A 55,172-nucleotide genomic window follows, 5' to 3' on the forward strand; every position below is an offset into this window, starting at 1 on the left:
CGCGGTGCCGCAGCGGGAGCCGGCGAGCTGCACGGCGGAGCCGAGCGCAGCCGGGGAGAGCGCTGTCCGGCGACGTGCGCCCGGCGTCCGGCCGGGCGCAGCGGAGCGCAGGCGGGGAGAGCCGCCCGCCCACCGACAGCAGCCCACCGACAGCAGCCCGCCTACCGCCGACGACCCCAGCCCCAGCCCCAGCCCCAGCCCCAGCCCCAGCCAGTCGTACGCCGTCATCCGCACCGCGACCCCAGCGGCACCCTTCCGGCGACCGGGCCAGCCACTCCCCGCGCCAACCTCCCCCACCGCGATCCCGGGCCGCCGCCCTGCCGGACCCACCGCCACCCACGCCCCGCCACCGCCGCACCCGCACTGCCCCTCCGGTGCGCCCAACGCACCCAGCGCCCCGCCGCACCCGCACCGCACCTCCGGTGCCCAACGCACCCAGCGCCCCCACGCCGGTCCTCCAGCCCTCCGGCGCCCTTGGCTCCCCCACGGGAATCGTGGCACCGCCCCCTCCCCCCAACCGAACGCAGCATGCGAACACCCCATCGTCGGAGCGGACGTCACTTTAGAGAGCACTGCTCTTGCATGGAAGCGCGGGCGGTGCGAGACTGGACGCACGAGAGAGCACCGCTCTCGTAACAGTGCGAGGGGTTCCTCGCAACCTGCGGGGAGAGAAGACCGTCATGCGCGAGCAGACCGCGAAGAACGCGAACAGCAGGACTCGGAACAGCCAGAGCGTGAACGACCGGCCCGGGAACGACGGACCTCAGAACCGGCGGCCCCTGAGCGACCGGACCCCGACCCCGACGACCGTGACCGCAAACCCGACGGCGGCGGCGCCCTCGGCCCCGACCGCAACCCCGACGAATACGTCGACCCCGAAGGCCACCGCCTCCGTGAAGGCAACCGCCCCCACGAAGGCCGCCTCCCCCGCGCAGTCCACCCCCGGGCTGCACGTGAAGAAGCCGGGTCGGTTCACGTCGAAGGTGATGAACCCGATCGTGAGCTGGCTGACCGCGCGCGGGGTCAACGTGTGGGGTGCGCAGGTGCTGGCGGTGCGGGGGCGCAGCAGCGGTGAGTGGCGCACCACGCCGGTGAATCCGCTGACGCTGGACGGCGGGCGGTACCTGGTCGCGCCGCGCGGCCACGTGCAGTGGACCCGGAACATGCGGGTGGCCGGCGGCGGCGAACTGCGGCGCGGCGGGCGGGTCGAGGCGTTCCGGGCCGAGGAGGTCGCCGACGACGACAAGCCGGCGATCCTGCGCGGCTACCTCAAGCGGTGGAAGGCCGAGGTCGGGGTGTTCTTCGACGGCGTCGGCCCGGACTCCTCCGACGAGGAACTGCGGGCCATCGCCGCCAAGCACCCGATTTTCCGTATCACCACGGGTTGACCGTCACGGATTCAACCGTACGGATCGACCGTCCCGGGTTGACCGCACGGGTTGACCGTCACAGGTTGACCACACGGGTTGACCCAACAGTTGACCGTTACGAGCGATCGCACAGACCGACCGTCGCAGGTCGACCGCACGGACTGGCCGCACGGATCAACCGTTGACCGCGGTGCCCGCAGTGACCGCGTTGACCGCGTTGACCACGTTGATCGCGAAAACCGTGCCGGTCAGGAGCCGCCGCCGCCTCCGACCGAGGACAGCGCGCGGCCGGCCAGCGGGTGGTCGCGGACCAGTTCGGCGAGTGTGGTCGAGCCCCGGGTGATCTTGACGAACGCGTTCCACGCCGGGCGGAACGAGGTGAGGACCGCGTGCAGCAGCGCGGGGCGCCGTTCGAACAGGGTGAGCATCTTGCGGCCGACCGCCATCTCCACGCCGAGTCCGGCCTTGATGGCGAACGCGTAGTTGAGCGCCTGGCGCCGCGCGTCCACCGCGTCCGGGGCCTCGGCGATGCGGACCGCCCACTCCCCCGCCATCCGGCCGGAGCGCAGGGCGTAGGAGATGCCCTCGCGGGTCCACGGCTCCAGCAGCCCGGCGGCGTCGCCGCAGACCAGCACCCGGCCCCGGGACAGCGGCGAGTCCTCGGTGCGGCAGCGGGTCAAGTGGCCGGAGGAGACCCGGGGTTCGAAGCCGGACAGGCCGAGGCGGGCGGTGAAGTCCTCGAAGTACCGCTTGGTGGCGCCGCCCTGGCCGCGGGCGGAGATCACGCCGACGGTGAGGGTGTCGCCCTTGGGGAAGACCCAGCCGTAACTGCCGGGCAGCGGACCCCAGTCGATGAGCACCCGGCCCGCCCAGTCCTCGGCGACGGAGTCCGGGACCGGGATCTCCGCCTCCAGGCCGAGGTCGACCTGGTCGAGCTTGACGCCGACGTGGGCGCCTATCCGGCTGGCGCTGCCGTCCGCGCCGACCACCGCGCGGGCCATGACGGTCTCGCCGCCGCTGAGCACCACCGCCACGGTGCGGCGGTCCGGCACCGAGGGGCCGTGCTGCTCGACCCGGGTGACGGTCACCCCGGTGCGCAGTTCGGCGCCGGCCTTGGTGGCGGCCTCGACCAGGGCGGCGTCGAACTCCGGGCGGTTGACCAGGCCGAAGAGCATGCGGTTGGACTTGCGGGTGCGGGTGAGCCGGCCGTTGAGGCTGAAGGTGACGGCGTGCACCCGGTCGCGCAGCGGCAGTTCGAAGCCGGGAGGGAGCGAGTCCCGGGACGGTCCGATGATGCCGCCGCCGCAGGTCTTGTAGCGGGGCAGCTCCGCCTTCTCCAGCAGCAGGACCCGCCGTCCGGCCGTGGCGGCCGCGTAGGCGGCGCTCGCCCCGGCCGGGCCCGCGCCGACCACCACGACGTCCCACACCGCGGTGTCCACGTCGTCCTCCGGCTCGCCGTCCTGGCTTGCGTAGTCGCTGCTCACGTCTTGTTCCGCTCCTGATCGAGATGCCGCCTTGACCGCATCCTATGGCGGAGGCGGGGGGTGAGAGGCTGTGGGAGCATCGCCAGCAGGTCAACAGCAGTCAGATGACCTGAAGAATCCGTTTGGGACCGCGGTCCCGTCCGTGAGGAGCGTCATGTCACAGACCTCGCCGGAGGCCCTCGCCGCAGCGGTCGCCCGTCTCATGCCCCGGGCGCGGGAGGAACTGACCGAACTCGTCTCGTACCGTTCGGTGGCCGACCCGCGCCAGTTCCCGCGCGAGGAGTGCGAGAAGGCCGCGCGCTGGGTCGTCGACGCGCTGGGCGCCGAGGGCTTCGAGGACGTCGCGCTGCTGGACACCCCGGACGGCACGCAGTCCGTCTACGGCGTGCTGCCCGGACCGCAGGACGCGCCGGTGGTGCTGCTCTACGCGCATTACGACGTGCAGCCGCCGCTGGACGAGTCCGCCTGGCTCTCGCCGCCGTTCGAGCTGACCGAGCGCGACGGGCGCTGGTACGGGCGCGGGGCTGCGGACTGCAAGGGCGGGCTGCTGATGCACCTGACGGCGCTGCGGGCGCTGCGGGAGCTGGGCGGCATCCCGGTGACGGTGAAGGTGATCGTCGAGGGCTCGGAGGAGCAGGGCACCGGCGGCCTGGAGCGGTACGCCGAGCAGCATCCCGAACTGCTGGCCGCCGACGCCATCGTGATCGGCGACACCGGCAACTTCCGGGTGGGCCTGCCGACGGTGACCGCGACGCTGCGCGGCATGACGCTGCTGGAGGTCGGGGTCCGCACGCTGGAGGGCAACCTGCACTCCGGGCAGTTCGGCGGTGCGGCGCCGGACGCGCTGGCGGCGCTGATCCGGATGCTGGACTCGCTGCGCGACGAGACCGGTACGACCACGGTCGACGGCCTGGAGTCCGGCGCGACGTGGGACGGGCTGGCCTACGACGAGGAGGCGTTCCGGGCGGACGCCAAGGTGCTCGACGGCGTCGGGCTGATCGGCACCGGCACCGTGGCCGACCGGCTGTGGGCGCGGCCGGCGGTGACCGTGATGGGCATCGACTGCCCGCCGGTCGTCGGCGCGACGCCTTCGGTACAGGCGGCGGCCCGGGCCCTGGTGAGCGTGCGGATCCCGCCGGGCATCGACGCGGACGCGGTGCGCGAGGCCCTGACGGCGCACCTGCGCGCGGCGGCGCCGTGGGGCGCGCTGGTGGAGGTGATCACGCGTGGCCAGGGCCAGCCGTTCCGCGCGGACACCACCAGCCCCGCGTACGCCGCGATGGCCCGTGCCATGGCCGAGGCCTACGACGGCTCGAAGATGCAGATCTCCGGCCAGGGCGGTTCGATCCCGCTGTGCAACACGCTGGCCTCGCTCTATCCGGACGCCGAGATCCTGCTGATCGGGCTGAACGAGCCGGAGGCACAGATCCACGCGCCCAACGAGAGCGTCAGCCCCGAGGAGCTGCGCCGCCTGTCGCTGGCCGAGGCCCGCTTCCTGCTGGACTACGCCGCCGACAAGGCCGCCGCCGACGCCTGATCCCCCGGGGAGGCCGCACGACCAACGGCGGCCTCCCCGGCCGGCGAACGCCGGCGCGCGCAACACCTCACGCACGGAACGCCCTCCCCGCGCACCGCCTCACCCCCGCAACGCCTCCCGCCGAGACCGCCTCCCGCGGAGAACCCCTCACCCAGGGAACGCCTCCCACGGAGCCCCCTCACCCCTCCGGCACCACCGGTTCGCCGGCCTCCAGGTTGACCGTGCGGCCCAGGGCGCGGGCGCGCAGGGCCCAGTGCAGGCGGGCGAAGCGTTCCGGGGGCAGCAGGTCGGCCGCCTCCTCCTCGGTGACGAAGCGCCAGCCGCGCAGTTCGGCGGCCGGCAGCAGGAGTTCGTCGGTGCGGTCGGCGGAGAGCGTGCCGCCGTCGAACAGCAGGCGCAGCCCGCCGTAGCGCGGGGACCGCGGCGGCTCCCAGTCGACCACCAGCAGCCGCATGCGGGTGCCGGCGGCCAGGTCGAGTCCCAGTTCCTCGGCGACCTCGCGGACCGCGGCACGGGCCGGCGGCTCGCCGCGTTCCACCACACCGCCGGGGAACTCCCAGCCCGGCTTGTAGGTCGGGTCGACGAGCAGGACGCGGTCCTCCTCGTCGAACATCAGGACGCCGGCCGCCAGCGTCTCCCCGGTGGGCGCCGGGGTCTGCACGATGCCGCAGGCCCCCGCCCCGTCGCGTACCGCCGCCTTGATGCGTGCGGCGGTCTGCCGCGCCGTCAGCGCGGAGGTGTCGATGACGTGGGCGTCGCGGGTCAGCCAGGGCAGCGCGCGTTCGTAGGCGGTCAGGTGGTCGCGGCTCCAGGCGTGCGGCGGCCGGACCTCGGCGCGGCCGGCCGTGTCCTCACGCTGCTTGGCACGACTGCGGAGGATCGTTTCGTCAGCGTGCAACAGAAGGTGCCGGACCGGGATGCCGCGGGCGGCCAGCGCCCCGAAGACCTCGTCGCGGTGCTCCTGGCGCAGCAGGGCCGCCGGGACGATCAGCATCCCGCCGGTCTCGTTCAGCAGGGCGGCCGCCGTGTCGACGACCAGCCGCCGCCAGGAGGCCAGTTCCTGGTAGCCGCTGAGGTCTTCCAGCCGGTCGCCCGGCAGCACGGACAGCAGGTGCTGCCCGGTCGCCTCCGGGTCGTAGAGCGTGCTGGTAGGTATCAGGTCGACGAGCTCGCGCGCGGTCGTGGTCTTCCCCGCGCCGTACGCGCCGTTGAGCCAGACGATCACGGTGCCCCCTCTTCCGTATCCCCCGCCGCATTGTCTGTGCCCGGAGCGCCGGGGATCGCAAACGCGGGCCGGTTTTTTTGTGTTCGCTCGCCTCCGGGAGGACTTTTCGGTGTTCGCTCGCCTCCGGGCGTTTTCGTCCGATGTCGCCGTCCCTCGCCGCACGTTCGCACCGCGCGCGCTCCGCCGCGTCCTTCCGGCACCGGCGCGCACCCGCGCCGCCGGCCCGCCGGCGCCGGCTCACGCCCGCCGGCCCGTGCCGTCGTCGCCGTCCAGGCATCGCGAGGCACCCGGCCGATACCGGCGGCCGCACGTCGTACCGACCACCCGTCGCACCGGCGGCGGCCCCCACCGGACGCGTCCCACGCCCGCGGCGCAGGCGCAGGCGCAGGTCAGTTCAGGCGGGAGTCGGCCGCCGCGTAGGCGGCCGCGGCGGCGCCCACCAGGCCGGCGTCGGTGCCGAGGGTGGCGGCGGTGACGTGGACGCCGGCGGCGAAGGACAGCGTGGCGTATTCGCGCAGGCGGGAGCGGAGCGGGTCGAACAGGACGTCGCCGGCGCCGGCGACCCCGCCGCCGATCACGGCGACCTCGATCTCCACCAGCGTGGCGCAGGCGGCGATCCCGGCGGCGAGCGCCTTCGCGGCCCGGTCGAACGCGGCGAGGGCGACCGGGTCGCCGGCCCGGGCGGCGGCGGCGACCGCGGCGGTGGACGGCTCGGTGCCGGCCGCCGGACGCCAGCCGTGCTCGACGGCGTACCGGGTGATGTTCGGGCCGCTGGCCAGCCGTTCCACGCAGCCGCGCGTGCCGCACGGGCACAGCGGGCCGTCGACGTCGACGCTGATGTGGCCGATGTGGCCGGCGTTGCCGGTGGGGCCGGGGTGCAGCACGCCGCCGAGCACGAAGCCGCCGCCGACGCCGGTGGAGACCACCATGCACAGGGCGTTGCGGTAGCCGCGGGCGGCGCCCTGCCAGTGTTCGGCGGCCGCGATGGCCACCCCGTCGCCGGTCAGGGTCACCGGCAGCGGTCCGGTCATCGCGCGGACCCCGTCGACCAGCGGGAAGTCGCGCCAGCCGGGGACGTTGACCGGGCTGACGGTGCCGGTGGAGGCGTTGACCGGGCCGGCGCTGCCGATGCCGACCGCGGTGACGTGCGGCCAGCCGTCGTGGGCCATGAGGGCGGCCACCACCTGCTGGACGGCGCGCATGACGGTGGCGCCGTCCTGGCCGGCCGGGGTGGGGCTCTGGGCCCGGGTCACCAGCCGCCCGTCGCCGTCGACCAGGGCTCCGGCGATCTTGGTGCCGCCGATGTCGAGTGCCGCGACCAGTCGGCCGCCTCTGCCGGACCGCCCGGCGGCGGTGGGCGGCTGCGCTGCGGCGCCTTGGCTCTGCATCGGTCGGTCTCTCCCTCGTCGGCGGGCCGCGGCGGTTTCCCACCGCGGTCGGACATGTCGTCAACGCGTGCTGGGCGGCGTTGGTGCCGCCGGTGTTCCGCGGCCGATGCCCCGCCCGGCGCCGGAGGCCGTCCGCCCGTTCGGGCGCCCGCCACGCGGTGGGCCGGGGCACGGCCACGGGGCTCACCGCACGCCGGTACCGGCCGGGTGTCCCCCCGCACGGGGTCCACCCGGCCGGCACAGTCGGCGAACAGTGCGCCGAGAGTAGTGTTCCCCTTTGTTGACAACGTTGTCCAGCCCCTAGGCTCACGTTGTCAGACCCTGAGCCCGTGTTGTCCGGCTCCTGGGCTCGCGTCGTCCCGCGCCGATCGGCGCGGTGTCACCGACAGGAAGGCCGCCCGTGCCCGACTCCCCCACCGGCCTGCGACCGACGCCGCCGCCCAGCCGTTACGGCAGCCGACCGACCATGAAGGACGTGGCGGCCCGGGCCGGGGTGGGCCTGAAAACCGTTTCGCGCGTCGTCAACGGCGAACCGGGCGTCACCGCGGAGACCGAGTCGCGGGTGCGGTCGGCGATCGACGCCCTGGGTTTCCGGCGCAACGACAGCGCCCGCATCCTGCGCAAGGGCCGCACCGCGAGCATCGGGCTGGTGCTGGAGGACCTGGCCGACCCGTTCTACTCGCCGCTGAGCCGGGCGGTGGAGGACCGCGCGCGGGCCAACGCCAGCCTGCTGTTCACCGGGTCCAGCGCCGAAGTGCCGGAGCGCGAGCAGGAACTCGTGCTGGCGCTGTGCGCGCGCCGGGTCGACGGTCTGGTGATCATCCCGGCCGGCGACGACCACCGCTACCTGGAACCGGAACTGGCCGCCGGCGTCGCCGTGGTCTTCGTCGACCGCCCGGCCGGCCACATCGACGCCGACACCGTGCTCACCGACAACGCGGGCGGCTCGCGCGACGCGGTCGCCCACCTGATCGCGCACGGCCACCGGCGGATCGGCTTCATCGGCGACCAGGTCGGCATCCACACCGCCGACGAGCGGGTGCGCGGCTACCGGCAGGCGATGGAGGCGGCCGGGCTGCCGATCGCGGCCGGCTGGGTGTCGATGGGACCGACGACGCCGGAGCGGGTGCGCGTCGAGATGGCCCGGATGCTGGGCGGTTCCGAGCCGGTCACCGCGTTCTTCATGGGCAACAACCGGGTCACCGTCACCGCGGTCCGGGTGCTCGCCGACTGCCCGCGGCCGGCCGCGCTGATCGGCTTCGACGACTTCGAACTGGCCGACCTGCTGCGCCCCGGCGTGACGGTGGTCGCCCAGGACCCGATCCGGCTCGGCCGCACCGCCGCCGACCTGCTCTTCCGCCGGCTCGACGGCGCCGACGAGCCGCCGCGCCGGGTGGAACTGCCGGCCCGGCTGATCACGCGTGGCTCCGGGGAGATAGCGCCGACCGTCGTCTGACCCCACCGCCCGGCACGCCGTCAGGCCCGGCCGGCCAGCCGTTCCAGGCCGGCCCGGTCGGTGCCGGTGGCCGCGGCGACCTCGCCGGCGTCCAGCGCGCCGCAGTCGGTGCCGCGCAGCAGGTGGCCGGCGAGCGCGCGGGCGGTGGCCGGCTCGTCCAGCACCGCGCCGGAACCGGTGCGGTCCAGGTAGGCCGCCAGCCGCCCGGCGGCCGCCCCGAGGCCCTCGCGGTAGAAGGCGTACACCGCCGCGTACCGGGTGGGCAGGTGGCCCGGATGCATGTCCCAGCCCTGGTAGTAGGCACGCGACAGCGAGCGGCGCACCAGCCGGTAGTGCAGCCGCACCGCGTCGCGGACCTGGCCGGGGTCGCCGACCGGCAGCACGTTGGTGGACCCGTCCGACAGCCGTACGCCGGTGCCCGCGGCGGCGGCCTGCATCACCGCCTTGGCGTAGTCGGCCACCGGATGGTCCATCGCCTGGAGGGCCGGGGCGACCGCGCAGGCGGCGCTGTAGTCGAACGTGCCGTAGTGCAGCGCGGTCGCGCGGCCGTCGGACGCCGCCAGGAAGCGGGCCAGGGTGGCGGTGCCGTCCGGCCCCAGCACGGCCTGGGTGGTCTCGATCTGGATCTCGAAGCCGAGCCGTCCCTGCGGCAGCGCGTGGGCCGTCTCGAACGCCGCCAGCAGCCGGGCCGCCGCGGCCACCTGGCGGGGGTGGGAGACCTTCGGCACGGTGAGCGTCAGGCCGTCGGGCAGGCCGCCGTGTGCCATCAGCGTGGTGAGGAAGACGTCCAGCGTGCGGATGCCGCGGTCGCGGACGGCGGCCTCCAGGCACTTCACCCGCACCCCGAGGAACGGCGGCGCGGTGCCGTCGGCCACCGCGCGGGCCAGCGTGCGGGCGGTCCGGGCGGCGTCGGCGTCCTCCTCGGCGTCCGGGCGCAGTCCGTAGCCGTCCTCGAAGTCGACGCGCAGGTCCTCCACCGGTTCGCGCGCCAGCTTCGCCCGCACCCGGTCGTACACCGGCCCGGCCGTCGCGTCCGGCAGCCCGAGCAGGCCGGCCAGCGCGGCGGCGTCCGGCGCGCACCCGTCCAGGGTCTCCAGGGCCCGGCGGCCCCAGGAGGCGACCGTGCCGGCGTCGAAGGCGTCGGCGGGCACGTAGACGGTGTGCACCGGCTGGCGGGTGCCGGGGTCGCCGGGGTAGCGGCGGGCGAGTTCGGCGTCGACGGACGCCAGGTCGGCCGCGACCGCCTCGCGCAGGCCGTCGGGGAAGGTCGTGCTCACCGTCTCGCGTTCCATCCGGGCCGTCCTTCGGGCTCGCGCTGCGCGGGTCGACACACCGCCGACGACGCTAACCGGGCCGGTCAGCGCGGTCAACACGCCCTCCGGCCCGGCGGACGCGGGACGCCGGCGGAGCGCACCGGCGGTCCGGGGAACGCGCGACGCCCGGCCGCAGGGGTGCGGCCGGGCGTCGTGGCGGGTGGGCGCGGGGGTCAGCCCTTGCGGGCGGTGACCTCCTCGGTCAGCTGCGGGACGACCTGGAACAGGTCGCCGACGACGCCGTAGTCGACGAGGTCGAAGATCGGCGCCTCGGCGTCCTTGTTGACGGCGACGATGGTCTTCGAGGTCTGCATGCCGGCCCGGTGCTGGATGGCGCCGGAGATGCCGTTGGCGATGTAGAGCTGCGGGGAGACCTGCTTGCCGGTCTGGCCCACCTGGTTGCTGTGCGGGTACCAGCCGGCGTCGACCGCGGCGCGGGAGGCGCCGACGGCCGCGCCGAGCGAGTCGGCCAGCGCCTCGATGACGTGGAAGTTGTCGGCACCGTTGACGCCGCGGCCGCCGGAGACCACGATCGCGGCCTCGGTCAGGTCGGGGCGGCCGGTGGACTCGCGCGGGGTGCGCGAGACGACCTTGGTGCCGGTGGCGGTCCCGCCGAAGGAGACCGTCAGCTGCTCGACGGTGCCGGCCGCCGGGGCGGACTCCACCGGGGCGGAGTTGGGCTTGACGGTGATGACCGGCGTGCCCTGCGAGACGCGGGACTTGGTGGTGAACGCGGCGGCGAACACCGACTGGGTGGCGACCGGGCCGTTGTCGCCGGCCTCCAGGTCGACGGCGTCGGTGATGATGCCGGAGCCGATGCGCAGCGCCAGGCGGGCGGCGATCTCCTTGCCCTCGGCGGAGGAGGCGACCAGGACGGCGGCCGGCGAGACGGCGTCGTAGGCGGCCTTGAGGGCGTCGACCTTCGGCACCACCAGGTAGTCGGCGAACTCCGGCGCGTCGGCGGCCAGCACCTTGACGGCACCGTGCTCGGCCAGCACCGGGGCGGCGGTGTCGGCACCGGCGCCGAGGTGGACGGCGACCGGGTCGCCGATGCGGCGGGCCAGGGTCAGCAGTTCGAGGGTCGGCTTGCGGACGGCACCGTCCACGTGGTCGACGAGGACGAGGACTTCAGCCATGGGTGTGATCTCCTGCGAAATCTGAGGGGCGAGGGGACGGCGGGGTCGGGCGGCGGTCCGGCGCGCGGGGCGCGCCGGAGGCCGGCGGGCCCGTCAGATGAACTTGCGCTCCGCGAGGAAGGCCGCGAGCTGCTTGCCGCCCTCGCCCTCGTCCTTGACGATCGTGCCGGCGGTGCGGGCCGGACGGGCGTCGGCGCTGTCGACCGCGGTCCACGCGCCGCCGAGGCCGACCAGGTCGGCCTCGATGCCCAGGTCGGACAGCTGGAGCTCCTCGACCGGCTTCTTCTTGGCGGCCATGATGCCCTTGAACGACGGGTAACGGGCCTCGCCGGACTGGTCGGTGACCGACACGACGGCGGGCAGCGACGCGGCGAGCCGCTCGGTGGCGGTGTCACCGTCGCGGCGGCCGGTGACCTGGCCGTCGGCGACCGCGACCTCGGACAGCAGCGTCACCTGCGGCACGCCGAGCCGTTCGGCCAGCAGCGCGGGCAGGACGCCCATCGTGCCGTCGGTGGAGGCCATGCCGCACACCACCAGGTCGTACCCGACGTGCTCGACGGCCTTGGCCAGCACCAGGGAGGTGCCCATCACGTCGGAGCCGTGCAGCGCGTCGTCGACGACGTGCACGCCCTTGTCGGCACCCATGGACAGCGCCTTGCGCAGGCCGTCCTTGTTGGCTTCCTCCGGTCCGACGGTCACCACGGTGATCTCGGCGTCGTCGGACGCCTCGGAGATCTGCAGGGCCTGCTCGACCGCGTACTCGTCCAGCTCGGACAACAGGCCGTCGACGGCGTCCCGGTCGGTTGTCAGGTCCTCGGCGAAGTGCCGGTCCCCGGTGGCGTCGGGCACGTACTTCACACAGACAACGATCCTCAAGCTCACGCCTGCTCCCTACCTCTACCTGCTGCTCGACTCGTCAAACTGCCATCTGTAGGCAGCATAGGCTCCCGCACCGCGAGGCTCGGCGAGCGACGGGACGGTGCTCGAACGCAATGTTACTCGCCAGTACATCGGGCTCCTTCCCCACTCTCAAGCCCGGTGAACTGTGATCTACCCGACGTACGCCGGTCATGCGCCCGCGGGCGGGAGGGTTCGTCGGCCCGGCAGCCGGCGAAACCCCCCTTGGTGATACAGCAACGGCCCGCCCGGACCGTCACCGGCCCCCTCGACCGCCTCGGCGATCACGATGTGGTGGTCCCCGGCCGCTACCCGCGCGCTGACGTGGCACACCAGCCAGCCGCTGACGTCCTCCAGCAGCGGCACGCCGTGCGGCCCGGTGCGCCAGCGGGTGGGCGGCGCGAACCGGTCGGCGCCGGAGCGGGCGAACGTGGCCGCCAGCTCCTCCTGGTGCTCCCCCAGCACGTGCACCCCGACGTACCGCGCGTCACGCACCGCCGGCCAGCTGGACGAGGCCGCGCTGATCCCGAACGACAGCAGCGGCGGGGTGGCCGCCACCGACGTCAGCGAGGTGGCGGTGAAGCCCGCCGGGCGCTCCCCGGCCGCGGTCACCACCGCGACGCCGGCGGCGTGCCGCCGGAAGACGGAGCGGAAGACCGCCGGGTCGAGGTCGCCGGCGCGATCCGCGGAGCCCGCGGTACGGCAGCCGGTCACCGCCGGACCGCCGCGCCGGCGGCCGGGCGGGCGGAACGGGCGGCGGGCGCTGACCCCAGCGGCGGACCGGACATAATGTCAGATTGACGATGCGGGCCGGACAGCGTCAAGGGCGCTCGGCCGGATGGGACGTGGATCACCGGACCGGGTGCCGCGGCCCCGGGCGTTCGCACGCTCACCCGACGGCCGCGCCGAGCGCCGCGATGACGTCGGCCTTGCGGGGCTGGCCGGCCGCCCGCCGCACCTCGGCGCCGGTGCCGTCGAGCACCAGCACCGTCGGGGTCTTGACGATCGACAGCTCCCGCACCAGTTCCAGGTGCTGTTCCGCGTCGATCTCCACGTGCGTGACGCCTTCGACCAGGCCGGCCACCTCGGCCAGCGTGCGCCGGGTGGCCCGGCAGGGGGAGCAGAAGGCGCTGGAGAACTGCACCAGCGTCGCCCGTTCCCCGAGCGGTGCGCCGATGTCGCCGGCCGTCAGCCGTCGCGCGCCGTCCTTGCCCCGCACCCTGATCCTCCCCGAACGGGCCCGGTGCACCAGGCCGAAGACACTCGCCCCGGCCAGCACCGCGACACACACCACCAGTCCTGTCACATCATCCTCCCGCTGGACTCCAGCATTCACGAGACCGCAATGATTCCCCCGGTCCGGTTCCGCCGGTACGACGCGATGATGGACGCCATGACGACGCAGACCATCGACGCGCGCGGCCCCCGGTTCGGCGCCGCGCTGACCACCGTGGTGCTCGCGGTGGTGCTGGTCACCTCCAGCGGCTGGCTGCTGGCGGCGCAGACCGCGGTCTTCGCGCTCGGCGCGCTGCTGGGGGTGCGGCGCTCCCCGTACGGTGTGCTGTTCGCCCGGCTGGTGCGCCCGCGTCTGGGACCGCCCGCCGAGACCGAGGACGCCGCGCCGCCGCGGTTCGCCCAGGCCGTCGGGCTGGCTTTCGCCGCGATCGGCGTCATCGGCTACTTCGCCGGGCCGCAGTGGCTGGGGCAGGCCGCCGCCGGCTGCGCGCTGGCCGCCGCGTTCCTCAACTCCGCCTTCGGCTACTGCCTGGGCTGCGAGGTGTACCTGCTGCTGCGCCGGGCGGGCGGCCCCCCGCTCTCCTCCTGACCGGGCGCCCGGGCCCCCGCGCACGGGACGCGGAGCGGCCGGCGGGCGTCGCGGGAACCGAAAGGGGCAGACCATGAGTTGACAGGGCGGTAATCGCCCCGCGCCCCGACCCGAAGGTGTGTCCCGACCATGGCTGAGCTCGTCTATCCCCCGGTCATCGGGTGCGCCCGCACCATGTTCCGCATGCAGGGCCTGCGGTTGGACATCGCCGGCGCCGAACACATCCCCCGCGAGGGCGGCGCCGTGCTGGTCAGCAACCACATCAGCTACCTGGACTTCGTCTTCGCCGGCTTCGCCGCGACGCCGGCCAAGCGCCTGGTGCGGTTCATGGCGAAGGAGTCCGTCTTCCGCCACAAGCTCTCCGGCCCCCTGATGCGGGCGATGAAGCACATCCCGGTGGACCGCCAGCGCGGCGAGCACGCCTACGACAACGCGCTGCGGGCGCTGCGTTCCGGCGAGGTCGTCGGGGTCTTCCCGGAGGCGACCATCTCACCGTCGTTCACCTTGAAGTCGTTCAAGTCCGGCGCGGTGCGGATGGCCCAGGAGACCGGGGTGCCGCTGCTGCCGATGGCGCTGTGGGGCACCCAGCGGCTGTGGACCAAGGGCCACCCCCGGCACCTGGGACGGCACCACTTCCCCATCATGGTGCGGATCGGCGCGCCGCTGGAGATGACCGGCCGCGAACACCTGGGGGCCCTGACGGAACGGCTGCGCGCCCGGGTGCAGGAACTGCTGGAGTCCGCCCAGCAGGCGTACCCGGCCCGCCCCCGCGACGCCCACGACAGCTGGTGGCTGCCGGCCCACCTGGGCGGCACCGCGCCGACGCCGGAGGCCCTGCGCAGGGCGTGACCCGGCCCCGTGGGGCCGTGCACGCGTGCGCGGCCCCACGGGGGTGCGACCCTGCCGTACGGGCCCGCACGGCCCGCAGGCGGGTCGGCGGGCCGCTGCGGCCGGGTCCCGCGCGCCGGAGGCGGTGGGCCCCCGGCGCGCGGTACGGCCGGCCCGGCGGGTCAGGCCAGCGCCGCCATCTCCTCGGCGACGGCGGCGGCGAAGGCGTCGACGTCCTCCGTGGTGGTGTCGAAGGAGCACATCCACCGCACCTCGCTCTTCGCCTCGTCCCAGACGTAGAAGCGGAAGCGCTTCTGGAGCCGGGCGATCGCCTCGGCGGGCAGCCGGGCGAAGACCTGGTTGGCCTGGACCGGGCGCAGCACGGTGAGCCCGTCGATGTCGCGGACCGCCGCGGCCAGCCGGGTGGCCATCGCGTTGGCGTGGGTGGCCGAGCGCAGCCACAGGTCGTCGGTGAGCAGGGCCTCGAACTGCACGGAGACGAACCGCATCTTGGACGCCAGCTGCATCGACATCTTGCGCAGGTACGGCATCGCGCGGACCCGGTCCGGGTCGAGCACGATGACGCACTCGCCGAAGACCAGGCCGTTCTTCGTACCGCCGAAGGTGAGGATGTCCACCCCGGCGTCGGTGGTGAAGGCGGCCAGCGGCAGCCCGAGGGTGGCGGCCGCGTTCGAGATCCGGGCGCCGTCGAGGTGGACGGCCATGCCGCGGGCGTGCGCGTGGTCGCTGATCGCCCGGATCTCCTCGGGCGTGTAGCAGGTGCCCAGTTCGGTGGTCTGGGTGATCGAGACCGCCTGCGGCTGCGCGCGGTGCTCGTCGTCGAAGCCGAACGCCTGCCGGTCGATCAGCTCCGGGGTGAGCTTGCCGTCCGGCGTGGGCACGGTCGTCAGCTTGATGCCGCCGACCCGCTCCGGCGCGCCGCACTCGTCGGTGTTGATGTGCGCGGACTCCGGGCAGATCACCGCGCCGTACCGCTCGGTGACCGATTGCAGGGCGATGACGTTGCCGCCGGTGCCGTTGAAGACCGGGAAGGCCTCGGCACGCGGTCCGAAGTGCTGGCGGAAGACGTCCTGGAGGTGCTCGGTGTAGGCGTCCTCACCGTAGGAGACCTGGTGGCCGCCGTTGGCCACGGCGAGCGCGGCCAGTACCTCCGGATGGGCGCCGGCGTAGTTGTCGCTGGCGAAGGCACGGACCTGCGGGTCGTGCCGTCGCACGGCGTTGGCGGGGTGCTGACCTGTCACGGTCGGGGCGTCAGCCACTGGCGGTTACCGTTCACTTCCTGGGCGGGCAGGCTCCACACGCCCGCGATGGAACGGGCCAGGTCGTGGACGTCGGTGAAGCCGGCGAACTTGGCGTTGGGCTTCTGGGCGCGCATCTCGTCGTGCACCAGGGCCTTGATGACGATGATGGCAGCAGCCGCGGACGGCCCGGCCTCTCCCCCCGCCTTGCGGAAGGAGTCCGCCATGGCCAGCGTCCAGGTCTCGGCGGCCGCCTTGGCGGCCGCGTAGGCGGCGTTCCCGGCCGCCGGCTTGGTGGCGCCGGCCTGGCTGACCAGGACGAAGCGGCCGTTGCCGCTGCGCAGCAGGGCGTCGTGGAAGGCCAGCGAGGTGTGCTGGACGGTGCGGATCAGCAGGTCGTTGAGGAACGTCCAGTCCGCGAGGTCGGTCTCGGTGAAGCTCTTGGCGCCGCGCCAGCCGCCCACCAGGTGGACCAGGCCGTCGACCCGGCCGAACTGCTTCTCGGTGCGGTCGGCCCAGTCGCGGGCCGCCTGCGGGTCCAGCAGATCGACGACATCACCGGTGATGCGGGCGCTGCCCGCATCGTGCCGGGCCGCCTCGACGGACTCCGCGAGCCGGTCGGCCTGCGCGTCGGCGCCGACCACCTTGGCGCCCGCCTCGGCCAGTACGCGCAGCGCCGCCCGGCCGGCCGGGCCGCCCGCACCCGCTACCGCGATCACGGCACCGTCCAGCGTGGTGTCGCCGTTCGTCGTCATCGACTCGCCTCCTCGCCCGGGCCGGAGCGTCGCCGGCCGGTCTGGTTCCAGTGGTGCGGCCGCCGCGCCCCGGGGCGGGCGCGGCGGATACTGCCGGGTGACGCGGTCAGGCGGCCCGGGTGCCGGCGCTGTCCGCGGTGATGCCCCGGGTCGAGGCGATCACGGCGCGCAGCTTCTTGGCCAGGGCCTCGTAGAACATGCTGAGCGGGAACTCGTCCGGCAGCACGTCGTCGACGAGCTTGCGCGGCGGCTTGGTCAGGTCCAGGGCGTCCGGCCCCTTGGCCCACCGCGAGCCGGGGTGCGGCGACAGGTACTCGGCGACCAGCCCGTAGGCGGCGAACCAGTGGTTGAGCTTGGGGCGGTCGATGCCGTCGCGGTAGAGCGTCTCGATGTCGGAGCACAGCCGCTTGGTGACCTCGGTGGCCAGGTCCCAGTCGATGTGCAGGGTGTTGTCGGTCCACCGCACCGCGCCGTGCTTGTGCAGGTACGCGAAGAGCAGCTGGCCGCCGAGCCCGTCGTAGTTGCGTACCCGGTCACCGGTGACCGGGAAGCGGAACATCCGGTCGAACAGGACCGCGTACTGCACGTTGCGGCCCTGCGGGTAGCCCTCCGCCTCCAGCGCGACCGCCTCCCGGAAGGTGGTCAGGTCGCAGCGCAGCTCCTCCAGGCCGTACATCCAGAACGGTGCCCGCTGCTTGATCATGAACGGGTCGAACGGCAGGTCGCCGTGGCTGTGGGTGCGGTCGTGGATGAGGTCCCACAGCACGAACGTCTCCTGGGACAGCTCCTGGTCGGCGAGCAGCCGGGCGGCGTCCTGCGGCAGGTCCAGGCCGAGGGTGGCGACGGCGGCCTCGGTCACCCGGCGGAAGCGCGCGGCCTCCCGGTCGCAGAAGATCCCGCCCCAGGTGAAACGTTCCGGCACCTCGCGGACCGCGACGGTCTCCGGGAAGAGCACCGCGGAGTTGGTGTCGTAGCCGCTGGTGAAGTCCTGGAAGGTGATCGGCACGAACATCGGGTTGTCGTAGCGGGTGCGCTCCAGCTCGCTGAGCCATTCGGGCCACACGACGCGCAGCGCGACCGCCTCAAGATTGCGGTCCGGGTTGCCGTTCTGGGTGTACATGGCGAACAGCACCAGGTGCTGGAGGCCGTCGCGCCGGTCGGCGGACGGCTGGAAGGCCAGCAGCGAGTCGAGGAAGTCCGGCACCCCGAAGCCGGCGGCGGCCCAGCCGCGCAGGTCGGCGACGAGCGCCCGGTGGTAGTCCGCGTCGTGCGGCAGCAGCGGGCTCAGCTCCTCGACCGCCGCGATCACCCGGTCCAGCTCGGCGCCCGCCACGGCCTTGGCCGGCGCGCCCTCGGCGGAGAAGTCGATGGAACCGTCCTTCGACTGCCACGGCCGGATGGTCTCGACCGCGTCCTTCAGCTCACCCCAGGCACGATGACCGACGATGCCATCGGTGACGGCCGGATCGTCGCCCGTGGGCACCGACTGAAGCTTTTCCCTCATAACCCCTCCTCCACAGGAGAACCTTGCGTTAAGACACCGTATTAACGGTAGCTTCTCTCGCACAAGAGGCACCTTGAGGGAATAACGTGCGCGTTTTCTCACACCGGCCGGTGTTTTTCCTGCCGATGTGAACCGGCCACCACGCGCGGTGACCGCTGCCCGGCGTGTCACGCCCCTCCCACTACGCTGAGGCGTCGACGGAGGAACCGCGACAGCGAGGACGGCACGTGTCTTTCTTCACCTTCGGCCACCGCGGAGTCATGGCCGCGGAACCCGAGAACACCCTGCGCTCCTTCCTGCGGGCCGAGCGCGAGGGACTGGACGGCATCGAACTCGATCTGCACCTGAGCCGGGACGGCGCGCTGGTGGTCATGCACGACGCCACGCTCGACCGCACGACGAACGGCACCGGCCCGATCGCCGACCGCACCCTGGAGGAGCTGCGCGCGCTGGACGCCGGGCTCGGCGAGCGGATCCCGGTCTTCGAGGAGGTCCTGGACGCGGTCGGCCCGTCGTTGCCGATCCAGGCCGAGATCAAGGACGCCGCCGCCGCCCGCTCGCTCGCCAAGGTGCTCCGCGAACGCGACCTGCTCGACCGGGTCTCGGTGATCTCCTTCCACGACTCCGCGCTCGTCGAGATCAAGGGCCTGCTGCCCGACGTGCGCACCGTCCTGGTGGCCGGCGGCACCGGCACCCGCCCGGACTTCCCCGACCGCGCGCGGGCCGTCGGCGCCCGGCTGGTCAGCCTGGAGCTGTCCAAGCTCACCCAGCAGGCCGTCGACCGCTGCCACCAGGCCGGCATCGACGTGATGGGCTGGACCGTCAACACCGAACGCGACCTGGCCCTGGCCCGCGCCCTCGGCCTGGTCGGCTGGGTCACCGACGAACCGGGCCTGAAGCGGCTGGCCGACACGGGGGACGGCGCTCGCACCGGCAGCGGGGGGCTGCGGGGGCTCTGGAGGGGGCGGGGGCGGGGCTGAGGGGGCGTTTCGGCCGCGGGGGCGCGTTCCGACCGGTCCCGGGCCGACGAGGGGCGGCCGGCGCGGGCGCCGACCGGGGCGGGGCCGGGGCCGATGTGCGCGGGCGCCGACCGGGGCGGGCCGTGGCTGGCGGAGGCGGGGCCGTGGCGCCCCGCCCGCTCGGCCGGGCGGTCAGACCAGTGGCTTGACCAGCGATTCGAAGGCCAGGTCGTCGCGCCGGGGCAGGCCGAAGCGCTCGTCGCCGTACGGGAACGGGGTCAGGTCGCCGGTACGCCGGTAGCCGCGCCGCACGTAGAACGCGATCAGGTCCTCCCGCTGCGTGATCACGGACATCCGCATCTCGGTGGCGCCCCACTCCTCCCGGGCGAACCGCTCCGCCTCGGCCATCACCACCTTGCCCAGGCCGCCGCCCTGCTGCCCGGGGCGTACCGCGAACATCCCGAAGTACGCGTGGTCGCCGCGGTGTTCGAGCTGGCAGCAGGAGACGATGACGCCGTCGAGTTCCGCCACCAGCATCCGCCCGCCCGGCGCGGCCACGACCGCGGCCACCCCGTCGGGGTCGGTGCGCTGCCCCTCCAGCAGGTCCGCCTCGGTCGTCCAGCCCGACCGGCTGGCGTCACCGCGGTACGCGGACTCCACGAGCGCCACCAGGTCGGCGACGTCGTCGGCGGTGGCGGAGCGGAAGGCCGGGAGCTGATGGGTCTGCATGACGGAAGGGGTCCTTTCCTGCGACGGTGAGGGCCGGTCCCCGGGCGGTGGCGGGCGACGGCCGGGCGGCGGACGATGGAGGAGGGCGATCCCACCACCGGAGGAGGTGTGCGGTCATGACCACCGCCAAGGACATCATGCACGCGGGCGCGGCGTGGATCCCCGACGGGGTGATGCTGGACCGCGCGGCCGAGCTGATGCGGGAGCTGGGCGTCGGCGCGCTGCCGGTCAGCGACGACCACGAACGGCTGTGCGGCATCCTGACCGACCGCGACATCGTCGTGGGCTGCGTGGCGCTCGGCCGCGACCCGTCCCGCGTCACCGCCGGCGAACTCACCCGGGGCACGCCCCGCTGGATCGACGCGGACGCCGGCGTCGACCGCGTCCTGCGCGAGATGATCGACCACCGGGTGCGCCGGCTGCCGGTCATGGAGGGCGAACGCATGGTCGGCATGATCAGCGAGGCCGACCTCGCCCGGCACCTGTCCGGCGAAGAGGTGGGCGAGTGGGCGGCCAGGATCTACGCGGGATCGGACGATTGAGGCTTCCCGCCCCCGGGACGGCACGGGTCGGGACGGCACCGGTCGAAGCGGCACCGGTCGGGGCGGCACCGGTCGGGGCGGCGGCGTCGTGGCGGGGGCGCGCTGGACGTCGCTGACGCGGGGGCGTGCGGGGCGTTGCTGACGCGGGGGCGGGGCGGGCCGTAGGGTCCGGTGCATGGTCACCGTACTCAGCAGCAGGATTCTGCTGCGCCCCACCGATCTGGAGCGGTCCCGCGCCTTCTACCGCGACGCCCTGGGGCTCTCGGTCTACCGGGAGTTCGGCACCGGGCCGGAGCGCGGCACGGTCTTCTTCCTCGGCGGCGGCTTCCTGGAGGTCTCCGGGCACAGCGACACCCCGCCGGGCGCGGGGGTCAACCTGTGGTTGCAGGTCCCCGACCTCGCCGCCGCCCACCGCGAGCTGCTCTCCCACGACGTCCCCGTGCTGCGCGAACCCCGCAAGGAGCCGTGGGGCCTGCTGGAGATGTGGATCAGCGACCCGGACGGCACCCGGATCTGCGTCGTCGAGGTCCCGGAGGACCACCCCATCCGCTACCGGCCCTGACCGACGGCGCTCCCGCCCGGCCCGACCGCCGGCCGTCGCACCGGAGCGACGCTCCGGCCTGCGGTGATGCGGGGCTGAGCCGGTCCGTGCCCCGGGGTGGTCCGGCCGGAGCGCTCCCGGTACCCGCCTGCGGTGAGCCGGCCGGGTGGGGATGTCGTAGCGGCGTGACACGTACCGCTCCCCCGAGCGTGCCGGAACCAGGGGCCGACGGAGGATGGCTCCCGCGCGCGGCGCCCGGGTGTGCCCGAATCGTCCGGTCGCGCGCCGGTCGCACCTCTGTGCACCAGCTTGTGCGCCCCCGTACGCGGGCATCGTCTCCGGGGGCGGACACGGGTCCGCGCGGTGCGGGGAGGCGCCATGGGTGGACCGCCGCTGGTCGGCTGGCTGGTGGTCGTCATCGGTGCGGTGACCGGCGTGTCCTGTCTGCTGCGTACCCGGGCGGCGGCCGGCGCCGCGCTCGGCGCGGCCGAACGACGTGTCTCGCGGGCCGAGGGCGTCAAGGGCCTGGGCATGGCGCTGATGGCGCTCCCCGCGCCCGCCCTGGCCCAACACCCTTGGGGCGGCTGGCTGTTCGGCGCGTTCTTCGGGGCGATGGCGCTGTGGACGCTGTCGCTGTCCCGGCGCGGCGACCACGCGCCGGCCCACCACGTGCACCTCGGCGTCGGCGCGGCCTCCATGGTCTACATGTCGGTGGTGATGGCCACCGCGCCGGCCGCTCACGGCGCCATGCCGGGGATGGCCGGCACCACCGGTACGGCCGGTCTCCCGGTCGTCAACGGCCTGCTGCTGGCGTATTTCGGCCTCTACGCGCTGTGGGCCGGACTGCGGATGCTCCCGGCCGGCGCGGCGGCCACCGCGGGCGGTGCGACCGGCGGTCTTCTGGCGGCGCCCGAGCTGGCGGCGGCCTGCCGGGTCTCGTTGGGCATCGGCATGTTCGCGATGCTGCTGACCATGTGAGGCACCCCCGCGGGCCGGAATACGACGGGCTTGCGAGGGGTCCACGGGACGGGTGAGGCGTTGGTCACCTTCGCCACGGCGGCCGGTACGCCGGGTGGGCGGCGCCCTACGCTGACGCCATGACGGTCCCGTTCGTGCTGCTGGTCCTCGGCGCACTGACGGCGGCGATGGCGCCGCGTCTGCTGGTCCGGGCCTCGTGGGCGGACCGTGAGCCGGTGCTGGCTCTGTGGGTATGGAGCTGCGTGGTCGCCGCCGTACTGCTGTGCTGCCTCGGCTCCCTCGCGCTGTGCGCCTCGGCGGCCTGGGCCGCCGTGCGCTGGCACCTGTTCGCGCTGGCACCGCCCGGGGTCATGCACGCCTACGCCCTCAACCCGTACGGCTTCCTGTCGGCCGCGACGGCCCTGCTGCTGGCCTGCGGCGGCGCGCGCTCGGCCGCCATGCTGACCCGCGAGCTGCGCACCGGCCGGGCCATGCGTCGCCACCAGCGGGCCGAACTGCGCTCCCGCGCCCCGTTCCTGCCCGGCGAGCGGCGCACCTGGGACCGGCTGGTGGTGCTGGAGAGCGAACGCCCCGACGCCTGGTGGCAGCCGGGACCGCCGCCCGGCCTGGTGGTGACCACGGCGGCGCTGCGCCGGCTCAACGGCCAGCAGCTCGACGCCGTCCGCGCCCACGAACTCGGGCACGCCCGCGCCCGGCACGACTGGCTGCTGGCGTGCGCGTACGCGCTGGCGGCCGGCTTCCCCCGGGTGCCGGTCTTCAACGGCTTCCGCCAGCAGGTGCACCAGTTGGTGGAACTGGCCGCCGACGATGTCGCCTCGCGCCGGTTCGGCCGGTTGACGACGGCCCTGGCGCTGGTCGGGCTCAACGAGGACCGCGCGGTCTTCGGCCCGTGCCCGGCCCCGGCCCAGGTGCCCGGCCGCGTCCTGCGCCTGCTGGACCCCGGCCCCCGGCTGACCCGGCTGCGCCGCGCCCAGCTCTGCCTGGTCGCTTCGCTGGTCCCCGCGGTCCCCCTGCTGGTCGCCTTCGGCCCGGGCATCGGCGCCCTGCGCTGACGGAGGGGGCGTCCGGCGGAGGGGTGTCTGTCCGGCGGAGGGGTGGATGGCGGAGGGACGCCGGGGCGGCGGGACGCGGGTCGGCGGGACGCGGGTCGGTGGGGCGGCGAGGCGGCGAGGCGGCGAGGCGGCGAGGCAGCGGAGCAGGGCAGCGGCGGGCCGGGGTTGCCCGGGGCGGTGCCGTTCGGCAACGCTGGGCGGATGACGGTCAAGGGTTGCCTCTTCGACTTCTCCGGCACGATCTTCAGGGTCGAGCCGACCGCCCGGTGGCTGCGCGCCGCCCTGTCGATGGCCGGGATCGAGGCGACGGACGAGGAGATCACCCGGTACGCCGCCCGGCTGGAGGAGGTCGGGGCGCTGCCCGGCGGCGCGGCGCCGAAGGCCGTTCCGCAGGCGCTGGCGCGGCTGTGGGGCGAGCGCGACATCGACGCCGAACGCCACCGCGCCGCCTATGTGGGCATCGCGCGGGGGGCCGAGCTGCCGTGGCCGCAGTTGTACGACGTGCTCTACGAGCGGCACATGGCACCGGCCGCCTGGCAGCCGTACCCGGACACCGCCGAGGTACTGGGCGCCCTCAAGGAACGTGGTCTGGCGGTCGGTGTGCTGAGCAACATCGGCTGGGACCTGCGCCCGGTGCTGCGCGCGTACGGCGTCGACGGCCTGGTCGACACCGAGGTGCTCAGCTTCGAGGAGAACGTCCAGAAGCCCGACCCGCGGATCTTCCGCATCGCCTGCGACCGCCTCGGGCTGGCGCCGCAGGACGTCCTGATGGTCGGCGACAGCGCGCAGCACGACGGCGGAGCGACGGCGATCGGCTGCGCGTTCCTCCAGGTCGACCACCTGCCCGCCGACCGGCGGCCCGACGGACTGCGCCCGGTGCTGGACCTGGTGGGCTGACCCCGGACGGACGTGGTGAGGCCCCGCGGACGGGGGGATGCCGCAGGGCCTCACCAGGTTGAACGGCCGGCGCGGCACCGGGGTTCCTCGCGGCAAGGAATTCACCCGTGAGTGGCGAACCGCGCGTGGGCCCGGGATCGGGGACGATGGACCCATGGCCGACACGTTCCGTACCGAGACCTTCGAACTGACCACCGGCGACCGTGAACGCGCGATGGACATCACCGACGCCTGCGCCGACTTCCTGCGCCGCGTGGCCCCCGGCGCGGACGGACTGCTCAACGTCTTCGTCCCGCACGCCACGGCCGGCATCGCCGTGATCGAGACCGGCGCCGGCAGCGACGCCGACCTGCTGGCAAGACTCCGCGAACTCCTGCCCGCCGACGACCGCTGGCACCACCGCCACGGCACCCCCGGCCACGGCCGCGACCACGTCCTGCCCGCCCTCATCGCCCCCCACGCCACGCTCCCCGTCCTCTCCGGCCAACTGGCCCTCGGCACCTGGCAGTCGGTCGTCTTCGTCGACACGAACGTCGACAACGCGGTGCGCACGGTGCGGTTGAGTTTTCTGGGGTGATCCGCCGCGCCGGGGGCGTGGCTCCGGGGGGCACATCATCGGTCGGACGGACTCCGGCCTGCGACTTCGAGCCGCTGGTGACGCCCACTCCCATCCGCGGTCAGCGGGGTGCATCATCGGGAAATGACACAGGACAGCGGGGAGCAAGGTTTACCGCCGGGGGTCAGCAACGAGCTGTCGGGGCGGACCACCGTCGAAGGCTCGGTGGTTCAGGCAGGCAGCGTGCAGGGCGGGATTCACTTCCACGGCCACCCGCGTGCGCCGCGTCCGGCCGGGCCGGCGTCGGTGGAGGTGCTGGTCGACGTCCGTGATCCCGTCGGGCGGCACGTGGTGCTTCCGCGGGTCGCGGCACTGGCAGAGGACCCACCGGGGCGGAAACCGGGGGACTTGACCGGGGGCGAGGACATCCTCGGCTGGGCGCGATCCCACGGAGCGGTGGACTTCGCCTTCACCGAGGTCTTCCTGACGGTCACGAACCGGTCGGACACCCACCTCACCGTCGGCGACCTGCGCGCGGTGGTCCTGCGCCGGGACGCGGCCGTGCCGGGGGCGCTCATCTCGCAGCAGACGGCGGGCCTGCGCCCGGTCCCCGAACTGGAGCTGGACCTGGACCAGGAGCACCCGGAGTTCTGGGAGGTCGACCCGTACACCGGCGAACCGATCGGCGCCCGGCCGTTCTTCCAGGGCACGCATGTGCGGCTGGCCCCGGACGAGTCGGAGAAGTTCATCGTCACCGGGTGCGCCCGCCGCTTCTCGTGCACATGGCAACTCGAGGTGGAATTCCGGCCGGACGGTGGAACACCGTTCACGGTGCGGCCCGCACCACGGCTGCACACCACCGGTGCGGACGGGGACACGCTCGCCCCCGTCCTGTGCTGGCAGTGGGCCCTGAAGCCGCCCCGGTTCCAGCCGAAGGTGGTGGACCTCGGCTGGTGCCGCGTCGGCGCGGACCGGCCCGGGATGCCCCCGGAGCACCGCGCGGTGGTCACGCAGCACTGGGGAAGCCCGGCGCAGCCCCCGCCCGACGAGCCGTGCCGGTGCGGTGCGCCGCGCTGCGGCCACGGGCTGACCTGCCCGGGCGACGCATGCGACGGCCGACTCATGCACGTCGAGCGCGCCCCCCGGACGACGGACGACGTGACCGCCTGGCAGGACAGGCTCCGGTGCAGCGAGTGGTGCGGCGAGTGGGTCCGGGACGTCAGACTGCCGGACCGGCCCTGGGGACGCAGCACGGCAGACGGGACGGTGACACTCTTCGACGGTGTCACGCACCCCGTCCTCGGCACGGCATCCTGACCGGACCCGACGCCGGCGGCCGACCGCCGGACCGGTCACCGGCCGCCCGCACGGCGGCATCACCGGAGGGCCCCTCCTCCCCCCGACCACCGGCCAGGAACACCTGCTCGCCGCCGTGCCGGGGGAAGCCGGCGCTGAGGATCGCCACGTCGCCCCACCCGCCGCGGGCCACCACGACCGAGGCATCGCGGATCGGCCCACGGTCGTGCGTCGCGTCGCTCATACGGCGCCGGATCAGCGGCCCGTTGGCGGACCGCCTCGGCGTCCGGCGCGTCCAGCGCGTCCGTCACGGCGGGGTGGCGAACGCCGCGCCCCTCCCCCGTCAGCCACGACTCCCCCCGCCGCCACACCCCCGGACCCGTCCCGCAGCGGACGGCGCAGGGCGGTGCCGTCGTTCCGCCAGGCGGTCAGAAGGTGTTCGGCGAGGCGGTCCTCGACGACGCCTGTCGCCTCGACGCCGAAGACGATGTCCGCTTCCAGGGCGGGTTCATCGGCGAGGAGGCCGGCCACGACCTCGTGCCGGACGACCTGTTCGTGGACCGCGTCGGCCTCGACGTGCTCGTCGTAGAAGCGTTGGGCGGCCGGGCCCGCTCCCGCACGGCGCATCGCCTCGGCGAGCCGGCGGGAGCCGGGCGGGGAGGTGATCTCGACCGAGGCGAAGTGGCCGACGAGGGCGCCGCGCAGGGCGCGGTGGAGGCCGAGGAGGGACATCAGGTTGACGGTGGCCAGGGCCTGGGCGGGGGCGGCGTCCAGGTAGCGGCCGTAGACCGGGTCCAGGCCGAGGTCGGCCAGCAGGTCGGCGAACAGCTGGGCGTGGACGTCCTCGGCCCGCCCGGCACCGAACTCGTCGAACTCGATCGCCGCCATCGCGGCCTTCGCCCTCCCGCGCAGCCTGGGGATGACCCAGACGTGCGGGTCGGCCTCCTTGAGGTGGTAGAGCGAGCGCAGCGCGGCGTACTCGCGCAGCTGCCGCAGTTCACCGCGCTCGGCCAAGTAGTGGCTCACGCTGCGCGGATCGTGTCCCACCGGTTCGACGAGCAGGGCGTCCAGGACCGCTCCGGCGCCCCCGCCCGCCCGGGGGACGTCCTCGCGCAGGGCCGCCAGGAAGTGGTCCTCCAGGCCGGTTCGCACCCGGAGCAGGTCGGCGTTCCACTCGTGCCGGTCGTCGACGCCCTCGAAGCCCCGGTAGTGCAGTTCGTAGAGGACGTAGAGCGCCAGTTGCAGGTCGTCGCCGTAGGGATCGACCGCCGCGGTGGACGGGGGAACCGGCACCCGCTCGCCGCCCTTCAGGACGCCGATCACCTGGGCTGAGAGGTCTCCCCGCGGCTCCGGGAGCACCGGCCCGGTGCCGCGTCCGGCGGGCGCTGGGGCGGGACCGTCGGCGGGAACGGCGGTGGGAACGCGCTGCACCGTCATGTCAGTCCTCCTCTCGCTCAGGAATGTCCGTGTCCGGGCCTTCACCGGGAACCCCGGCAACGCCTTCACCGAAGTCCTCACCGGCGACCGCGCCAGACGCCCCGCCATCGTCCTCACCGGCCGCGTTCGCCCGGCCGGTGGACGGGGGCGGGGGCTGGGACCGGCGGCGGTGGCTCGTGTCGCACCAGGGGTAGGTGCGGCTGCGCCGGCACGTGCAGATCGCGACCTTGAAACGGTCCGAGCGGGCGATGTCCCCGTTCTCCAGCTCGACCTCGACCGGTCCTTCCACCATGAGGGGGCCGGACCGGTCGGCCGTCACCCGGCGGGCGCGTTCAGATCCGTTCGGCACGGACGACCACCAACTCCTCCTTGTCGTTGCCCGGCGCCAGCAGTCCTTGGTCGCGCAGCCAGCCGGCCCGGGACCGCATCACCGGGCCCAGCGCGATCCGATCGCGGTCGACGACCGAGGCGCGCAGCCCCGCGCCGGCCAGCCGGTCGACGGTCGCCCGGGGGTCGCAGAGCGCGGAGTGGACCAGCAGCAGGACACCGTGCGGGCGCAGCAGGCCGGGGGCGGCGTCGCAGATGCGGTCCAGCAGCAGGCGGCCCCGGGGCCCGGCGTCCCAGGACCGCGCCCTGCCCCGGCGCGGAACCTCGGCGGAGGGGGCGGGGACGTAGGGCGGATTGCTGACGACCAGGTCGAACCGGCTTCCCGGGGCGACCGCCGCCGTCAGGTCGCCGCGGCGTACGGTGACCCGCTGGCCCGCCAGCAGGGCGTTCACCCGGGTGGACGTCACCGCCCGGCGCCCGATGTCCACCGCGGTGACGTCGGCCCCCAGCCGCGCGGCGTGCACCGCGAGCGCGCCGCTTCCGGTGCACAGGTCCAGCACCCGCCGTCCCGGGCCGACGCCCTCTCTTCGCATGGCCCGGGCCAGCAGCAGGGTGTCCTCCTGCGGTACGTAGACGCCCGGCAGAGCCCACATCCGGCCCAGGCCGCCGGCCGGGGCGAGGACGGGCGCCGTCATCACGCGGCCCATCGGACCGCGGGGCGGCGCGAATCCCTGGCGGGGTCTTCTGTACGGGCCCGGTCCGCCGGGGAAGGCCCTGCCGCGGAAATGCTCGTTTCCACCAGGATTCCCTTCTTTTTCGCTTTCGCCACGACTGCCCCACCGATCTGCGATCACACGGCTTCCGGCACACCGTGACGTCCGTCCGGGCGTCCCGGGACGACGGGCGGGGCGGTGCACCGGGCGATCGCATCCGCCCGCTGTCGCGCCCTCGCGCGGTGGGCGTTTCGCGCCGGGCCCGTCGGCTTGCCGTCCGGGACCGCGGGTAGGCGGCGAGCATGGTCGTCACCGTGGGCGTGGAAGAGGAATACCTGCTGCTGGACGCGGACAGCGGGTTTCCGGTGTCGCGGTGGGAGGAGGTGCGGGCGGCGGCCGCGCGGCAACCGGCGTTGACGGGCGGCGAGGTCGAACGGGAGCTGCTCCAGGCGCAGGTGGAGATCGCCACACCGGTGTGCGGCAGCCTGGACGAGATCGGCGGTCATCTGCGGCGGCTGCGCGGGGCGCTGCGGATCGCGGCGGCGGAGACCGGCTGCCGTATCGCCGCGTGCGGCGCGGCGCCGTTCCTCGGGCCGGTGCCGGTCACCGACAAGCCGCGCTACCGCACGATGCTCGACGACGCCGCGCGCCTGGTGGACGAGCAGATGATCAACGGCATGCACGTGCACGTCGCCGTACCCGACCGGCGCGGCGCGATCGCCGCGCTCAACCGCGTCCGCCCGTGGCTGCCCGTCCTGGTGGCGACGGCGGCCAACTCCCCGTACTGGGACGGCGCCGGGACCGGCTTCGCCAGCTGGCGCACGGTCGTCTTCGGCCGGTGGCCGGTGAGCGGCCCGCCGCCGGCCTTCGACGGTCCGCAGGACTACGACCGCCGGACCGCGGAACTGCTGCGCACCGGGGTGATCCGGGACCGCGCCCAGATCTACTGGCAGGCCCGGCCGTCCGAGCGTTACCCGACGCTGGAGATCCGCGCGCTGGACGTCCAGTTGCTCCCCGAGGACGCCGTCACCCTCGCCGGGATCGTCCGCGCGCTGGTGACGACCGCGCTCAACGAGGCGGAGTCCGGCGGCACGGCCCCGCCCGCACCGGCCGAGCTGCTGACGGCGGCCAACTGGCGCGCGGCACGCCACGGCCTCAACGGTGACCTGGTCGATCCCGTCGCGGGCGGCCTGCGCCCCGCCGCCGAAGTCGTCGCCTCGCTCATGGAGCACATCGAACCGGCGCTGAAGCGCACGGACGACCTGGACCGGGTCTCCGACGGCGTGGACCGCTTCCTGCGCGACGGCACCGGCGAGCAGCGGCAACGCCGCGCGGTCGAGGCCGGCGGCACGGAGGCGCTGCTCGACCTCCTCGGCGCGGGCGGCGGCGGACTGGCCCTGCCACCGGGGGCGGGAGCGGGAGCGGAATCGGGGCTGGGGTAGGTAACGGCCTCCGGCGGGTGACGCGGGGACGTTCAGCGTCCCCCGCTCAACGTTTCCACCCGTCAACGTTCAGCGTCCCTCGCTCAACGTCCCCGCTCATCAACGCCCGTCAACGTTTCAGCGTCCTCGCTCATCAGCGCCCGTCAACGTTCAACGTCCTCGCTCATCAACGCCCGTCAACGACCCCGCTCCCCCCGCCGCAGCAGCAGCGACGGGATCAGCCACCAGCACACCGCGAACCAGACCAGGACCGTGCCGGCGATCACGTAGGCGACAGCGGAGCCGGTGGCGACGTGCAGCAGGAGCATGAGGGCGCAGCCGACGGTGAGGGCGAGGAGGACGACGCCCACGGTGATCAGGCGGGCGCCGGCGGTGACGAGCTGTGGCTTGAGGTGGTGGCCCTCCAGGAAACGGTGGAAGGCCACCGGTGCGATGAGCGCACCGGTGGCCAGCGCGCCGAGGACCACGGTGACGACTAGACGTCCTTGTCGAACGCCCCGAGCTGCCGGAAGCGCGGGGTGAAGGCGACGCTCAGCAGGAAGCCGAAGAGGATCTGGGCGCCGGTCTGCGCGACCCGTACTTCCTGGAGCATCTCCACCCACCGGCGGTCCGCGCGCTCCTCGGTGGACTCGTCGCGCCCGTGCCGCACCGGGGCGCCGTCAGCGGTCATCGTGCGTGTCCCCTGTTCGGCGAATGGCTTCGGTGAAGGTCTCGGTGAATGGTCCGGCGCGGGGCCGACCGCTTGGTTCAGCCACGTGGTCCCGCGAAGGGCGTATCGCATGGTTCGGCCACGTGGTCCGGTGAAGGGCGTGGCCGCATGGTTCAGCCACGTGGTCCGGCGAAAAGATCATCGGTCCGGCGAAGCCGATCAGCCGCCGCCGAAGAGCCGCGCGATGAGCCGGAAGGGCGCGGACACCACTGTGGCCACCGCGTGCCCCACCGAGGAGAAAACCTCCGAGATCGTTCGGAACACCGCTCCCACCTCCTGGCAAGGGGGTCCGCCCGGTCCGGACGCCGTGATCCCACGTCCCCCTCAGCATGAAGCGGATACCCCGCCTCCAGCACCGCATGCGCCCCCTGCCGGACCGCGTTCGCGACCCTCTCCGCGACCACGGCACCGCCCGCCCGCTTCGTTCACCCGCTTCGTCCACCCGCCTCGTCCTTCGCTCTCCCCCGCCCCGGACCGCCCCCGCTTCCTCTGCCGCTCCCACGCCCGCTCCCACCCCCGCTCCCGCAATGTGAAGCGTTCCCCCGCGACGTCAGACCTTCCGTCCCCCGCGATCGGCCGCCGCGCCGGCCGTCGCCGTCGGGGTGGAGGCCGTCGTGCTCGGGCTGGGGGACGTGCTGGACGGGGGCGTGGAGGGGCCGGTCGACGCGCTCGACGAGGGGGACGGCGTGCCGGTGGCGGGGGGAGGCGTCTTCGCTGGTGCCGTCGTCGGGTCGTGGGAGGGCCGCGTCGCGGTCCCGGGGCGGCCGGCGGTCGCGGCGGCGGCGGTGGGGCTGGAGAGCGAGCCCTTCGGAACCGACCGGGGCGAGGTGGACGTCCGCCCACCGGCGCCGGCGTCTTCCCCCCGTCCCCGCGGACCGGCGCCCGGCTCCGCGGCCGGAGCGGAGGCGGCCGACCGGGGACCGGTACCGGGCGCGGTGGAGTGCGGGGTGCCATCGGTGCGCGGTGCGGTGAGGACGGCGACCGCGGCCACGAGTACGGCGGCGGTCGCCACGGCGCCGACCACCACCGGGCCCCGGCGCGCGGGGGCGGCTTCCGCACCGGCCGCCCCGGGAGTGCCGACGGTCCTGGCGACGGGTGCCGCGGGCCGGCCCGCGGCGCCCTTCCTCCCCGGGGCCGAACGTTCCCCCGTCACCGGGCGGGCCGCGGCAGCGGCGGTCCGGCCCACGGCGGCGACCTCCCGGCCTGCGGCGGCGCTCGTCCGGCCGCCGGTAGCGCCCGTCCGGCCAGTTGCGGAGCCCGTCCACCCCGCGGCAGCGCCCGTCCGGCCCGTGGCGGCGACCTCGCCGAACCAGGCGGCCACCTCCAGCGCGTCCGGCCGGTCCTCGGGGCGTTTCGCGAGCATCGACAGCACGATGTCGCCGAAGGCGTCCGGCAGGTCCGGGCACCGGCTGCACGGGGAGACCGGGACCGTCTCGACGTGCTGGCACAGGACGGCGACGGGGTGCTCACCGGTGAACGGCGGCTTGCCGGTGAGGAGTTCGTACAGGGCGCAGCCCAGCGCGTACACGTCGGCGGCTGCCCCGGCCGTACCGCCGAGCGCTGCCTCGGGGGCGAGGTAGAGGCTGGTACCGGTGATCAGGCCGGTGCCGGTGGTGTACGTCGTCGTCTCCGCGCCGGGGCAGCGGGCGACCCCGAAGTCGGCGACCTTGACCATGCCGTCCTCGTCCAGCAGGAGGTTGGACGGCTTGACGTCGCGGTGCACGACGCCCAGGCGGTGGGCCTCGGCGAGCCCCTCGGCGGTCTGGGCGGCGAGTGCGGCGACCCGGGAGGGGCCCAGCGGTCCGCGGCGCCGCAGTTCGTGCGCCAGGCTGGAGCCGTTGACCAGCTCCATGGCGAGGAAGCAGCGGCCGTCGGAGACACCGAAGTCGTACACGGTGACGATCCGGGGGTGGTTGAGCCGGGCGGCGGTACGGGCCTCCCGGCGGAACCGGGCGGCGGAGCGGTCGTCACCCATGGCGGATTCCGTCAGCAGTTTGACGGCCACCGGGCGGTTCAGCCGTTCGTCGACGGCCATCCAGACCTCGCCCATGCCGCCGCGTCCGAGCGGCATGTCGAGCCGGTAGCGTTCCCCCAGCATCATGAGACGCCCCTTCCGACGCGTGCGCCCCCGCCTGCGGTCACCGGCCCGCCTTCCCCGGCCCGCGCCTCCCATCCGCCCCGCCCGGCGTCCTCACCGCACGTTCACGGTTCCGCCCCCTGAGCCGCTCCACCGCGCGCTCCCCCTCCCACCGGCCGCGCCCTCACCGCGCGGCGCCCTCACCGTGCGGTGCCGGGAAGGTGCCCGACCGGGCCGGCGGGCGTTTTGTCCGGGTCGCCCAGGGCACCCGCAGGGCATGGTGAACATCGGATACACGATGATGACGGAGCAGGCCGGGCCGCGGCAGCTGGTCGACGACGTGGTGCGTGCCGAGGGCGCCGGTTTCGACTTCTCGGTGATCTCCGACCACTACTCGCCGTGGCTGGCGGAGCAGGGCCACGCGCCGTACGCGTGGAGCGTCCTGGGCGCCGCCGCGCAGGCGACGTCGTGGATCCCGCTGATGACGTACGTGACGTGTCCGACCCTGCGCTACCACCCGGCGGTCGTGGCACAGAAGGCGGCGACGGTGCAGTTGCTGTCACAGGGCAGGTTCCGGCTCGGGCTGGGCGCGGGCGAGAACCTCAACGAGCATGTGGTGGGCGGCGGTTGGCCGCCGGCCGATGTGCGGCACGCGATGCTGGCCGAGGCGATCGGTGTCATCCGCGCACTGTTCGCGGGCGGCCACGTCAACCACCGCGGCGAACACTTCCAGGTGGAGTCCGCCAAGCTGTGGGACCTGCCCGAGGACCCTCCGCCGATCGGCGTCGCCGTCTCCGGTGAGCAGTCGTGCCGGCTGGCCGGCGAACTCGCCGACCTGGTCATCGCCACCGAGCCGAAGGCGGACCTGCTCACCGCGTTCGACCGGCACGGCGGCACCGGAAAGCCCCGGGTTGGCCAGGTCCCGGTCTGCTACGACCCGGATCGCGGGGCGGCCGTGCGCCGCGCCCACCAGCAGTTCCGCTGGTTCGGCGGCGGCTGGAAGGTCAACTCCGAACTCCCCGGCCCCGCCTCCTTCGCCTCCGCCACCTCCTACGTCCGCGAGGAGGACGTCGCCGCCGAGATCGCCTGCGGCGCCGACGTGGACACCTTCGTCGAAGCCGTCCGCCCGTACGCGGAAGCCGGGTTCACCGAGGTCGCGCTCGTCCAGATCGGCGGCGACCACCAGGAGGCGTTCATCGACTGGGCCGGCGACCACCTCCTGCCAGCGCTGCGCAAGCTCTGACCATCTCCTGTCGGCCGGCTGCGCCAGCTCTGGCAACGGGTGCGTGCGGCAACCGTGTCACCGGGCGGTGCGCGCCGTACTCCGCGTTCGCCGCCACGCCCGTCGCGGGCCCGCCGCACGCGTTGTCCCACCGCAAGCGTTCTCCAGGGCTCCGGCCGAAGGTGCGCCGCATGACAGCGCTGGATGACACCGCTGGATGACACCGCTGGCAGCGCGCCATACGACCGGGGCGTGTCACGTAGCCGGCGGAGTCGCCTCATGGCCGGCGGAGCTGACGCATAACCGTCAGAGGGAGAGCGGCGGTCAGGGTTCCGGCTGGCAGTGGGGGCACCAGTACGTGCTGCGGCCGGCGACCGCGCGGTGCCGCAGGGGGGTGGCGCACCGGGGGCAGTCGGGGTGGACGCGGTCGCGGCGGCCGGTCAGCCATGAGCGGCGCGGCGGTACCCGGCCGTCGCGTACGGCGGTTCGCAGCACCCGGCGCGTACCGGCGAGGACCCGGTCGCCTTCGGCGGACGTCAGGTCACTGGCCCGCCGGGCGGGGTGGACGCGGGCCCGCCACAGGATCTCGTCGGCGAGCAGATTGCCGAGCCCGGCGACCGCGGACTGGTCGAGCAGCACCGCCTTGATCCGGGCCCGCCGGTGCTCCAGGACGGCGGTGAGGTCCTGGCGGGTCAGGTCCGCGGCGTCCGGGCCCAGCCGCGCGACGAGCCGCCGCGCCGACGCGCGGTCCTCCAGGCGCAGCCCCTTCAGCTTCCGCTGGTCCCGGTAGCGCAACTCCAGGTCGTCGCCCAGCGCGAGGACCACCCGGTCGTAGGGGTGCGGGGGTTCGTCCGACCGGCTGAGCACGAGCGCGCCCGTCATGCCGAAGTGGAACGCCAGGACCTGCTCACCGTCCGTCGGCGCCAGCAGCCACTTCCCGTGCCGGTACGGCTCCCGGAAACGGCGGCCCCGCAGCCCCCGCTCCAGCCCGGCCGCCGACACCCCGCGAAGCACCCCCGCGTCCCGCACCGTCACGGACCGGATCGTCCGGCCGCGGGCACCCCGCAGGACCCGCCGGTATCCCTCGACGTCCGGGAGTTCGGGCACACGCCTCACCACCAGGTCGGCAACCGTGCGGCGAGCCGCCACCCCCACCGGGCTCGCCCCGTCCGCCTCCCGGGTGTCCCTGCGGGGCCGCTGCGAAACCTCCCGCCCGGCAGCCGGAACCCGGCACCAGCCGCCGCGACGCAGGACGCTCACGGTGAGCGCGTCGTCGGCCAGGTGTCCGGGGGAAACGGGCCGGAGGCGCCTGACTCGAACGAACCGGAGGCGCCTGACTCGAACGGTTCAAGGAGATGACATACGCCAGGGAAGCTGGCGGAGGCCGGCCACGAGTTCCCCTTCGTGATCGCCACCCCGCAGTGCCCCGAATCGAGCCAATGGGTCGCCGAGGTGACCACGCTCGCCCACCGACCGGGCCCGTGCGAGCCGACCACCAGGTGGTACCGGATGTTCAACGTCCTGATCGCGCAGTCGATGCCCGTGGCGGCTCCGCGCGGTTGTGCGGAGCCGCCATCAAGCCGCAGTCCGGCCGCGCGGGCAACACCCGTCGCTGCGAGAGGACCACGGCGGCGGGCGCACACAGACCATGCGCACCCCGCACCCCGTCGCCCTCTCAACCTCCGCCTCCGCCTCAGCTTCCGCCTCCGGCGACAATCACCCGTTGATCTGCCGATCCTCCCCGTGCGTGCCCACGGCGATCCGGCGCGGCTCGGCCCGCTCGGTGATCGGGATGCGTACGGTCAGGACGCCCGCGTCGTAGTCGGCCCTGATGCGCTCGGTGTCGAGGGTGTCGGCCAGCACGAGCCGGCGGGAGAAGACTCCGAGCGGGCGCTCCGACAGCTCCATGCGCAGGGTGTCCGACTGGGCGGCCGGCCGGCGTTCCGCCTTGATCGTCAGCATGTCCCGCTCGACGTCGATCTCGATGGCGGCCGGATCGACGCCGGGCAGATCGAGTGCGATCACGTACTCACCGCCGTCGCGGTAGGCGTCCATCGGCATCGTGGCCGGGCGGGACCAGGTGCCGGTCGCCCCCGTCAACTGCTGGGCGACGCGGTCGAGTTCGCGGAACGGGTCGGTACGCATCAACATCGCGAAACACCTCCGGTGGGTTCAGGCAGTACCTGCCAACGCGCTTCAACCGCCATCCGTTGTAGCATGTCATCCATTCGGTGACAACTTCGACTGTCATCCAAAGGACGACGAAGCGAGAGGAAGCCAATGCCCAAGGGCGATCAGCCGGCTCCGGCCGGCATTCCCGATTCCGACCCCGTCGGGTTCCTCGCCGCCGAGGCGGCGCTGGGCGCCATGGACGAGGCCCTGCGCGGCGCGCGGCTCCGTCCCCCCGGCACCCCTCCCGGCGACGAGGGGACCGGCGCCGAACAGGCGCTGGCCGCGCTGCTGCTGCTGCGCGAGGTACGCGAACGGCTCGCCGCGTGGGAGCCGGACCTCATCGAGGCCGCACGCGAGGCCGGGGCCAGCTGGGCGGACCTCGCCCACCCGCTCGGCGTGGCCAGCCGGCAGGCCGCCGAACGCCGGTACCTGCGGGTCCGCCCCGGCCGGCCGGGCAGCACCGGTGAGGACCGGGTCCGCGCCACCCGGGACAGCCGCGCCGCCGACCGCAGCGTCACCGCCTGGGCCCGCGTCAACTCCGCCGACCTGCGGCGGCTCGCCGGCCAGATCACCGCGCTCACCGACCTCGCCGACGAAGCGGCCGTGTCCCTGGCCCACCTGTCCGGCGCCCTCGCCGACGACGACGCCTCCGCACTGGTCGCACCGCTGGCCGACACCCACACCCACCTGCGCGCCTCCCACCCCGACCTCGCGGCCCGCGTCGACAGCGTCACCCGCCAGGCCGAACACCTGCGGCACGACAGCAGTGAGCAACGGCGCAACGGCTGACCGGAGCCCCGGCCCGGATGCGGCGGGCGCCGGCGGAACGGGTGCGGCGCGGCGCCCTCCGCCGGGCCGGCGACGGGGTCGGCACCACCGCGTCACCACACGCACCGCGACGTAACGCCCGCAGCCTCCGCCCCGCCAACGCTCCACTCCGCCCCCGCCAACGCCCTGCTCCGCAAGCCGCACCTCCGCGAGCCGCGCCTCCGCAAGCCCCGCCGCCCGTCGACGGCCGCCCACCACCCACCGGCGGAGTCCGACTCCGACTCCGACCGCCGAACGTGAACGATCGGCGGCGGTGCCCACGTACCGTTCCGGGGACGGGCACCGCCGCCGATCCATGGTCATCGCACCGGCCGGTCGGCCGGCTGGCGGGTCAGGCCTGACCGCGCCAGGCACCCGTCGCACTGCCACGGGACTCGATGAACTGCTTGAAGTGCTTCAGATCGGTCTTGGCCTGCCGCTGCGCGAAACCCAGCTTGTCGCCGACGGTGTCGGCCAGGCCCTTCGGATCGGTGTCCATCTGGAGCATGATCTTCGTCTTCGCGTCGTCCAGCCGGTGGAAGGTCACCACTCCGGCCTGCCGCACCTCGCCCTCGACCGTCGTCCAGGCCACCCGCTCGTCCGGGATCTGCTCGGTGATCCGCGCGTCGAACTCGCGCCGCTGGCCGCCGACGCTGGTCACCCAGTGCGTCATCCTGTCGGACCGCTGCTCGATCCGTTCCACGCCGGACATGAACCGCGGGAACTCCTCGAACTGCGTCCACTGGTTGTAGACGGTGGTGACCGGGACGTCGACCGTGATGGATTCCTCGACGTGTGACATGTCGCTCCACTCCTGATCTCGGTTCTCGTGCAGAAGGTCACGTACCCACGATTCCGGCGCGAACCCGTCGCAGCGGTTCGCGATTCGCTGTCCGCCCCTCCGACAACGGCAACCGGCGCGCCGGCGCCACGCCCTGACGGCGTAACGGTCGAACGCCCCGGATCGGCACGGGACCGTATGCCCGTCGACCTGCCCGTCGACGGCGCCGGAGCGATTCGGTGAACTGAGGCGCCGGCGCGATTCGACGAATTGACGGATTGACGAATTGACGGAGCGTCGGCGCCCGATCTCCATGGTCTGTTCCGGGGCCGGGCCGCCCCCGGAATCCGCCGACCGCCGAAGCCGTGGTCACGTGACCGTGGCAGGTGACCGATCCCGGCTGGCCGATCCCAACTGGCTGCCCCGTCCGAATGCTCGGCGCCGCACAGTCGGCCGGTGTACAGGGCGCACGGTCCGGGCACTCGACCATCAGGAGAATATTCCGGGCATATCCGACGAACGTCAATGGTGAGCAAAGGAGACATCATGGCCGAGAAAGGAACCGGCGGACGGCGGCACGACGGATTGCGAAAGGGCGACCGGGTGGCTTGGAGCAGTCACGGAAAGGAGACCACGGGCGAGGTGGAGAAGGAGATCACCTCCCGGGAACACACGGCCGGCCGTGACGTGGCGGCGTCGTCCGAGGACCCGCAGTACAAGGTGCGCAGCGACAAGTCCGGGCGCAGCGCCGTGCACCGCCCGGACTCCCTGAAGCGGACCAGGGGAAAGCGGAACGACTGACGCCGACCGCGAAAGGGAAATCCGCCCCGACCAGCGGACCCCGTTTGGCCGCCTCCCCCGACCGGCGGACCCCGTCTCATTCCTCACCGCCGAGGTCGTCACCGCGGAGATCGTCACCGCCGAGGTCGTCACCGCGGAGATCGTCACCGCCACCGGCGACACACCCGCCCGCCCCTGCCGTGGCGGGCGGGCGGGCGGGCGACGCACGGAGTTCCTGGTCCGGTCAGGAATTCGTCGGACCGGTCGCCGTCAGGGGTGCGCCGAACCAGTGGGAGAGTGCCGCTCGCAGCGCGGGCCCGGCGGTGTCGCCGGGTTCGTCGGTGGTCGCGGCCCAGGCGATGTGGGCGTCCGGGCGGATCAGGAGCGCGTCGGCCGGGCGGTCGGCGGCCTCGGCCGTCCGGATGTCGACGCGGTCCCGCCAGTCCCCGGCGATGGCCCGGAGGTCCGGACGGTCGGCGAGATCGAGGAGAACGGGCCGCGCGGTACGCATGAGCCGCGCGACGCCGGTGGTGCCCTGGTCGGTGCGGAGGCCGAGGTCGGGCACCCAGGCCCCCGTCAACGCGTGCCGGTCCGCGCCCGGCATGGGGTAGCGGATGTCGGCGCCGGCGATGAGCGCGCCGAGCCGGCGCGCCGGCTGCTCGTCGACGAGCAGTTCTTGCAGGACCTGCCGGAGGGCTTCGGCCGCCGGGTCCTGTCCGCGTCTGAGCGCCACCTGGGCCTGGGTCTGCATCATCGTCCGCGCGCCGACGTAATGACGCTCGCTGTGATACGTGTCGAGCAGCCCGGCCGGCGCCCAGCCGTGGACGTCGGCGGCCAGTTTCCAGGCGAGGTTGACGGCGTCGAGCATGCCGACGTTCAGGCCCACGCCCGTGGCGGGGAACGCGTGGGCCGCGTCGCCGGCCAGCAGGATGCGGCCGTGGCGGTACCGGTCGGCCTGCCGGGCCTGGAACCCGTAGCGCGACAGCCGGGTCGCGTCCGCGACGGGCAGCGGTGTGCCGAGCACCCGGCGGACGCTGTCCTGGAACTCGGCCAGGGTCATCGGCGCGTCGCTGTCGTCGACCTCGGCCGGCTCGGCTTCCGTGGTCTGCATCATCAGGTCCCCGACGCTGCGACGTCCGAACGCGAACACGCCACGCTCGGTCCTGGTGAAGCCGGCAGCGATCCGGCCCCACCCGGGGACCTCCAGGTCGCCGTCGTCGTGCTGGATCACCGAATCGGCCAGGGTGACGTGGCCGAGCCGGTTGACCTCGGGGTAGGTGGTACCGGGGAACGGGATGCCGGCCAGGTCGCGGACCCGGCTGCGCGGGCCGTCGCAGCCCACGAGGAATCGAGCGGCCACCCGGTAGGACCCCTGCGGCCCGCGGACCTCCGCGCTCACCGCGGCGTCGTCCTGGCGCACCCCGATCACCTCGTGCCCGCGCCGGATCTCGGCACCGAGTTCACGGGCGCGTTCGTCGAGCACGCGCTCCAGTTGCGGCTGCGGGAGCGACATGCCGCGCAGCGGGGGCTCGGGCACGTCGGTGAGGTCCAGATGCACGGTGCCGAACGGGTATCGGGGAGCCGGGGGCCGGCCGGGATGCCCGAGTGCTTCGAGCCGGTCCAGCAGGCCCCGGTGGGCCAGCAGGTCCAGGACGCGGCCGCCGAGACCGTTGGCCTTCGCGATGTCCCGGGACTGCGGGCGGCGTTCGAGCACCAACGGTCGTGCCCCGGCCAACCGCAGCTCGGCGGCCAGCATCAGACCCGTCGGGCCGGCGCCCACGATGATCACGTCGGCATCCATCACGCGCCGCTCTCCCCGACGTTCCTCGTCCCGCCCGCGTTCGCCTCGACCGTCGTCGACAACACCGTTCCGTACTCCCGTTTTCGCAGTTCAGAGCCTCAGCCAGCGATCATGCAGTACGACCCGGGCCTTGCCGCAAGCCCCCCGGTGCGCTATATGTTGTTCACGGGGAAGAGGCGGAAAGCCCTCTCCGTTCCTGGCCACGCGAGCCCGCTCAGGGCGGCGATCCACTCCAGATCCACTGCGGGTCGCGGTCCACTTCAGGCTCCGGTCCACTCCGGCCTGCGATCAGGCCGAGGTCGCCTCGGTGGACGCCGGCGCAGACCTGCGTGACGGGCGTGACGACGAGTGGCCGGATCGCGGCGCCGCTTGAACCGACCGAGGCAGCGGGCGACGACGTCGCGTTTTCCGGCACCGGTGCGGCAGCTGATGACGTCGGGTTCCCGATGCCGACGCGACGACCGGGTCCGGTGCCGACGCAACCACCTGATCCGGTGCCGTACTCAGCGGAACCGCCGCAGAATCGTCACCGCTTTCCCCGACCCGGACCGCCGACGCTCAGTACGGGAAATGTTCACGCTGACGTACGCGCGTTTTCCGGGCCGCGATGGGAGCGTAGGCACCGGTGCGTCATCGCGTCCACGGTGAGAAGAGTGACCGCCGTGACAGATGTGCCGCGGGAGAATTCCTGGAAACGCACGGGTGGCCGGGACGAACGCCTTCCGGCGTTGCCCCGGCCACCCCTCGGCGAGCCTGTGGTCAGGCATTCACCATCGGTACCAACGGCCTCGCGAGCCACCGGAACCGGTGCTGCGGAAGAGGAATCCCAGAAGCCAGACCACCAGAACCACGATCGCCACCCACCACAGGATGTGGACCGCGAATCCAATACCGCCGAGGATCAGCGCCAGCAGAAGAACCAAAAGCAGAGCACCCATGGTCATCGACCTCCTTGAACTCGCATATGCCCCTGGTGACGTCAGGCATGCGCGATATCCGGAGCGAATAGGGCAACCGATCCGGGGAAGAACGAGCGCCGCCGTAACACCGGTCGACCGTGCCACCTCCGGCCCCGCCCGACACACCTCCGGCCACCTCCGCACCACCCCGGCCCCCGGCGCTCCTCCAACCCCCGGCACTCCCCCGACCCCACACCACCCCGGCCGCACACCCCCCGGGGACCGCTTCCCCCAGGCAGACAGTCCTACGAGCACACCCAAATAGGGTTAATCGGAGTAAAAAGGGTAACCGACCCTTACGGGCCGCTGGCGCAGTGGTCTGTCGAGCGAGGAGGAAAACCATGGCGAAGGAACCGCGCAAGTCGCCTCCCGCGCACGGTGAGGGGCCGGGGCCGCACAAGGGCACCGAGCAGCACGGCTGGTCCCCCGACGTGGACAGCACGAAGGGGAGGCACGACAACCCCAGCGCGCACCGGTCGTTCCATCCCGACGAGTACGCTCCCCCGGCCGACCCGCACGCCGAGCCGAGCAAGGAGGACGTCGACGCCTCACTGCGTGACGTGCCCGGTGAGACGGGCAAGAGCATCAGCAGGAGCGGTCAGGACCACGCCGACTCCGGCCAGAAGGGGCATCACGCGCACGGGCGGCGCGGCCACTCGCAGCGACCGAGCGGCGGCAAGGACAGCTCCGCCTACACGGGCGTCGACCCGCAGGACCCGCCTTCGGGCAAGCACTGACACCCACCCCAGCCCAGCCCCAGGTCCAGGTCCAGCCCCGCCCCCGTCGCCGCGCGACCGTGACCCGTACTTCCGCCGGCCGGGCCCGCGCGCCCCACGCCGTCCGCCCGCCGGCTACGGCATGCGCGCCGAAGCGGTGATCACTGCGGAACGGCGCGGACGAGCACCAGGGAGCCGTTGTAGTGGGGCCGGCGGCGCAGTTCGGCGTGGCGGGCGTCCCAGGTGCCGTCGGCGAGGGCCGTGCGGAGGTGGCCGGCGCAGCGGTCGGCGGTGGCGGGGTCGACGAAGCTCCAGGCGGAGCAGGCCTGGCGGGCGCCGGGGTCCAGGAGGAGTTCGGGGCGGCCGTAGTACGCCTCGTTGAAGCCGTCGGTGCAGTCGGCCGGGATCGGCACCGGTTCCACGGTGACCGCACCGCCGAGGGCGTCGGCGATGTCGCGGATCGCCGGGTAGCGCCGGGCCTCGGTGTCCAGGACGAGCGGCGCGTACGCGTAGAGCCAGAAGTCGCGGACCGTCGCGGGGTCGCAGGTCAGCACGACGACCGGGCCGCGGGCCACCCGCCGCATCTCGCGCAGCCCGGCGGCGGGATCGCTCCACTGGTGGACGCTGAACGTCGTCATGGCGGCGTCGAACGTGTCGTCGGGGAACGGCAGGTGCTCGGCCACCGCGTCGACGGCCCGCGGCAGGTGCGCCGGGCGTTGGGCGCGCATCGCGGCCGAGGGCTCCACGGCGGTGACGTCCAGGTGCGCGGCCTCGTACGAACCCGTGCCCGCGCCGACGTTGACGACGGTGCGGGCGGCGCCGAGGGCCGTGCCGATCGCCTCGCCGATGCGCGGGTCGGGGCGGCGGTAACGGGAGTAGCCGCCACCGATCGCGCCGTAGTCCGCGTCGCCGGCACTGCCGTCGATCCTTGGTTTGTTCACGTCGGGAACATATCCTGGACCTCCTGGTCCCCGTCCAGCTCCCTTCTCCGACGGGCCGCGCGGGCCGGCCGGGAACCCGTGCGTGCCACCACCGTCCCGAAGGAGATCCCGTGCCCTCCCCGTACACGCTGACCGGCGATTCCTCCCTGCTCCTGCCGGAGTTCGACGCTCCCCCGGCCGAACCGCTCGGCCTGCTGGACCGGTGGCTCGACGAGGCCGGCCGGCGCGGCGTCAGTGAGCCGCTCGCCGTCACCCTGGCCACCGCCGACAGCACCGGGCGTCCTTCGGCGCGCGTGCTGCTGGTGAAGCAACTCGACGCCCGCGGGCTGGTGTTCACCAGTTTCCGGGGAAGCCGCAAGGGCCACGACCTCGCCGACCGCCCCTACGCGGCGATGACCTTCCACTGGCGCGAGACGCTCCAGCAGATCGTGCTCGCCGGGCCCGTCGAGGTGCTGAGCGACGAGGCATCCGACCGGCTTTTCGCCGAACGCCCGTATGCCGCGCGGGCGACCACCGCCGTCTCCCGGCAGAGCCGCCCGCTGGAGGACGAGGAGGACCTGCGGGAACGGGCCCGGCGGCTCGTCGAGTCCGGCGACCCGGTCCGCCGGCCGGCGGAGTGGACCGGCTACCGGCTCGTCCCGGACAACGTCGAGTTCTGGTACGGGAGTCCGGACCGCCTGCACCGCCGCCTGCGCTACGACCGCACCCGGACCACCGCCGACACCTGGACCCACCGGCGCCTTCAGCCCTGACCGGCGGAGGCGCGGCGCGGCCGGGTGGACGTGGCGTGGCGTGGCGTCCGGGTGGCGCGGTGTCCTACGGTCGGTCGTATGGCGAACGAGGACGAGCGGGCGCGGCGGCTGCTGGAGGCTCAGGCGAAGGCCGTGGCCCTGTTCGAGGAGATCGAGGTCCGCGGCCTGGTCGCGCCGGGCGCGGGTGAACGCGCGGTGAGCGACGGGGTCCGGGACCTGGCGAACGAGATGTTCGGCACGACCCGGCACTGGCACAAGCGCATCATCCGGTCCGGCCCGAACACGATGTTCCCGTACCGGGAGAACCCGCCGGACCGGACCATCGGCGCGGACGACATCGTCTTCGCGGACTTCGGCCCGATCTTCGAGGAGTACGAGGCCGACTTCGGCCGGACGTTCGTGCTGGGCGACGATCCCGCCAAGCACCGCCTGCGCGACGACCTGCCGCGCGTCTTCGCCGCCGGGCAGCGCTACTTCGAGGCCCACCCGGACGTCACCGGCCGGGCCCTGTACGAGGAGGTCGCCCGGCTGGCCGCCGACGCCGGATGGCGACTGGGCGGCTGGCACGCGGGGCACCTGGTGGGCGAGTTCCCGCACGAGGAGATCGACGGCGCGGACACCGAGGGGTACGTCACGCCGGCCAACGACACGCCGCTGCGCCGCACCGACCGCGCCGGGCGACGCTGCCACTGGATCCTCGAGGTCCACCTGGTCGACGCGGCGGGCGGCTTCGGCGGGTTCTACGAGCAGTTGCTCGACCTGCGCCCGTCAGCGGCTGGCCAGCACGCCGCCACACCGGAGAGGGTGTAGAGGGTCGGGACGCCGGAGACCTGGAGCCCGTCGCTGCGGTAGGCGCGGTCCCACGCCTCGACGTGCGGCAGGCTGCGCTGGCAGTTGATGCACGAGTAGGTCCAGAAGTGGATCAGCACCACCTTGCCGTGCAGTGCCTTGATGCCGAGCGGCTTGCCGTCAGGGGTGTTGAGCCGGCTGGATCCTCCTCGGCCACGGAGGTCGTCGTCCCCGGACCGCCGGCCAGGAGGACGACGGGGAGCACCGGCAGGATGCACGGCGAAACCGCTGTGATCAGCCCTCCGAGCAACCCGATGAGAATCAAAGTCAACATGAACGGCCTCTCCGACCGAAGCCCCGGACTCTCCGGCGTCTCCAGCAGTGATTCGGTGGCCGCAGATCCGCGGATTGGCGGCGATAAGCCTCAACACCCCGCAGCCGCGGAATCATCGGGCTCCATGATCCGCAACTGCGGGACGTCGATCAGGTCCGGTCAGGACGACGGCTGGCTCCTTGCGCGGCTGGGGCGGCGGGAGCGGACGGAGGGGACGCCTCAGACGCCGGTGCTGCCGTCGATGCGCTCGCGGAGGAGGTCGGCGTGTCCGGCGTGCCGGGCGTACTCGGCGATCATGTGGGTGTAGATCCACCGCAGGTTCACCTCGCCGCCCATGAACGGCACGGTGTCGTCGAGCGATCGGGCGGCGCAGTTGGCGCGCGACCGGGCGATCTCGTCCTGCCAGGTGGCCCGTGCCGCGTCGAGGGAGACGTCGCCGGAGAGCTCGAATCCCTCGTCGCGGCCGTTCGGATCGGCCTGCGGGGTGTAGATGGGCGGGGCGTGCTCGCCGGTCAACACGCGGCGGAACCAGTTGCGTTCGACCTCGGCCAGGTGCTGGACGAGCCCCAGCAGTGTCAGCGGCGAGGGAGGTACGCGGGCGTCGCGCGACTGCGGATCGGTGAGGTTGTCGCACTTCATGGCCAAGGTGGCCCGGTAGAAGTCGAGCCAGCTCTCCAGGTTCGTGCGCTCGTCGGCGTTCAGGGGCGGCATCGGCCGTTCAACGGAGGTCATGGTCCCCGATCGTGCCAGCGGGGTCCGACATCGCGGGTCCGGCGCGGGGGCCGAGGCGCGGGTACGGGCACGTTGGCGGCGGTCCCGGGCGTCACCGTGCGCGCACGTCCCCGCTTCGCTCCCCGGCCCGGCACCGCACGCCTGAGCCCGCGTCGCCGCCCGCGTCGCGTGGGTCTCCCACACCCTGGACGTCGTGGCTCGCGGCGTGATCCGATGGGGGATGACATCGTTCTGGACAGGCGAGCGCGTACGCCTGCGCGGTATCGAGCCCGACGACTGGACCGCGTTCATGCGCTTCGCCCGGGACGAGGAGCAGTTGGGAGACCTGCTGCACCCGCCGCGTTCCGCCGAGGGGTACCGCGCCTGGGCGAAGGAGCAGGCCGCGGCGCCGAACGACAGTGACTGCTTCCAGCTGGTGATCGAGGCCGTCGACACGGGCGAAGCGGTCGGCGCGGTCGGCTCGCAGCGCGCCGACCCGGTGGGCGGCTGGTTCGAGCACGGCGTCACGATCAGCGCCGAGCATCGCCGCAAGGGGTACGCGGCGGAAGCGGTGACGCTGCTGCTGCGCTTCATGTTCGCCGAGCGGCGCTACCGCCGGTGCGAGGCACGGATCCTGGCCCACAACGAGCCGTCGCTGGCCTTCCACCGCCGGCTCGGATTCGTCGAGGAGGGCCGCCTGCGCGATCGGGTGTTCCTCGACGGCCGGCACGAGGATCTCGTCGTGATGGGCCTGCTCATCGACGAGTTCGCGCCACCGCACGCGCCGGGCGAACGGTGACGGTCACCCGGGGCGGGGTCCGGAGCCGGTTTCGTTGACGGTGGTCCGGCTCCGGGTTCCTTGACGGCCGCCCGGGTCCGGGTACGGGCTCGGTGACGGTCGTCGGGCTTCGTTGAGGGTCCTCCGGGGCGGGTGACGGACACGGTGGCGGTCGTCCGGGCCGGTGCCGAACCCGCCGCGAACAGGCCCGGCGCCGACCCGCCGCGAACAAGGCCGCCGCCTTCGCCGGTCACCGGATCGGCGCGCGGCCTCCGCCCGACGTCCCGCCGTCAGGGCCGGTCCGGAGGCGTGGGCGGTGCCGGCGCCGACCACGGCGGCGGGCCGACGTCGTCCGGGACATCGTCGGCGCCGGCGATCAGGCGGCGGGCCAGCGCGCGCACGTGGTCGCGCAGGGCCTCCGGGTGCTCGATCACGAACGGCCGGTCCAGCCGGGCGAGCAGCGACGGAACCCAGTCCAGCCGCTCGGCCCGCAACCGCACCCGCACCCACGTACCGCCCTCCCGCGCCCCGGCACCGGCCGACGACGACGCACCGCCTGCCTCCGCCTCCGGTGCCGACCCCTCATCGCCTGCCTCCGGGGCCAGGGCCGCACCGGCCGCCTGCGACGACGGGACCGCGCCGGGGGCGTCCGGGAGTTCCTCCACCGTGGCGAGCCCGGCCGGGAGCCGGGCGGTGATCTGCTCGGCCGTGCCCCGGACCCGGAACGACACCTCGTGCGGGTAGGGCAGTTCGGCGAGCCCGGACAGCACCCGGGCGGCGGCGTCGAACCCCGCCGGCACCTCGAACGACCCCGGCAGCACCACCGGGTTCTCGACGCGGTCCAGCCGGAACGTGCGCACCTCGCCGCTCGCCGAGTCCGCCCCGGTCACGTACCAGCGCCCGGAGCGGACGACGATCCCGTACGGGTGCACGGTGCGTTCGCTGCGCCTGCCGTCCCGGGCGGTGTAGCCGACGGCGACCGGCCGGCGGCGGCGCGCGGCCTCCGCCAGCGTCAGCAGCACGCCGGTCTCCCGGGTGGCCGCGGGGCCGGCCGCGGCGGTGAAGTCGACGGTGGCCAGCAGCGCGTCCAGCCGGCGGCCGAGCACCTCGGGCAGCACGCGGCGCATCTTGGCGGCGGCGCTCTCCATCGCCGCGGCGGTCGTCGTCACCAGCCCGGCCCGGCGCCCGGCGACCAGGCCGAGCAGTACCGCCAGCGCCTCGTCGTCGGTGAGCATCAGCGGGGGCATCCGGTAGCCGGGGGCGAGGCGGTAGCCGCCGTACCGGCCGCGCACCGAGCGGACCGGGATGTCGAGGTCGATCAGGTGGGCGACGTAGCGCCGCACGGTGCGCTCGTCCACGTCGAGCCGGCCGGCCAAGTCGGCGACGGTACGGGTGCCGCCGGCCTGGAGGATCTCCAGCAGGGCGAGCACGCGGGCGGTCGGTCGGGTCATACGGAAAAGTGTCCCGCGCATACCGGACCGAAACTGTCCGGTATTGGTCCTAGCGTGCCTGTCATGGCAACTTACGTACTTCTCCCCGGCTTCTGGCTCGGCGCCTGGGCCTGGCGCCCGGTCACGGCCGGGCTGCGCGGCCACGGGCACGACGTCCACCCGCTGAGCCTTACCGGGATGGGCGAACGCGCGCACCTGGCCCGGCCCGACACCGGCCTGGAGACGCACATCACCGACGTGCTCCAGCTGATCCACTACGAGGACCTGCACGACGTGGTGCTGGTCGGGCACAGCTACGCCGGTGCGGTGGTGCTGCCGGGCGTGGCGGACCGGATACCGGAACGGATCGCCCGGTTGGTCTTCGTCGACAGCGGACCGCTGCCGGACGGGATGTCGCACGCGCAGTTCGTCCCGCCGCAGGAGCAGGCCCGCAACGCCGAGCGGGTCCGCACCGCGGGCGACGGCTGGCGGCTGCCGCCCCCGTCGTGGCCGCAGGTCGCCGCGGCGGTCCCCGGGCTGCCCGACGGCACGCTCGACCGGCTGACCCGGCTGTCGGTGCCGCAGCCGTGGGCCACCGCCACCACCCCGGCCCGGCTGACCGGGGCCTGGGAGAAGGTGCCGCGGCTGCACGTGCTGTGCAGCTTCGGGGCCGAGGAGGTCCGGGCCAGGGCCGGCAGCGTTCCCGCCTTCCAGCACATGGCGGCCGAGGGCTGGGCCTACCGGGAACTGCCCGGCTGGCACTGGCCGATGTTCGACCGCCCCGCCGAACTGGCGGCGATCCTGCACGAGGCGGCCTGACGGACGGACCGGCCGGGCCGGCGGGGCTTCACACCCGCGCGTACGACGCCGTGCCCGGACCCGTACGACGCCGTGCCCGCTCCCGGACGACCGACTCCGCGCGGCCGCCCGACCGCCACCGCGCCGGTCCGGTCCGGTCCGCCGCGCGATCCCCCCATCGAATCCAGCACAAGGAGACCTCTCATGACCACGACCGACCTCGCCGGTACGACCGCGCTGGTCACCGGTGCCACCAGCGGTATCGGCCGCGCGGTGGCCCGTTCGCTCGCCGGACGCGGCGCCCACGTGGTGATCACCGGGCGGGACACCGGCCGCGGCGACCAGGTCGTCACCGCGATCCGCGCCTCGGGCGGCAAGGCCGACTTCGTCGCGGGCGACCTCGCCGACGCCGACGCCGTCCGGGAGCTGGCCCGCCGGGCCGTCGAACTCGGCGGCGGCCACGTCGACATCCTCGTCAACAACGCCGGCGTCTTCCCCGTCGGCCCCACGCCCGGGACCACCGACGGCGACTTCGACTCCGTGTACGCGGTCAACGTCCGGGCGCCGTTCCTGCTGGTCGCCGAGCTCGCTCCCGCGATGGCCGCGCGCGGCCGGGGGTGCGTCGTCAACGTGCTGAGCATGGTTGCCCATTTCGGGGTGGCCGGGATGGCGCTGTACGGCTCCAGCAAGGCGGCGCTGACCCTGCTCACCAAGGCGTGGGCCGCCGAGTTCGGCCCCGGCGGCGTGCGGGTCAACGCGGTCAGCCCCGGCCCCACCCGTACCGAGGGCACCGAGCGGTTCGGCGAGCAGGTCGACCGGCTCGCCGCACTCGCCCCCGCGGGCCGGCCGGCGGCACCCGAGGAGATCGCCGCCGCCATCGGCTACCTCGTCAGCGAGGACGCGGCCTTCGTCCACGGCGCCGTCCTCGACGTGGACGGCGGCCGCAACGCGGCGTGAGCGAGGGGCGGGGGCAGGGGGCCGGGGCAGGGGGCGAGGGACGGGTGCGGTCCCGCCGGCCGGCGGGACCGCACCGGTCAGCAGGCGACGGCCGTGCTCAGCCCCTCCCGGTGGGCCCGGGCCGCGTCCATCAGCGTGTCGAGCGTGTCGCGGGTGCGTACGAGGTCGGCGATGTGGGCGGAGAGCCGGTCGCGTTCCTGCGCCATCCGCTCCAGCGCGGCGTCGGAGTTGTCCTCGCTCGGCGTGTCGACGCAGGGCAGCAGTTCGATGATGGTGCGGCTGGACAGGCCGGCGGCGTACAGCCGCTGGATGAACGCGACCCGCTCGACCTCGTCGTCGGTGTAGTGCCGTTGCCCGCTGGGACTGCGGGCGCTGGTGAGCAGCCCCTGCTCCTCGTAGTAACGCACGGAGCGCACGCTGACCCCGGCCCGTGACGCGAGTTGCCCGATCCGCACAAAGTCCTCCCGGCTGTGTGCTGCGTCACAGACCCTTGCCTCTGACATCAGTGTGAGGTTTTAGCGTAGTCGTCGTGCCCGAGTCGCGGGCGCCGCGGACACGAAGGAGTCCTGACGTGACGACCCTCTTCACCGGCTACCGGCTCGGTGACCTGATGCTGCCCAACCGCGTGGTCATGGCACCGATGACCCGCGTCAGGGCCGCCGCCGGCGGTCTGGCGACGCCGTCGATGGCGGCCTACTACGCCCAGCGGGCCACGGCCGGGCTGATCGTCAGCGAGGGCGTGCAGCCGAGCGTGATCGGGCAGTCCAACCCGGGGACGCCGGGCCTGCACACCGACGAACAGGTCGCCGCGTGGCGCCCGGTGACCGCCGCCGTCCACGCCAACGGGGGACGGATCTTCGCCCAGCTCATGCACGGCGGCCGGGTCTCGCACCCCGACACCACCGGGATGCGGCCGGTCGGGCCGTCGGCGGTCGCCGCCGTGGGCGAGGTGTTCACCCCGACCGGACCGCAGCCCGCCCCGGTGCCGCGCGCCCTCGGCACCGCCGAGGTGGCCGAGCACGCCGGTTCCTACGCCCTGGCGGCCCGCCGCGCCGTCGACGCGGGCTTCGACGGCGTGGAGCTGCACGGCGCCAACGGCTACCTGATCTCGCAGTTCCTGTCGTCCAACGCCAACCTGCGCACGGACGGTTACGGCGGTTCGGTCGCGCACCGCATCCGGTTCGCCGTCGAGGCGGCGGCCGCCACCGTGCAGGCCGTCGGCGGGGCCAGGACCGGCATCCGGCTCTCACCGGGCTCGACGTTCTGGGGCGTCGAGGAGAGCGACGTCCCCGAGCTGTACACCGCGCTGCTGACCGAGCTGTCCGGCCTCGGCCTGGCCTACGTGCACCTCGAAGCCACCGCCGGGCAGGAGACGCTGGTCGCCCTGCGCCGGGCGTGGCCGGGCACGCTCATCATGAACCCGGTGCTCCCGATGGGACCGAAGCAGACCGGCCGCGACGACGCCGAGCACTGGCTCGGTCTCGGGGCGGACCTCATCAGTTTCGGCCGCGCCTTCATCGCCAACCCCGACCTCGTCGAGCGGCTGCGCGGCGGACTGCCGATCGCCCCCGTCGACGAGGCCACGTACTACCAGGGCGGCGACGCGGGCTACCTGACCTACGCCGCCCACCAGTACACGGCCTGACGCCCTCCGCGCCGGTTCCGGCCGCCCGCGGTCCGAACCGGCACGGGCGACCGGCCCGGGCGGCACCGCCAGCGGCAACGCAGCAGGGCGGCGACGGGCCAAACGCGACCTCGGTGGCCGGCGCGAGGACGGCTCCGGCCACCCGCGAGGCACCCGGGCTCCCGTGCGCGTCGCGGCCGGGGCCGGGCCGGTACGCGGTGCGGGCCGGACGTTCCGCCGCCCGGCCGTGAACCGGTCACGCCCGTCGGGGTCGCCGGAGCGCTCGTCGTCGGGCAGGACGCGTCAGGTGCTGATCCGGGGGAAACGGCTAGGGCCTGTGTGGAGTTGTGATCTCGTGGGGCGCCGGTCTGGGAGGGTGGAGGTTTTTGGGGTGGAAGGGTGGGGGTGTCTCGATCTCAACTTTCGGATGCCGAGTGGGGGTTCATCTCCCCGTTTCTGCCGGTCGGTGAGTATCGCTGGTCAGCGTGGACTCGACCACGGCGCGGGCCCATCATGATGCCGCCGGGATGATCGTGGAGCCCGAAGCCCGGGATGCGGTGGAGAAGGCTGTTGCGGAATAGGGGGCATTGGCGAAGGACAAGACGGGCAACCGGACCTGCGGCGGGAAGAGCGACGACGTGTGAGGCGTCGGCGCAGGGTCCGGCTCGCCGCCGCCGACGCTGGGGCGTTCCCGCGGTGGACTGACCACCAGGACGTACCTGTCCTGCGGGCCGCAATGTCTGCCGCTCCCGCTGAAGATCACCGCGGGGCAGGTGGGGGACAGCCCGCGGTTCGTCCCCGTCCTGAACGGGATCCGCGTTCCCGGTCCGGTCGGCCGGCCCCGTACCCGGCCCGGCGCAGTCGCCGGCGACAAGGCGTACTCGTCTCGCAAGACGCGTTCCCACCTGCGCGAACGCGGGATTGAAGCGGTCGTTCCCGAGAAGAGGGATCAGGCCGCCCACCGCAAGGAGCGCGGCTCACGCGGCGGACGGCCCGTCACCTTCGACCGGCAGCTGTACAAGCTCCGCAACACTGTCGAACACGCCATCAACAAGATCAAGGACTGGCGCGGCCTCGCCGTCCGCTACGACAAAAAACCTGAAAGCCACCAGGCCGGACTCGAATTATGCGCCGGTCTCCTCTGGATCCGACACCTCGAATCACGACCTTGATCACAACTCCACACAGGCCCTAGCGTGTGGGCGCGTCAGGAATGTTCACGAGAATTGGTTCTGGCTCAAGTTCTGTGATTCCGTGACTGCCAGTCATGCGAGGAGGACGCGCTTCCGTAGAAGCCGGAAGCCAGCGCGACCGAACATCTGCCTCTTGAGCATCTTGATGCGGTTGACGTGTCCTTCGACGAAGCACGAGCTCCAGGGCAGGGTGAGCCCGGCGATGACGGCGTCGCGGTCACAGTCGATGCCGGCGGCGAGGGTGTGGAGGCTGGGCAGGTCGTCCCGCCGGATGGCGTCGAGCCAGTCCGGCAGGCGCTCGCCCTGGCGCTCGGTGAGCATGATCGCGAAGGACCGGACATGGCGGGTGAGGGCGTCGAGTTCGGGGCAGTGCGTGCGGGCGGTCTTGAGCTGGAGCTGCTCGGACTCGGTCAGGGATTCCGGGCGGCGGAGGATCCATCCGGCGACAGCACGGGGCGAAGGCGGACGGGCTGTGACTGGCCGCGGTGAGGTGCGTTTCTGACGCAGGTAGACGCGAACGCGCTGGTAGCTGCCCTTACAGCCGAGCGGCACGATCTCCTCCCACAGTTTCCAGGCGTTGGTGCAGCCCTCGTTCCAGCGGTCGTCGATGTGGGGCTTGTAGTCGTCGAGGATGGAGGGCCTGTTCTGCCACTGACCGGTGAACAGGTCCTCCGGCGTCGCGGCGTCGCCGAGCTGCTTGACGGTGCGGTAGGTCATCCCGAGCTGCCGCTCGACTAAGCGCTGGCTGTGGCCGGCCGCCAGCAGGGCATGGACAGCGGCGTGTCGGGCCCGGGTCCGGTCCGCGAACCGGTGTCCTCGCGGCCAGGGCGAACCGGCAGTGTTCTCGGCCTGGGCGGGCTCAGGATCGGGTTCGGGACCTGTGGGAATCAGAGCGCGGAGGCAGCCGCAGTGCTGGGCGACGCTCCGCTCGGCGGCTTCGCTCAGGTTGTGCCACAGGTCCGCGACTTGGACGGCCTGCGGTGCGCCGACGGTAGCGCCGTCGGCGAAGAACGGTGCACGGTCCCGGCATACGACCTCGACGTTCGGTCGCCGGGAGAGCCACGCGGCCAGGCTCGATGCCTCGCGGTCGGGCAGCAGATCGACGGGACGGCGGGTTTCGACGTCCACGAGGACGGTGCCGTAGTGCCGACCCTTGCGGGTGGCATACTCGTCGACGCCAACCACCCGCGGCGGGGTCACGTCCGGCTCGGGAAGCTCGTCGACCAGGCGCAAGATCGTGCTCCGGCTGACGGAAGTACCGAGGACGGCCGCCAGGCGGGCGCCGGCCCGGCCCGCCAGAGCGAGACCGACCGAGGCCAGTGTGGAGCGCAGCCGCTCGGTGCGCTGGCCATGCCTACGGGTCAGCCCGGCCGCCCCTATGCCTGACCAGCGAAAGCCCCGCCATCAAGTTCGGAACGACAACAGCGCCTAACCGGCCCCATCCACATCCACCCACGCACGCAGAAGGGGCGGAGCCGTCCGAACCGGCTCCGCCCCTTCCCGCATGTGCACCGTACGCGAAGGCGGCCCGGCGGACTGGGGCCAAGGGCATGCGAGCCGCAGCGCAACCGCTCACTGAGGCCTGCCAGCCGCGCCTCCGAGAACTTGCTACTACCCGGCAACGCGGGTCAAGCAGATTCTCCGGCCTCACCACGCCAGGAGGCGAGGTTGTGGCGGGTGGTGAGGGTGTCGGGGTGGTCGGGCCCGAGGACACGCAGGCGGTCAGTGAGGAGTTCGGCGGTGGCGGTGGCGGCGCCAGCCGCATCCCCGGCCTTACCACGCCAGGAGGCGAGGTTACTGCGGGTGGTGAGGGTGCCGGGGTGGTCGGGCCCGAGGACACGCAGGTAGTCGGTGAGGAGTTCGGCGAACGCGGTGGCGGCGCCGACCGCATCCCCGGCCTCACCACGCATGGTGGCGAGGTTGTTGCGGGTGGCGAGGGTGTCGGGGTGGTCGGGCCCGAGGACACGCAGGCAGTCGGTAAGGAGTTCGGCGAACGCGGTGGCAGCGCCGACCGCATCCCCGGCCTCACCACGCCAGTAAGCGAGGTTACTGCGGGTGGCGAGGGTGCCGGAGTGGTCGGGCCCGAGGACACGCAGGCAGTCGGTAAGGAGTTCGGCGAACGCGGTGGCAGCGCCGACCGCATCCCCGGCCTCACCACGCCAGGAGGCGAGGTTACTGCGGGTGGCGAGGGTGCCGGAGTGGTCGGGCCCGAGGACACGCAGGCGGTCGGTGAGAAGTTCGGCGAACGCGGTGGCAGCGCCGACCGCATCCCCGGCCTCACCACGCCTGGTGGCGAGGTTGTTGCGGGTGGTGAGGGTGCCGGGGTGGTCGGGCCCGAGGACACGCAGGTAGTCGGTGAGGAGTTCGGCGAACGCGGTGGCGGCGCCGGCCGCATCCCCGGCCTTACCACGCCAGTAGGCGTGGTTGTTGCGGGTGGTGAGGGTGTGGGGGTGGTCGGGTCCGAGGACGCGCAGGTAGTCGGTGAGGAGTTCGGCGGTGGCGGTGGCGGCGCCGGCTGCATCCCCGGCCTGGCCGCGCAAGCTGGCGAGGTTGTGGCGGGTGGTGAGGGTTTGGGGGTGGTCGGGCCCGAGGACACACAGGCGGTCGGTGAGAAGTTCGGCGAACGCGGTGGCAGCGCCGACCGCATCCCCGGCCTCACCACGCCAGGAGGCGAGGTTGTGGCGGGTGGTGAGGGTTTGGGGGTGGTCGGGCCCGAGGACACGCAGGCGGTCGGTGAGAAGTTCGGCGAACGCGGTGGCAGCGCCGACCGCATCCCCGGCCTCACCACGCCAGTAAGCGAGGTTGTGGCGGGTGGCGAGGGTGTCGGGGTGGTCGGGCCCGAGGACGCGCAGGCGGTCGGTGAGGAGTTCGGCGGTGGCGGTGGCGGCGCCGGCCGCATCCCCGGCCTCACCACGCCAGGAGGCGAGGTTGTGGCGGGTGGTGAGGGTGTCGGGGTGGTCGGGCCCGAGGACACGCAGGCGGTCGGTGAGGAGTTCGGCGAACGCGGTGGCGGCGCCGGCCGCATCCCCGGCCTCACCACGCCAGGAGGCGAGGTTGTGGCGGGTGCCGAGGGTGTCGGGGTGGTCGGGCCCGAGGACGCGGACGAGGTCGGTGTGGAGGGTGTGGAAGTGGTCGCGGGCTGCGGTGACCTGTCCGGCGTTGCCGAGGCTGGTTCCGGTGCGGAAAAGCACGGTGTGGGGGTTGGGTTGCCACAGGGCAGCCCCGCTACAGGTGGCCAGTGCGGTGGTGTTGGTGCGGAGGGTTTGGGCGAGGGTGGTGTCGCGTTCGATGGCGGGCCAGGCGGCGAGGAGGGCGTCAGCAGCGGTGCGGGCGGCGGCATCGTGTTGGTCGGGGGTGAGGGTGTCGCGGGTGGTGCGTTGGATGAGCTGGTGGAC

Annotated in this window: 55 protein-coding genes and 1 pseudogene (1 of these 56 running past the window's edge); 25 read left to right on the plus strand and 31 right to left on the minus strand. The window is 73.7% G+C overall.

What is annotated here, in order from left to right; all coding sequences use genetic code 11:
* Positions 1-234, minus strand: a 234-nt coding sequence (locus tag POF43_RS21925; protein ID WP_282704705.1) for a hypothetical protein, incomplete at its 3' end; no start/stop codon positions are given.
* A gap of 752 nt (positions 235-986) precedes the next feature.
* On the opposite strand from POF43_RS21925, the gene POF43_RS21930 reads away from it, so the two are divergent.
* On the plus strand, positions 987-1,388 hold the full coding sequence (locus POF43_RS21930; RefSeq protein ID WP_271313795.1) for a nitroreductase/quinone reductase family protein: 402 nt from the start codon (positions 987-989) through the stop codon (positions 1,386-1,388).
* 230 nt (positions 1,389-1,618) lie between these two features.
* On the opposite strand, the gene POF43_RS21935 is transcribed toward POF43_RS21930, so the two are convergent.
* On the minus strand, positions 1,619-2,854 hold the full coding sequence (locus POF43_RS21935; RefSeq protein ID WP_271322853.1) for a geranylgeranyl reductase family protein: 1,236 nt from the start codon (positions 2,852-2,854) through the stop codon (positions 1,619-1,621).
* Between the two features lie 154 nt (positions 2,855-3,008).
* On the opposite strand from POF43_RS21935, the gene POF43_RS21940 reads away from it, so the two are divergent.
* Positions 3,009-4,391, plus strand: a complete 1,383-nt coding sequence (locus POF43_RS21940; protein WP_271313782.1) for a dipeptidase — start codon at positions 3,009-3,011, stop codon at positions 4,389-4,391.
* 178 nt (positions 4,392-4,569) lie between these two features.
* Here the strand turns inward: POF43_RS21940 and POF43_RS21945 are convergent, their stop codons facing one another.
* Positions 4,570-5,616 carry an NUDIX hydrolase gene (locus tag POF43_RS21945; RefSeq protein ID WP_271313783.1) on the minus strand — a complete coding sequence of 349 codons (1,047 nt, stop codon included), beginning with the start codon at positions 5,614-5,616 and terminating at the stop codon, positions 4,570-4,572.
* Positions 5,617-6,005: 389 nt separating this feature from the next.
* Positions 6,006-7,004 carry an ROK family protein gene (locus POF43_RS21950; RefSeq protein ID WP_271313784.1) on the minus strand — a complete coding sequence of 333 codons (999 nt, stop codon included), beginning with the start codon at positions 7,002-7,004 and terminating at the stop codon, positions 6,006-6,008.
* Positions 7,005-7,470: 466 nt separating this feature from the next.
* Here POF43_RS21950 and POF43_RS21955 point away from each other — a divergent pair, with 466 nt between their 5' ends.
* Complete coding sequence (locus tag POF43_RS21955) at positions 7,471-8,460, plus strand: LacI family DNA-binding transcriptional regulator (protein ID WP_271313796.1); 990 nt, start codon at positions 7,471-7,473, stop codon at positions 8,458-8,460.
* Between the two features lie 20 nt (positions 8,461-8,480).
* On the opposite strand, the gene POF43_RS21960 is transcribed toward POF43_RS21955, so the two are convergent.
* The 5 genes from POF43_RS21960 to POF43_RS21980 form a co-directional block, all read right to left on the minus strand.
* Positions 8,481-9,752, minus strand: coding sequence for a DUF6986 family protein (locus POF43_RS21960; protein ID WP_271313785.1), 1,272 nt, complete (start codon positions 9,750-9,752; stop codon positions 8,481-8,483).
* Between the two features lie 194 nt (positions 9,753-9,946).
* Positions 9,947-10,909 carry an electron transfer flavoprotein subunit alpha/FixB family protein gene (locus tag POF43_RS21965; RefSeq protein ID WP_271322854.1) on the minus strand — a complete coding sequence of 321 codons (963 nt, stop codon included), beginning with the start codon at positions 10,907-10,909 and terminating at the stop codon, positions 9,947-9,949.
* Positions 10,910-11,002: 93 nt separating this feature from the next.
* Complete coding sequence (locus tag POF43_RS21970) at positions 11,003-11,791, minus strand: electron transfer flavoprotein subunit beta/FixA family protein (protein ID WP_271313787.1); 789 nt, start codon at positions 11,789-11,791, stop codon at positions 11,003-11,005.
* Between the two features lie 186 nt (positions 11,792-11,977).
* The gene (locus POF43_RS21975) at positions 11,978-12,520 is read right to left on the minus strand and encodes a flavin reductase family protein (RefSeq protein ID WP_271313788.1); all 543 of its coding nucleotides are present in this window, start codon (positions 12,518-12,520) and stop codon (positions 11,978-11,980) included.
* A 175-nt stretch (positions 12,521-12,695) separates the two neighbouring features.
* Positions 12,696-13,112, minus strand: coding sequence for a thioredoxin family protein (locus POF43_RS21980; protein ID WP_271313789.1), 417 nt, complete (start codon positions 13,110-13,112; stop codon positions 12,696-12,698).
* An 87-nt stretch (positions 13,113-13,199) separates the two neighbouring features.
* On the opposite strand from POF43_RS21980, the gene POF43_RS21985 reads away from it, so the two are divergent.
* Together POF43_RS21985 and POF43_RS21990 are read left to right on the plus strand one after the other, a co-directional pair.
* Positions 13,200-13,631 carry a DUF4395 domain-containing protein gene (locus POF43_RS21985; RefSeq protein WP_271313797.1) on the plus strand — a complete coding sequence of 144 codons (432 nt, stop codon included), beginning with the start codon at positions 13,200-13,202 and terminating at the stop codon, positions 13,629-13,631.
* Positions 13,632-13,760: 129 nt separating this feature from the next.
* Positions 13,761-14,480 carry a lysophospholipid acyltransferase family protein gene (locus POF43_RS21990; protein ID WP_271313790.1) on the plus strand — a complete coding sequence of 240 codons (720 nt, stop codon included), beginning with the start codon at positions 13,761-13,763 and terminating at the stop codon, positions 14,478-14,480.
* A gap of 161 nt (positions 14,481-14,641) precedes the next feature.
* On the opposite strand, the gene POF43_RS21995 is transcribed toward POF43_RS21990, so the two are convergent.
* The 3 genes from POF43_RS21995 to POF43_RS22005 all read right to left on the minus strand — a co-directional run bounded on the left by POF43_RS21995 (position 14,642) and on the right by POF43_RS22005 (position 17,977).
* A complete protein-coding gene (locus POF43_RS21995; protein ID WP_372516104.1) occupies positions 14,642-15,739 on the minus strand; it encodes a threonine aldolase family protein in 1,098 nt (365 codons plus the stop codon).
* On the minus strand, positions 15,718-16,473 hold the full coding sequence (locus tag POF43_RS22000) for an SDR family NAD(P)-dependent oxidoreductase (protein WP_271322856.1): 756 nt from the start codon (positions 16,471-16,473) through the stop codon (positions 15,718-15,720). Before POF43_RS22000 ends, POF43_RS21995 begins: the two co-directional genes overlap by 22 nt.
* Positions 16,474-16,579: 106 nt before the next feature.
* Complete coding sequence (locus POF43_RS22005) at positions 16,580-17,977, minus strand: DUF6421 family protein (RefSeq protein ID WP_271313793.1); 1,398 nt, start codon at positions 17,975-17,977, stop codon at positions 16,580-16,582.
* 227 nt (positions 17,978-18,204) lie between these two features.
* On the opposite strand from POF43_RS22005, the gene POF43_RS22010 reads away from it, so the two are divergent.
* Entirely contained in the window at positions 18,205-18,957 is a 753-nt protein-coding gene (locus POF43_RS22010; protein WP_282704706.1) for a glycerophosphodiester phosphodiesterase, read from the plus strand.
* A 171-nt stretch (positions 18,958-19,128) separates the two neighbouring features.
* On the opposite strand, the gene POF43_RS22015 is transcribed toward POF43_RS22010, so the two are convergent.
* Complete coding sequence (locus tag POF43_RS22015; RefSeq protein WP_271318727.1) at positions 19,129-19,665, minus strand: GNAT family N-acetyltransferase; 537 nt, start codon at positions 19,663-19,665, stop codon at positions 19,129-19,131.
* A 116-nt stretch (positions 19,666-19,781) separates the two neighbouring features.
* Between POF43_RS22015 and POF43_RS22020 the strand changes: the two genes are divergently transcribed.
* The 7 genes from POF43_RS22020 to POF43_RS22050 all read left to right on the plus strand — a co-directional run bounded on the left by POF43_RS22020 (position 19,782) and on the right by POF43_RS22050 (position 25,548).
* Positions 19,782-20,207 (plus strand): CBS domain-containing protein, encoded by a 426-nt coding sequence (locus POF43_RS22020; RefSeq protein WP_271326005.1) that lies wholly within the window; start codon positions 19,782-19,784, stop codon positions 20,205-20,207.
* 175 nt (positions 20,208-20,382) lie between these two features.
* On the plus strand, positions 20,383-20,769 hold the full coding sequence (locus POF43_RS22025; RefSeq protein WP_271325697.1) for a VOC family protein: 387 nt from the start codon (positions 20,383-20,385) through the stop codon (positions 20,767-20,769).
* Between the two features lie 357 nt (positions 20,770-21,126).
* On the plus strand, positions 21,127-21,726 hold the full coding sequence (locus POF43_RS22030; RefSeq protein ID WP_271318338.1) for a DUF5134 domain-containing protein: 600 nt from the start codon (positions 21,127-21,129) through the stop codon (positions 21,724-21,726).
* Positions 21,727-21,845: 119 nt separating this feature from the next.
* On the plus strand, positions 21,846-22,778 hold the full coding sequence (locus tag POF43_RS22035) for a M56 family metallopeptidase (protein ID WP_271318337.1): 933 nt from the start codon (positions 21,846-21,848) through the stop codon (positions 22,776-22,778).
* A 201-nt stretch (positions 22,779-22,979) separates the two neighbouring features.
* Positions 22,980-23,675: an HAD family hydrolase gene (locus POF43_RS22040; RefSeq protein WP_271318177.1), complete on the plus strand. Its 696-nt coding sequence runs from the start codon at positions 22,980-22,982 to the stop codon at positions 23,673-23,675.
* Positions 23,676-23,829: 154 nt separating this feature from the next.
* Complete coding sequence (locus POF43_RS22045; RefSeq protein WP_271325535.1) at positions 23,830-24,252, plus strand: YjbQ family protein; 423 nt, start codon at positions 23,830-23,832, stop codon at positions 24,250-24,252.
* A 123-nt stretch (positions 24,253-24,375) separates the two neighbouring features.
* The gene (locus tag POF43_RS22050) at positions 24,376-25,548 is read left to right on the plus strand and encodes a hypothetical protein (protein ID WP_271325534.1); all 1,173 of its coding nucleotides are present in this window, start codon (positions 24,376-24,378) and stop codon (positions 25,546-25,548) included.
* Positions 25,549-25,782: 234 nt separating this feature from the next.
* Here POF43_RS22050 and POF43_RS22055 read toward each other — a convergent pair whose 3' ends face one another.
* Genes POF43_RS22055 through POF43_RS22065 form a run of 3 tightly spaced genes read right to left on the minus strand, consistent with a single transcriptional unit; the run spans position 25,783 to position 27,986 of the window.
* Complete coding sequence (locus POF43_RS22055; RefSeq protein ID WP_282704707.1) at positions 25,783-26,964, minus strand: iron-containing redox enzyme family protein; 1,182 nt, start codon at positions 26,962-26,964, stop codon at positions 25,783-25,785.
* A 1-nt stretch (position 26,965) separates the two neighbouring features.
* Positions 26,966-27,256, minus strand: a complete 291-nt coding sequence (locus tag POF43_RS22060) for a CDGSH iron-sulfur domain-containing protein (RefSeq protein WP_271325135.1) — start codon at positions 27,254-27,256, stop codon at positions 26,966-26,968.
* A 40-nt stretch (positions 27,257-27,296) separates the two neighbouring features.
* A complete protein-coding gene (locus POF43_RS22065) occupies positions 27,297-27,986 on the minus strand; it encodes a HemK2/MTQ2 family protein methyltransferase (protein ID WP_271325134.1) in 690 nt (229 codons plus the stop codon).
* 320 nt (positions 27,987-28,306) lie between these two features.
* On the opposite strand from POF43_RS22065, the gene POF43_RS22070 reads away from it, so the two are divergent.
* Positions 28,307-29,446: a carboxylate-amine ligase gene (locus tag POF43_RS22070; protein WP_271325132.1), complete on the plus strand. Its 1,140-nt coding sequence runs from the start codon at positions 28,307-28,309 to the stop codon at positions 29,444-29,446.
* Positions 29,447-29,622: 176 nt separating this feature from the next.
* On the opposite strand, the pseudogene POF43_RS35170 reads toward POF43_RS22070, so the two are convergent.
* From POF43_RS35170 to POF43_RS22085, 3 genes and pseudogenes are all read right to left on the minus strand, one after another.
* Positions 29,623-30,227: pseudogene (locus POF43_RS35170) on the minus strand (DUF6328 family protein).
* Positions 30,228-30,314: 87 nt separating this feature from the next.
* Positions 30,315-30,419, minus strand: coding sequence for an LPFR motif small protein (locus tag POF43_RS22080; protein WP_271317471.1), 105 nt, complete (start codon positions 30,417-30,419; stop codon positions 30,315-30,317).
* A 286-nt stretch (positions 30,420-30,705) separates the two neighbouring features.
* Positions 30,706-32,256 carry a serine/threonine-protein kinase gene (locus POF43_RS22085; protein ID WP_282704708.1) on the minus strand — a complete coding sequence of 517 codons (1,551 nt, stop codon included), beginning with the start codon at positions 32,254-32,256 and terminating at the stop codon, positions 30,706-30,708.
* Between the two features lie 253 nt (positions 32,257-32,509).
* Here POF43_RS22085 and POF43_RS22090 point away from each other — a divergent pair, with 253 nt between their 5' ends.
* Entirely contained in the window at positions 32,510-33,475 is a 966-nt protein-coding gene (locus POF43_RS22090) for an LLM class F420-dependent oxidoreductase (protein WP_271317672.1), read from the plus strand.
* A gap of 303 nt (positions 33,476-33,778) precedes the next feature.
* Here POF43_RS22090 and POF43_RS22095 read toward each other — a convergent pair whose 3' ends face one another.
* Together POF43_RS22095 and POF43_RS22100 are read right to left on the minus strand one after the other, a co-directional pair.
* Positions 33,779-34,609 (minus strand): Fpg/Nei family DNA glycosylase, encoded by an 831-nt coding sequence (locus tag POF43_RS22095; RefSeq protein ID WP_308217755.1) that lies wholly within the window; start codon positions 34,607-34,609, stop codon positions 33,779-33,781.
* A 561-nt stretch (positions 34,610-35,170) separates the two neighbouring features.
* Positions 35,171-35,605, minus strand: a complete 435-nt coding sequence (locus POF43_RS22100) for an Hsp20/alpha crystallin family protein (RefSeq protein ID WP_271317670.1) — start codon at positions 35,603-35,605, stop codon at positions 35,171-35,173.
* Positions 35,606-35,734: 129 nt separating this feature from the next.
* Here POF43_RS22100 and POF43_RS22105 point away from each other — a divergent pair, with 129 nt between their 5' ends.
* Complete coding sequence (locus POF43_RS22105; protein WP_271317669.1) at positions 35,735-36,415, plus strand: type III effector protein; 681 nt, start codon at positions 35,735-35,737, stop codon at positions 36,413-36,415.
* 370 nt (positions 36,416-36,785) lie between these two features.
* On the opposite strand, the gene POF43_RS22110 is transcribed toward POF43_RS22105, so the two are convergent.
* On the minus strand, positions 36,786-37,235 hold the full coding sequence (locus POF43_RS22110) for an SRPBCC family protein (protein WP_271325916.1): 450 nt from the start codon (positions 37,233-37,235) through the stop codon (positions 36,786-36,788).
* Positions 37,236-37,760: 525 nt separating this feature from the next.
* On the opposite strand from POF43_RS22110, the gene POF43_RS22115 reads away from it, so the two are divergent.
* Positions 37,761-38,015, plus strand: a complete 255-nt coding sequence (locus tag POF43_RS22115; RefSeq protein WP_271317597.1) for a hypervirulence associated TUDOR domain-containing protein — start codon at positions 37,761-37,763, stop codon at positions 38,013-38,015.
* 223 nt (positions 38,016-38,238) lie between these two features.
* Here POF43_RS22115 and POF43_RS22120 read toward each other — a convergent pair whose 3' ends face one another.
* A complete protein-coding gene (locus POF43_RS22120) occupies positions 38,239-39,795 on the minus strand; it encodes an FAD-dependent monooxygenase (protein WP_271325607.1) in 1,557 nt (518 codons plus the stop codon).
* Between the two features lie 767 nt (positions 39,796-40,562).
* Entirely contained in the window at positions 40,563-40,733 is a 171-nt protein-coding gene (locus POF43_RS22125; RefSeq protein WP_271317596.1) for a hydrophobic protein, read from the minus strand.
* 362 nt (positions 40,734-41,095) lie between these two features.
* On the opposite strand from POF43_RS22125, the gene POF43_RS22130 reads away from it, so the two are divergent.
* Positions 41,096-41,491, plus strand: a complete 396-nt coding sequence (locus POF43_RS22130) for a hypothetical protein (RefSeq protein WP_271314532.1) — start codon at positions 41,096-41,098, stop codon at positions 41,489-41,491.
* 140 nt (positions 41,492-41,631) lie between these two features.
* Here POF43_RS22130 and POF43_RS22135 read toward each other — a convergent pair whose 3' ends face one another.
* Positions 41,632-42,411 carry a class I SAM-dependent methyltransferase gene (locus POF43_RS22135; RefSeq protein WP_271324079.1) on the minus strand — a complete coding sequence of 260 codons (780 nt, stop codon included), beginning with the start codon at positions 42,409-42,411 and terminating at the stop codon, positions 41,632-41,634.
* Between the two features lie 110 nt (positions 42,412-42,521).
* On the opposite strand from POF43_RS22135, the gene phzG reads away from it, so the two are divergent.
* A complete protein-coding gene (gene phzG / locus POF43_RS22140) occupies positions 42,522-43,163 on the plus strand; it encodes a phenazine biosynthesis FMN-dependent oxidase PhzG (RefSeq protein WP_271314530.1) in 642 nt (213 codons plus the stop codon).
* Positions 43,164-43,241: 78 nt separating this feature from the next.
* Positions 43,242-43,973, plus strand: coding sequence for a M24 family metallopeptidase (locus POF43_RS22145; RefSeq protein WP_271324080.1), 732 nt, complete (start codon positions 43,242-43,244; stop codon positions 43,971-43,973).
* On the opposite strand, the gene POF43_RS22150 is transcribed toward POF43_RS22145, so the two are convergent.
* Both POF43_RS22150 and POF43_RS22155 read right to left on the minus strand, forming a co-directional pair.
* Positions 43,904-44,230, minus strand: a complete 327-nt coding sequence (locus POF43_RS22150) for a thioredoxin domain-containing protein (protein ID WP_271324081.1) — start codon at positions 44,228-44,230, stop codon at positions 43,904-43,906. The genes POF43_RS22145 and POF43_RS22150 overlap by 70 nt on opposite strands.
* 275 nt (positions 44,231-44,505) lie before the next feature.
* Complete coding sequence (locus POF43_RS22155; protein ID WP_271314527.1) at positions 44,506-45,018, minus strand: DinB family protein; 513 nt, start codon at positions 45,016-45,018, stop codon at positions 44,506-44,508.
* 220 nt (positions 45,019-45,238) lie between these two features.
* On the opposite strand from POF43_RS22155, the gene POF43_RS22160 reads away from it, so the two are divergent.
* Positions 45,239-45,796, plus strand: coding sequence for a GNAT family N-acetyltransferase (locus POF43_RS22160; protein WP_271314526.1), 558 nt, complete (start codon positions 45,239-45,241; stop codon positions 45,794-45,796).
* A 269-nt stretch (positions 45,797-46,065) separates the two neighbouring features.
* Here the strand turns inward: POF43_RS22160 and POF43_RS22165 are convergent, their stop codons facing one another.
* Positions 46,066-47,226: a helix-turn-helix transcriptional regulator gene (locus POF43_RS22165; protein ID WP_271324082.1), complete on the minus strand. Its 1,161-nt coding sequence runs from the start codon at positions 47,224-47,226 to the stop codon at positions 46,066-46,068.
* Positions 47,227-47,289: 63 nt separating this feature from the next.
* Here POF43_RS22165 and POF43_RS22170 point away from each other — a divergent pair, with 63 nt between their 5' ends.
* Complete coding sequence (locus POF43_RS22170) at positions 47,290-48,024, plus strand: alpha/beta fold hydrolase (RefSeq protein WP_271314524.1); 735 nt, start codon at positions 47,290-47,292, stop codon at positions 48,022-48,024.
* 183 nt (positions 48,025-48,207) lie between these two features.
* Complete coding sequence (locus tag POF43_RS22175; RefSeq protein ID WP_271314523.1) at positions 48,208-48,960, plus strand: SDR family NAD(P)-dependent oxidoreductase; 753 nt, start codon at positions 48,208-48,210, stop codon at positions 48,958-48,960.
* Positions 48,961-49,037: 77 nt separating this feature from the next.
* Here POF43_RS22175 and POF43_RS22180 read toward each other — a convergent pair whose 3' ends face one another.
* Positions 49,038-49,415, minus strand: coding sequence for a MerR family transcriptional regulator (locus POF43_RS22180; protein ID WP_271324083.1), 378 nt, complete (start codon positions 49,413-49,415; stop codon positions 49,038-49,040).
* A 116-nt stretch (positions 49,416-49,531) separates the two neighbouring features.
* Here POF43_RS22180 and POF43_RS22185 point away from each other — a divergent pair, with 116 nt between their 5' ends.
* Both POF43_RS22185 and POF43_RS22190 read left to right on the plus strand, forming a co-directional pair.
* On the plus strand, positions 49,532-50,605 hold the full coding sequence (locus POF43_RS22185; protein ID WP_271314521.1) for an alkene reductase: 1,074 nt from the start codon (positions 49,532-49,534) through the stop codon (positions 50,603-50,605).
* A 659-nt stretch (positions 50,606-51,264) separates the two neighbouring features.
* Positions 51,265-51,756 carry an IS5 family transposase gene (locus POF43_RS22190; RefSeq protein WP_372516105.1) on the plus strand — a complete coding sequence of 164 codons (492 nt, stop codon included), beginning with the start codon at positions 51,265-51,267 and terminating at the stop codon, positions 51,754-51,756.
* Positions 51,757-51,849: 93 nt separating this feature from the next.
* Here the strand turns inward: POF43_RS22190 and POF43_RS22195 are convergent, their stop codons facing one another.
* Both POF43_RS22195 and POF43_RS22200 read right to left on the minus strand, forming a co-directional pair.
* The gene (locus tag POF43_RS22195; RefSeq protein ID WP_308217756.1) at positions 51,850-53,157 is read right to left on the minus strand and encodes an ISL3 family transposase; all 1,308 of its coding nucleotides are present in this window, start codon (positions 53,155-53,157) and stop codon (positions 51,850-51,852) included.
* Between the two features lie 248 nt (positions 53,158-53,405).
* A protein-coding gene (locus POF43_RS22200) for a tetratricopeptide repeat protein (RefSeq protein WP_282704709.1) crosses the window boundary here: on the minus strand, positions 53,406-55,172 show its 3' portion. Its footprint extends 1,323 nt past the window's final position; the window shows 1,767 of its 3,090 coding nt (coding positions 1,324-3,090); the start codon falls outside the window, past its right edge — the gene reads right to left on this strand; its stop codon occupies positions 53,406-53,408.

The sequence above is a fragment of the Streptantibioticus silvisoli genome, from assembly GCF_027947535.2.
Classification (GTDB): domain Bacteria; phylum Actinomycetota; class Actinomycetes; order Streptomycetales; family Streptomycetaceae; genus Streptantibioticus_C; species Streptantibioticus_C silvisoli.

Excerpts from the sequence above, each read along its gene's own strand:
- POF43_RS21930 (WP_271313795.1), top strand. The coding sequence starts at position 987 with ATGAACCCGATCGTGAGCTGGCTGACCGCGCGCGGGGTCAACGTGTGG.
- POF43_RS21940 (WP_271313782.1), top strand. The coding sequence starts at position 3,009 with ATGTCACAGACCTCGCCGGAGGCCCTCGCCGCAGCGGTCGCCCGTCTC.
- POF43_RS21950 (WP_271313784.1), bottom strand. The coding sequence starts at position 7,004 with ATGCAGAGCCAAGGCGCCGCAGCGCAGCCGCCCACCGCCGCCGGGCGG.
- POF43_RS21955 (WP_271313796.1), top strand. The coding sequence starts at position 7,471 with ATGAAGGACGTGGCGGCCCGGGCCGGGGTGGGCCTGAAAACCGTTTCG.
- POF43_RS21960 (WP_271313785.1), bottom strand. The coding sequence starts at position 9,752 with ATGGAACGCGAGACGGTGAGCACGACCTTCCCCGACGGCCTGCGCGAG.
- POF43_RS21965 (WP_271322854.1), bottom strand. The coding sequence starts at position 10,909 with ATGGCTGAAGTCCTCGTCCTCGTCGACCACGTGGACGGTGCCGTCCGC.
- POF43_RS21985 (WP_271313797.1), top strand. The coding sequence starts at position 13,200 with ATGACGACGCAGACCATCGACGCGCGCGGCCCCCGGTTCGGCGCCGCG.
- POF43_RS21990 (WP_271313790.1), top strand. The coding sequence starts at position 13,761 with ATGGCTGAGCTCGTCTATCCCCCGGTCATCGGGTGCGCCCGCACCATG.
- POF43_RS22000 (WP_271322856.1), bottom strand. The coding sequence starts at position 16,473 with ATGACGACGAACGGCGACACCACGCTGGACGGTGCCGTGATCGCGGTA.
- POF43_RS22005 (WP_271313793.1), bottom strand. The coding sequence starts at position 17,977 with ATGAGGGAAAAGCTTCAGTCGGTGCCCACGGGCGACGATCCGGCCGTC.
- POF43_RS22015 (WP_271318727.1), bottom strand. The coding sequence starts at position 19,665 with ATGCAGACCCATCAGCTCCCGGCCTTCCGCTCCGCCACCGCCGACGAC.
- POF43_RS22020 (WP_271326005.1), top strand. The coding sequence starts at position 19,782 with ATGACCACCGCCAAGGACATCATGCACGCGGGCGCGGCGTGGATCCCC.
- POF43_RS22025 (WP_271325697.1), top strand. The coding sequence starts at position 20,383 with ATGGTCACCGTACTCAGCAGCAGGATTCTGCTGCGCCCCACCGATCTG.
- POF43_RS22030 (WP_271318338.1), top strand. The coding sequence starts at position 21,127 with ATGGGTGGACCGCCGCTGGTCGGCTGGCTGGTGGTCGTCATCGGTGCG.
- POF43_RS22035 (WP_271318337.1), top strand. The coding sequence starts at position 21,846 with ATGACGGTCCCGTTCGTGCTGCTGGTCCTCGGCGCACTGACGGCGGCG.
- POF43_RS22040 (WP_271318177.1), top strand. The coding sequence starts at position 22,980 with ATGACGGTCAAGGGTTGCCTCTTCGACTTCTCCGGCACGATCTTCAGG.
- POF43_RS22045 (WP_271325535.1), top strand. The coding sequence starts at position 23,830 with ATGGCCGACACGTTCCGTACCGAGACCTTCGAACTGACCACCGGCGAC.
- POF43_RS22050 (WP_271325534.1), top strand. The coding sequence starts at position 24,376 with ATGACACAGGACAGCGGGGAGCAAGGTTTACCGCCGGGGGTCAGCAAC.
- POF43_RS22055 (WP_282704707.1), bottom strand. The coding sequence starts at position 26,964 with ATGACGGTGCAGCGCGTTCCCACCGCCGTTCCCGCCGACGGTCCCGCC.
- POF43_RS22060 (WP_271325135.1), bottom strand. The coding sequence starts at position 27,256 with ATGGTGGAAGGACCGGTCGAGGTCGAGCTGGAGAACGGGGACATCGCC.
- POF43_RS22065 (WP_271325134.1), bottom strand. The coding sequence starts at position 27,986 with ATGACGGCGCCCGTCCTCGCCCCGGCCGGCGGCCTGGGCCGGATGTGG.
- POF43_RS22070 (WP_271325132.1), top strand. The coding sequence starts at position 28,307 with ATGGTCGTCACCGTGGGCGTGGAAGAGGAATACCTGCTGCTGGACGCG.
- POF43_RS22085 (WP_282704708.1), bottom strand. The coding sequence starts at position 32,256 with ATGATGCTGGGGGAACGCTACCGGCTCGACATGCCGCTCGGACGCGGC.
- POF43_RS22090 (WP_271317672.1), top strand. The coding sequence starts at position 32,510 with ATGGTGAACATCGGATACACGATGATGACGGAGCAGGCCGGGCCGCGG.
- POF43_RS22100 (WP_271317670.1), bottom strand. The coding sequence starts at position 35,605 with ATGTTGATGCGTACCGACCCGTTCCGCGAACTCGACCGCGTCGCCCAG.
- POF43_RS22105 (WP_271317669.1), top strand. The coding sequence starts at position 35,735 with ATGCCCAAGGGCGATCAGCCGGCTCCGGCCGGCATTCCCGATTCCGAC.
- POF43_RS22110 (WP_271325916.1), bottom strand. The coding sequence starts at position 37,235 with ATGTCACACGTCGAGGAATCCATCACGGTCGACGTCCCGGTCACCACC.
- POF43_RS22115 (WP_271317597.1), top strand. The coding sequence starts at position 37,761 with ATGGCCGAGAAAGGAACCGGCGGACGGCGGCACGACGGATTGCGAAAG.
- POF43_RS22120 (WP_271325607.1), bottom strand. The coding sequence starts at position 39,795 with ATGGATGCCGACGTGATCATCGTGGGCGCCGGCCCGACGGGTCTGATG.
- POF43_RS22125 (WP_271317596.1), bottom strand. The coding sequence starts at position 40,733 with ATGGGTGCTCTGCTTTTGGTTCTTCTGCTGGCGCTGATCCTCGGCGGT.
- POF43_RS22130 (WP_271314532.1), top strand. The coding sequence starts at position 41,096 with ATGGCGAAGGAACCGCGCAAGTCGCCTCCCGCGCACGGTGAGGGGCCG.
- POF43_RS22145 (WP_271324080.1), top strand. The coding sequence starts at position 43,242 with ATGGCGAACGAGGACGAGCGGGCGCGGCGGCTGCTGGAGGCTCAGGCG.
- POF43_RS22155 (WP_271314527.1), bottom strand. The coding sequence starts at position 45,018 with ATGACCTCCGTTGAACGGCCGATGCCGCCCCTGAACGCCGACGAGCGC.
- POF43_RS22160 (WP_271314526.1), top strand. The coding sequence starts at position 45,239 with ATGACATCGTTCTGGACAGGCGAGCGCGTACGCCTGCGCGGTATCGAG.
- POF43_RS22165 (WP_271324082.1), bottom strand. The coding sequence starts at position 47,226 with ATGACCCGACCGACCGCCCGCGTGCTCGCCCTGCTGGAGATCCTCCAG.
- POF43_RS22170 (WP_271314524.1), top strand. The coding sequence starts at position 47,290 with ATGGCAACTTACGTACTTCTCCCCGGCTTCTGGCTCGGCGCCTGGGCC.
- POF43_RS22175 (WP_271314523.1), top strand. The coding sequence starts at position 48,208 with ATGACCACGACCGACCTCGCCGGTACGACCGCGCTGGTCACCGGTGCC.